This window comes from Soonwooa purpurea (assembly GCF_053891095.1).
On the sequence record NZ_JBSSMA010000005.1, the window covers coordinates 1 to 57,671 of the forward strand.

General features: G+C 36.2%; 58 protein-coding genes (1 of these 58 running past the window's edge). 35 read left to right on the plus strand and 23 right to left on the minus strand.

The genetic code is table 11. The features are described from left to right. The 8 genes from ACVFVN_RS05860 to folP all read right to left on the minus strand — a co-directional run. Nucleotides 1–635 (minus strand): IS3 family transposase (locus tag ACVFVN_RS05860; RefSeq protein ID WP_456234591.1); only part of this gene is annotated, 635 nt, incomplete at its 3' end. 23 nt (nt 636–658) lie between these two features. Next, on the minus strand, nt 659–1,087 hold the full coding sequence (locus tag ACVFVN_RS05865) for a transposase (RefSeq protein WP_456234592.1): 429 nt from the start codon (nt 1,085–1,087) through the stop codon (nt 659–661). Nucleotides 1,088–1,193: 106 nt separating this feature from the next. After that, nucleotides 1,194–1,706: a 50S ribosomal protein L9 gene (gene rplI, locus ACVFVN_RS05870; protein ID WP_456234593.1), complete on the minus strand. Its 513-nt coding sequence runs from the start codon at nt 1,704–1,706 to the stop codon at nt 1,194–1,196. Nucleotides 1,707–1,801: 95 nt separating this feature from the next. Beyond that, entirely contained in the window at nt 1,802–2,104 is a 303-nt protein-coding gene (gene rpsR / locus ACVFVN_RS05875) for a 30S ribosomal protein S18 (RefSeq protein WP_027382072.1), read from the minus strand. Between the two features lie 27 nt (nt 2,105–2,131). Beyond that, on the minus strand, nt 2,132–2,473 hold the full coding sequence (gene rpsF / locus ACVFVN_RS05880) for a 30S ribosomal protein S6 (RefSeq protein ID WP_165136997.1): 342 nt from the start codon (nt 2,471–2,473) through the stop codon (nt 2,132–2,134). A 126-nt stretch (nt 2,474–2,599) separates the two neighbouring features. Further along, nucleotides 2,600–5,026, minus strand: coding sequence for a GEVED domain-containing protein (locus tag ACVFVN_RS05885; RefSeq protein ID WP_456234594.1), 2,427 nt, complete (start codon nt 5,024–5,026; stop codon nt 2,600–2,602). Nucleotides 5,027–5,489: 463 nt separating this feature from the next. Next, nucleotides 5,490–6,845, minus strand: coding sequence for a chloride channel protein (locus ACVFVN_RS05890; protein WP_456234595.1), 1,356 nt, complete (start codon nt 6,843–6,845; stop codon nt 5,490–5,492). Nucleotides 6,846–6,847: 2 nt separating this feature from the next. Then, nucleotides 6,848–7,681, minus strand: coding sequence for a dihydropteroate synthase (folP, locus tag ACVFVN_RS05895; RefSeq protein ID WP_456234596.1), 834 nt, complete (start codon nt 7,679–7,681; stop codon nt 6,848–6,850). Between the two features lie 125 nt (nt 7,682–7,806). Here folP and ACVFVN_RS05900 point away from each other — a divergent pair, with 125 nt between their 5' ends. From ACVFVN_RS05900 to tpiA, 4 genes are read left to right on the plus strand one after another with little or no spacing between them, the layout of a single operon-like run. Beyond that, a complete protein-coding gene (locus ACVFVN_RS05900) occupies nt 7,807–8,343 on the plus strand; it encodes a DUF1599 domain-containing protein (protein ID WP_456234597.1) in 537 nt (178 codons plus the stop codon). Nucleotides 8,344–8,356: 13 nt separating this feature from the next. Beyond that, nucleotides 8,357–9,445 carry a BT_3928 family protein gene (locus ACVFVN_RS05905; RefSeq protein WP_456234598.1) on the plus strand — a complete coding sequence of 363 codons (1,089 nt, stop codon included), beginning with the start codon at nt 8,357–8,359 and terminating at the stop codon, nt 9,443–9,445. A gap of 3 nt (nt 9,446–9,448) precedes the next feature. Then, on the plus strand, nt 9,449–9,802 hold the full coding sequence (locus ACVFVN_RS05910) for a tellurite resistance TerB family protein (RefSeq protein WP_456234599.1): 354 nt from the start codon (nt 9,449–9,451) through the stop codon (nt 9,800–9,802). A 21-nt stretch (nt 9,803–9,823) separates the two neighbouring features. Further along, nucleotides 9,824–10,585 (plus strand): triose-phosphate isomerase, encoded by a 762-nt coding sequence (tpiA, locus tag ACVFVN_RS05915; protein WP_456234600.1) that lies wholly within the window; start codon nt 9,824–9,826, stop codon nt 10,583–10,585. Between the two features lie 211 nt (nt 10,586–10,796). Here the strand turns inward: tpiA and ACVFVN_RS05920 are convergent, their stop codons facing one another. Then, nucleotides 10,797–12,098, minus strand: a complete 1,302-nt coding sequence (locus ACVFVN_RS05920) for a glycosyl transferase family 1 (protein WP_456234601.1) — start codon at nt 12,096–12,098, stop codon at nt 10,797–10,799. A gap of 125 nt (nt 12,099–12,223) precedes the next feature. On the opposite strand from ACVFVN_RS05920, the gene ACVFVN_RS05925 reads away from it, so the two are divergent. After that, on the plus strand, nt 12,224–12,784 hold the full coding sequence (locus tag ACVFVN_RS05925; RefSeq protein ID WP_456234602.1) for a pentapeptide repeat-containing protein: 561 nt from the start codon (nt 12,224–12,226) through the stop codon (nt 12,782–12,784). Between the two features lie 38 nt (nt 12,785–12,822). On the opposite strand, the gene ACVFVN_RS05930 is transcribed toward ACVFVN_RS05925, so the two are convergent. Further along, nucleotides 12,823–13,797 (minus strand): T9SS type A sorting domain-containing protein, encoded by a 975-nt coding sequence (locus ACVFVN_RS05930; protein ID WP_456234603.1) that lies wholly within the window; start codon nt 13,795–13,797, stop codon nt 12,823–12,825. A 148-nt stretch (nt 13,798–13,945) separates the two neighbouring features. On the opposite strand from ACVFVN_RS05930, the gene ggt reads away from it, so the two are divergent. Then, the gene (gene ggt / locus ACVFVN_RS05935) at nt 13,946–15,637 is read left to right on the plus strand and encodes a gamma-glutamyltransferase (RefSeq protein ID WP_456234604.1); all 1,692 of its coding nucleotides are present in this window, start codon (nt 13,946–13,948) and stop codon (nt 15,635–15,637) included. 112 nt (nt 15,638–15,749) lie between these two features. Then, the gene (prmA, locus tag ACVFVN_RS05940; RefSeq protein ID WP_456234605.1) at nt 15,750–16,577 is read left to right on the plus strand and encodes a 50S ribosomal protein L11 methyltransferase; all 828 of its coding nucleotides are present in this window, start codon (nt 15,750–15,752) and stop codon (nt 16,575–16,577) included. Nucleotides 16,578–16,766: 189 nt separating this feature from the next. Here prmA and ACVFVN_RS05945 read toward each other — a convergent pair whose 3' ends face one another. The 3 genes from ACVFVN_RS05945 to dusB form a co-directional block, all read right to left on the minus strand. Next, nucleotides 16,767–18,080 carry an ABC transporter permease gene (locus ACVFVN_RS05945; RefSeq protein WP_456234606.1) on the minus strand — a complete coding sequence of 438 codons (1,314 nt, stop codon included), beginning with the start codon at nt 18,078–18,080 and terminating at the stop codon, nt 16,767–16,769. Nucleotides 18,081–18,102: 22 nt separating this feature from the next. Continuing rightward, complete coding sequence (locus ACVFVN_RS05950) at nt 18,103–19,011, minus strand: ABC transporter ATP-binding protein (RefSeq protein WP_165137039.1); 909 nt, start codon at nt 19,009–19,011, stop codon at nt 18,103–18,105. A 306-nt stretch (nt 19,012–19,317) separates the two neighbouring features. After that, a complete protein-coding gene (dusB, locus tag ACVFVN_RS05955; protein WP_456234607.1) occupies nt 19,318–20,307 on the minus strand; it encodes a tRNA dihydrouridine synthase DusB in 990 nt (329 codons plus the stop codon). 330 nt (nt 20,308–20,637) lie between these two features. Between dusB and ACVFVN_RS05960 the strand changes: the two genes are divergently transcribed. The 20 genes from ACVFVN_RS05960 (at nt 20,638) to ACVFVN_RS06055 (ending at nt 42,367) form a co-directional block, all read left to right on the plus strand. Next, complete coding sequence (locus tag ACVFVN_RS05960) at nt 20,638–21,039, plus strand: c-type cytochrome (protein WP_165137045.1); 402 nt, start codon at nt 20,638–20,640, stop codon at nt 21,037–21,039. 5 nt (nt 21,040–21,044) lie between these two features. Further along, nucleotides 21,045–21,974, plus strand: coding sequence for a 23S rRNA (adenine(1618)-N(6))-methyltransferase RlmF (rlmF, locus tag ACVFVN_RS05965; protein WP_456234608.1), 930 nt, complete (start codon nt 21,045–21,047; stop codon nt 21,972–21,974). A 79-nt stretch (nt 21,975–22,053) separates the two neighbouring features. Further along, on the plus strand, nt 22,054–23,748 hold the full coding sequence (gene lysS / locus ACVFVN_RS05970; protein ID WP_456234609.1) for a lysine--tRNA ligase: 1,695 nt from the start codon (nt 22,054–22,056) through the stop codon (nt 23,746–23,748). Between the two features lie 214 nt (nt 23,749–23,962). Then, complete coding sequence (gene aspA, locus ACVFVN_RS05975) at nt 23,963–25,366, plus strand: aspartate ammonia-lyase (protein WP_165137054.1); 1,404 nt, start codon at nt 23,963–23,965, stop codon at nt 25,364–25,366. After that, nucleotides 25,366–26,166: a class I SAM-dependent methyltransferase gene (locus tag ACVFVN_RS05980; RefSeq protein ID WP_456234610.1), complete on the plus strand. Its 801-nt coding sequence runs from the start codon at nt 25,366–25,368 to the stop codon at nt 26,164–26,166. Before aspA ends, ACVFVN_RS05980 begins: the two co-directional genes overlap by 1 nt. Nucleotides 26,167–26,177: 11 nt before the next feature. Then, nucleotides 26,178–27,026 carry a glycosyltransferase gene (locus ACVFVN_RS05985; RefSeq protein ID WP_165137060.1) on the plus strand — a complete coding sequence of 283 codons (849 nt, stop codon included), beginning with the start codon at nt 26,178–26,180 and terminating at the stop codon, nt 27,024–27,026. A 4-nt stretch (nt 27,027–27,030) separates the two neighbouring features. Next, nucleotides 27,031–28,077, plus strand: a complete 1,047-nt coding sequence (locus ACVFVN_RS05990) for a hypothetical protein (RefSeq protein ID WP_456234611.1) — start codon at nt 27,031–27,033, stop codon at nt 28,075–28,077. After that, the gene (locus ACVFVN_RS05995; RefSeq protein ID WP_456234612.1) at nt 28,074–28,538 is read left to right on the plus strand and encodes a hypothetical protein; all 465 of its coding nucleotides are present in this window, start codon (nt 28,074–28,076) and stop codon (nt 28,536–28,538) included. Before ACVFVN_RS05990 ends, ACVFVN_RS05995 begins: the two co-directional genes overlap by 4 nt. A gap of 67 nt (nt 28,539–28,605) precedes the next feature. Further along, nucleotides 28,606–30,936 (plus strand): ATP-dependent helicase, encoded by a 2,331-nt coding sequence (locus ACVFVN_RS06000; protein WP_456234613.1) that lies wholly within the window; start codon nt 28,606–28,608, stop codon nt 30,934–30,936. Nucleotides 30,937–30,951: 15 nt separating this feature from the next. Beyond that, nucleotides 30,952–31,617 (plus strand): ABC transporter ATP-binding protein, encoded by a 666-nt coding sequence (locus ACVFVN_RS06005; RefSeq protein ID WP_456234614.1) that lies wholly within the window; start codon nt 30,952–30,954, stop codon nt 31,615–31,617. A gap of 14 nt (nt 31,618–31,631) precedes the next feature. Further along, nucleotides 31,632–32,309 carry a RadC family protein gene (radC, locus tag ACVFVN_RS06010; RefSeq protein WP_456234615.1) on the plus strand — a complete coding sequence of 226 codons (678 nt, stop codon included), beginning with the start codon at nt 31,632–31,634 and terminating at the stop codon, nt 32,307–32,309. 2 nt (nt 32,310–32,311) lie between these two features. Next, nucleotides 32,312–33,214: a hypothetical protein gene (locus ACVFVN_RS06015; protein ID WP_165137078.1), complete on the plus strand. Its 903-nt coding sequence runs from the start codon at nt 32,312–32,314 to the stop codon at nt 33,212–33,214. Between the two features lie 99 nt (nt 33,215–33,313). Beyond that, nucleotides 33,314–33,823: a DUF7935 family protein gene (locus tag ACVFVN_RS06020; RefSeq protein WP_456234616.1), complete on the plus strand. Its 510-nt coding sequence runs from the start codon at nt 33,314–33,316 to the stop codon at nt 33,821–33,823. A 22-nt stretch (nt 33,824–33,845) separates the two neighbouring features. Beyond that, nucleotides 33,846–34,457: an inorganic pyrophosphatase gene (locus tag ACVFVN_RS06025; protein WP_456234617.1), complete on the plus strand. Its 612-nt coding sequence runs from the start codon at nt 33,846–33,848 to the stop codon at nt 34,455–34,457. A gap of 148 nt (nt 34,458–34,605) precedes the next feature. Further along, nucleotides 34,606–37,323 carry a sodium-translocating pyrophosphatase gene (locus tag ACVFVN_RS06030; protein ID WP_456234618.1) on the plus strand — a complete coding sequence of 906 codons (2,718 nt, stop codon included), beginning with the start codon at nt 34,606–34,608 and terminating at the stop codon, nt 37,321–37,323. A gap of 105 nt (nt 37,324–37,428) precedes the next feature. Beyond that, entirely contained in the window at nt 37,429–38,511 is a 1,083-nt protein-coding gene (dnaX, locus tag ACVFVN_RS06035; RefSeq protein ID WP_165137105.1) for a DNA polymerase III subunit gamma/tau, read from the plus strand. Nucleotides 38,512–38,657: 146 nt separating this feature from the next. Beyond that, nucleotides 38,658–39,122, plus strand: coding sequence for a hypothetical protein (locus tag ACVFVN_RS06040; protein ID WP_165137108.1), 465 nt, complete (start codon nt 38,658–38,660; stop codon nt 39,120–39,122). A gap of 433 nt (nt 39,123–39,555) precedes the next feature. Further along, nucleotides 39,556–40,635, plus strand: coding sequence for a chorismate mutase (locus tag ACVFVN_RS06045; protein WP_456234619.1), 1,080 nt, complete (start codon nt 39,556–39,558; stop codon nt 40,633–40,635). Between the two features lie 115 nt (nt 40,636–40,750). After that, nucleotides 40,751–41,677 carry a ribosome small subunit-dependent GTPase A gene (rsgA, locus tag ACVFVN_RS06050; protein ID WP_456234620.1) on the plus strand — a complete coding sequence of 309 codons (927 nt, stop codon included), beginning with the start codon at nt 40,751–40,753 and terminating at the stop codon, nt 41,675–41,677. 270 nt (nt 41,678–41,947) lie between these two features. Continuing rightward, entirely contained in the window at nt 41,948–42,367 is a 420-nt protein-coding gene (locus ACVFVN_RS06055) for a nucleoside-diphosphate kinase (protein WP_165137117.1), read from the plus strand. 70 nt (nt 42,368–42,437) lie between these two features. Here the strand turns inward: ACVFVN_RS06055 and rpe are convergent, their stop codons facing one another. Continuing rightward, on the minus strand, nt 42,438–43,088 hold the full coding sequence (rpe, locus tag ACVFVN_RS06060; protein WP_165137120.1) for a ribulose-phosphate 3-epimerase: 651 nt from the start codon (nt 43,086–43,088) through the stop codon (nt 42,438–42,440). A 44-nt stretch (nt 43,089–43,132) separates the two neighbouring features. Further along, on the minus strand, nt 43,133–44,206 hold the full coding sequence (locus tag ACVFVN_RS06065; protein WP_165137123.1) for a M42 family metallopeptidase: 1,074 nt from the start codon (nt 44,204–44,206) through the stop codon (nt 43,133–43,135). A gap of 51 nt (nt 44,207–44,257) precedes the next feature. Here ACVFVN_RS06065 and ACVFVN_RS06070 point away from each other — a divergent pair, with 51 nt between their 5' ends. Beyond that, on the plus strand, nt 44,258–44,971 hold the full coding sequence (locus tag ACVFVN_RS06070) for a DUF4294 domain-containing protein (RefSeq protein ID WP_165137126.1): 714 nt from the start codon (nt 44,258–44,260) through the stop codon (nt 44,969–44,971). Between the two features lie 2 nt (nt 44,972–44,973). Here the strand turns inward: ACVFVN_RS06070 and ACVFVN_RS06075 are convergent, their stop codons facing one another. Both ACVFVN_RS06075 and mnmD read right to left on the minus strand, forming a co-directional pair. After that, complete coding sequence (locus ACVFVN_RS06075; RefSeq protein WP_456234621.1) at nt 44,974–45,387, minus strand: NUDIX domain-containing protein; 414 nt, start codon at nt 45,385–45,387, stop codon at nt 44,974–44,976. A gap of 48 nt (nt 45,388–45,435) precedes the next feature. After that, the gene (gene mnmD, locus ACVFVN_RS06080) at nt 45,436–46,116 is read right to left on the minus strand and encodes a tRNA (5-methylaminomethyl-2-thiouridine)(34)-methyltransferase MnmD (protein WP_456234622.1); all 681 of its coding nucleotides are present in this window, start codon (nt 46,114–46,116) and stop codon (nt 45,436–45,438) included. 81 nt (nt 46,117–46,197) lie between these two features. Here mnmD and ACVFVN_RS06085 point away from each other — a divergent pair, with 81 nt between their 5' ends. The 3 genes from ACVFVN_RS06085 to ACVFVN_RS06095 all read left to right on the plus strand — a co-directional run bounded on the left by ACVFVN_RS06085 (nt 46,198) and on the right by ACVFVN_RS06095 (nt 48,979). After that, the gene (locus tag ACVFVN_RS06085; RefSeq protein WP_165137132.1) at nt 46,198–47,259 is read left to right on the plus strand and encodes a branched-chain amino acid aminotransferase; all 1,062 of its coding nucleotides are present in this window, start codon (nt 46,198–46,200) and stop codon (nt 47,257–47,259) included. 100 nt (nt 47,260–47,359) lie between these two features. Further along, nucleotides 47,360–47,869, plus strand: a complete 510-nt coding sequence (locus ACVFVN_RS06090; RefSeq protein ID WP_165137135.1) for an FKBP-type peptidyl-prolyl cis-trans isomerase — start codon at nt 47,360–47,362, stop codon at nt 47,867–47,869. Between the two features lie 12 nt (nt 47,870–47,881). Beyond that, nucleotides 47,882–48,979, plus strand: a complete 1,098-nt coding sequence (locus ACVFVN_RS06095) for a peptidylprolyl isomerase (RefSeq protein ID WP_165137138.1) — start codon at nt 47,882–47,884, stop codon at nt 48,977–48,979. A 284-nt stretch (nt 48,980–49,263) separates the two neighbouring features. Here ACVFVN_RS06095 and ACVFVN_RS06100 read toward each other — a convergent pair whose 3' ends face one another. The 4 genes from ACVFVN_RS06100 to ACVFVN_RS06115 form a co-directional block, all read right to left on the minus strand. Further along, a complete protein-coding gene (locus tag ACVFVN_RS06100) occupies nt 49,264–50,508 on the minus strand; it encodes a DUF1015 domain-containing protein (RefSeq protein ID WP_456234623.1) in 1,245 nt (414 codons plus the stop codon). Then, nucleotides 50,508–51,467 carry a D-2-hydroxyacid dehydrogenase gene (locus ACVFVN_RS06105; RefSeq protein ID WP_456234624.1) on the minus strand — a complete coding sequence of 320 codons (960 nt, stop codon included), beginning with the start codon at nt 51,465–51,467 and terminating at the stop codon, nt 50,508–50,510. Before ACVFVN_RS06105 ends, ACVFVN_RS06100 begins: the two co-directional genes overlap by 1 nt. Before the next feature lie 179 nt (nt 51,468–51,646). Then, the gene (gene serC, locus ACVFVN_RS06110) at nt 51,647–52,705 is read right to left on the minus strand and encodes a 3-phosphoserine/phosphohydroxythreonine transaminase (RefSeq protein ID WP_456234625.1); all 1,059 of its coding nucleotides are present in this window, start codon (nt 52,703–52,705) and stop codon (nt 51,647–51,649) included. A gap of 35 nt (nt 52,706–52,740) precedes the next feature. Next, the gene (locus tag ACVFVN_RS06115) at nt 52,741–53,091 is read right to left on the minus strand and encodes a 4Fe-4S dicluster domain-containing protein (RefSeq protein ID WP_165137149.1); all 351 of its coding nucleotides are present in this window, start codon (nt 53,089–53,091) and stop codon (nt 52,741–52,743) included. 54 nt (nt 53,092–53,145) lie between these two features. On the opposite strand from ACVFVN_RS06115, the gene ACVFVN_RS06120 reads away from it, so the two are divergent. The 3 genes from ACVFVN_RS06120 to ACVFVN_RS06130 all read left to right on the plus strand — a co-directional run bounded on the left by ACVFVN_RS06120 (nt 53,146) and on the right by ACVFVN_RS06130 (nt 55,775). Next, nucleotides 53,146–54,177: an acyl-CoA reductase gene (locus ACVFVN_RS06120; RefSeq protein ID WP_456234730.1), complete on the plus strand. Its 1,032-nt coding sequence runs from the start codon at nt 53,146–53,148 to the stop codon at nt 54,175–54,177. Between the two features lie 144 nt (nt 54,178–54,321). After that, on the plus strand, nt 54,322–55,365 hold the full coding sequence (locus ACVFVN_RS06125) for a bifunctional transcriptional activator/DNA repair enzyme AdaA (RefSeq protein WP_456234626.1): 1,044 nt from the start codon (nt 54,322–54,324) through the stop codon (nt 55,363–55,365). A 47-nt stretch (nt 55,366–55,412) separates the two neighbouring features. After that, nucleotides 55,413–55,775, plus strand: a complete 363-nt coding sequence (locus tag ACVFVN_RS06130; RefSeq protein WP_165137159.1) for a cupin domain-containing protein — start codon at nt 55,413–55,415, stop codon at nt 55,773–55,775. Between the two features lie 89 nt (nt 55,776–55,864). Here the strand turns inward: ACVFVN_RS06130 and ACVFVN_RS06135 are convergent, their stop codons facing one another. Together ACVFVN_RS06135 and ACVFVN_RS06140 are read right to left on the minus strand one after the other, a co-directional pair. Further along, on the minus strand, nt 55,865–56,248 hold the full coding sequence (locus ACVFVN_RS06135; RefSeq protein ID WP_456234627.1) for a DUF3037 domain-containing protein: 384 nt from the start codon (nt 56,246–56,248) through the stop codon (nt 55,865–55,867). Continuing rightward, the gene (locus tag ACVFVN_RS06140) at nt 56,226–57,014 is read right to left on the minus strand and encodes a HipA family kinase (RefSeq protein ID WP_456234628.1); all 789 of its coding nucleotides are present in this window, start codon (nt 57,012–57,014) and stop codon (nt 56,226–56,228) included. Before ACVFVN_RS06140 ends, ACVFVN_RS06135 begins: the two co-directional genes overlap by 23 nt. A 253-nt stretch (nt 57,015–57,267) precedes the next feature. Here ACVFVN_RS06140 and ACVFVN_RS06145 point away from each other — a divergent pair, with 253 nt between their 5' ends. After that, nucleotides 57,268–57,671, plus strand: partial view of an NAD(P)H-dependent flavin oxidoreductase gene (locus ACVFVN_RS06145; protein WP_165137766.1) — the beginning only. Its footprint extends 532 nt past the window's final position; the window shows 404 of its 936 coding nt (coding positions 1–404); the start codon lies at nt 57,268–57,270; its stop codon lies off the right edge, out of view.

Consider the following 57,671-nt stretch of genomic DNA (forward strand, 5'->3'; position numbering starts at 1 on the left):
TGTTTTAAAATTCCATTGATTCTTTCGGCTATGGCATTCTCATAAGGATCTGATTCTTGTGTCATACTACAACGGATTTTATGCTTTTTCAATAGCTTTTGATAATCATCGGAACAATATTGTAAACCTCTGTCTGAGTGATGAATAAGACTCTTCGGGTTTTCTTTTTCCAATGCCATTTTTAGAGCATTTAAACAAGATGCTGTAGCCAAAGAATCCGACACATCAAAGCCTACGATTTTCTTGGAATAAGCATCGGTTATCAAGCTTAAATAGGCTGGGTTTTCTCTGTTTCCCAAGTAAGTTATGTCTGATACCCAAACATTATTAGGCTTTTTGTATTGATAATCTTTAATCAAATTTTTATGTTTTTTAAAACGATGATACGAATTGGTAGTTTTGTGATAACTTCTTTTAGGAATGATTAGCAAATGGTTGGCTCTTAAGATGTCAAAGAATTTGTCTCTGCCAATTTTTAAGTTTTCAAGCTTCTCTTTCAAAAGAAAATACAGTTTCTTTCCTCTCATTTTTGGATGAATCATTCGCAGCTCTGCTACCCAATCCACAACCTGCTGTGCATTTTGTTGCCGCTTTGCTCTTCGTTTCAAATGACGATAATAAACCTGTCGGTCCACCCCGAACAATTCACAGGAGAAACTTATGGTTTCTTTTTGTTCCTTTCGGAAAGATTCGATAGTTCGGGTGGTGAGTTTTTTCGTATATCAATTTGATATTCCTCTTCGGCAAGGTTAATCATCATATCGAAAATAATGGCTTTTTTATCAGCCACATAAGCCTGTTTCTCAAGGAAAGCCTTCTGCTTTTGCAAAAGCTTTACTTGAGCTTCAAGCTCCATGATCTTTTGTTCTGGTGACTTTGGCATATGCGATGGGGATTGGTTCTCCCAATCAAAGGTACCAAATTTTCTGAGCCAACTCACAACTGTGCTTCGGGCTTGGATGCCATATTTTCGGCAAGCAACAGAGGTAGAGAGTTCCCCAGACTCGATTTCTTTTACAACGTTCAACTTAAAAGACATACTGTAATCGCGCTGAGTGCGTTTGACATAATTGTTTCTTTCTTCCATAATAACGATTATTTTTTTTGTATCGCTATTTCAGGACGGGACATTTATTATCAATAAAAAAACCTCCAAATATTTGGAGGTTTTTTTTATGTTTTAAATCTAAGCATTAAGCTTCTTCTGATTTAGTTTCTTCAACTTTAGCAGGAGCTGCTTTTGGCGCTTCAACTACTGGCGCGTCAGATACAACATCGAATGCGAAATTGTACTCAACATTTCTGTGAAGTCTGATAAGCGCTTCAAATTTACCTGTTCTCTTGATAGTATTACCAGGAATTTTGATATATTTTTTATCTACGATAACACCTGCTTTAGCCAATTCTTCAGAAAGGTTAATATTATTGATAGAACCGAAAAGTTTGTCACCAGAACCTACTTTAGCAGCGATAGTAACAGTAGTTTTCTTTAATTTTTCAACGATAGTGTTAGCAGCAGCGATTAATTTAGCTTCTTCTTCTTTTCTAGCTTCTAAAGTAGCTTCTAAAGCAGCTTTGTTTTTTGGAGTTGCTAAAAGTGCTAAACCTTGAGGTAACAAGAAGTTTCTTGCATAACCTGGTTTTACGTTTACTGTATCGAACTCAAGTCCTAAGTTTTCTATGTCTTTTTTAAGGATAATTTCCATTTTGTTGATGTCCTTTTGTTGAGAAGTTAGATTTTAGAAATTAGAAGTTAGAAAACCAACAACCAAAAACTATAAACCAACAACCAATGTTAATATTATTTTAATAAATCTGCTACGTAAGGCATTAAAGCTAAATGTCTAGCTCTTTTGATAGCTGCAGATACTTTTCTTTGGTATTTAAGAGAAGTTCCTGTGTAACGTCTTGGCAAAATTTTACCTTGCTCGTTCACGAATTGTAATAAGAAATCAGCATCTTTATAATCTACATGCTTAATTCCGAATTTTTTGAATCTACAATATTTCTTTTCAGATTTTGTATTGATATCAAGTGGTGTTAAGAATTTTACTTCAGATTCTCCACCAGCTGAGGCTTGTTTTGCCATATCATCTATTGCCATGTCTTTTTAATTTTAAGGGTTAATAAATTAAGCTTTAGCTGCTTTTACTTTTGCTCTTCTAGTTACAGCATATTCTACAGCGTGCTTATCCAATTTTGTAGTTAAGTAACGGATAATTCTTTCGTCACGTTTGAAAGCTAATTCTAAGTCAGCTACAACGTCTCCTTCACCTTTGAACTCAATCAAAGTATAGAATCCATTCTTTTTCAATTGGATTGGGTAAGCTAATTTCTTAAGACCCCATTTTTCTTTAGCAACGATTTCGCAACCTTTTTCTTTTAAAAGGTCTTCAAATTTTTTCACTGCTTCCTCCACCTGTGCATCAGATAGAACGGGAGTTAAAATGAAAACAGTTTCGTAATTGTTCATAATGATTAATTAATTGGTTAATTATTTCGAGTTGCAAAGATATAACTTTTTTTTAATGAACGAATACGTAAATGAAAAAATCCCGCAAATAATTGCGGGATTCATATTAATATAAGTTTTCAAATGTTATTTTTTGATTACTTTAATAGTGTCTGCTCCATTTTCTGTTTCAACTACTACTACGTAAGTTCCTGGTGTCATTCTTGACATATTAACTTCGTTAGCTGTAGCTTTTGCAGCTTGGTTAGCAACTATTTTACCATTCATGTCATATACTTTGATAGACTTAGCATTAGAAACGCTGTTTACTTTTAATACATCAACTACTGGGTTAGGATAAACTTGTACTTTAGCTTTGTTAATATCATTAACTGCCATTGTACCTACTGCTACTGTATAGTCTTCATATTCTCCAAAGATTACTTCTGGATCTTCGAATAAACAAGGGTTGTCTGTTGCAGTGTTATCACTACCAGCGGCAGTAACTACTAATCTCATTCTGTAATTACCAGCTACTGTGTTTGCTGGGATGGTTACTGTTCCAGATGTAGTAACTCCTGTTCCACCATCTCCAATTTCGCCTAGATATTCTGAGCTCTCGAATACGCCATTGTTGTTATAGTCAATCCATCCAGCTACTCTTTCGTACCAACCATCACCAACTGTTACAGAAATTGGATAAGTTTGGCCTGCAAGAACTGAAGCTGCGGCTACAGAAGAACTATAATCGCTGTATCCATTTGTTCCACAAGCTGAATCGTTGTTGATTCCAGCAAAAGTTACATTAGTAATTAAGTCTCCATCATTACATTCAAGACTAACTTCACAATAAGTTACAGGAGGTGTTGTTCCTGCAATTTTAAGCGTGTAGTCTTCTGCCTGACCAAAACTTGTTCCTGTTACACATGGGTCAAGGTAAGGGTTAGCTCCGTAAGTTTTCTTAATTCTTAAACGCGTGTTACCTGTTACAGCATCTGCTGGTACTGGGATGTCGATACTTACGCTTTTGCCATCTGCACCTGTTGAGCTCTCTAATACTCCTTGTACAACATAAGTTTCTGTTGTTGGATCAAAAGTGTGGTCGTTATTCCAGTCAGCATAAACTACAAATCTTGCTTTGTAATTCCCGTTGGTATTACCTTCAAGAGTCATTGTATAGGTCTCACCTTTTGTAACATTAGCAATTTTGTCTAAGAATGCTTCGTGTGCTGGTGATGTTGTCGCTGCCGGTGAAGAATTTGTAAGATCAGCAAAAGTTACTTTAGTGATTGGTTCAGAATAAGTAAATGCTAATGGACCGCAATAAGGTGCAACTGGACTTGGTGCAGTTGTTAACGAGTATGCAGGACAATCTGTTGCGCTGCCATCAGCATTGATGGCTACTACTTTCCAATAATATGTTGTGCTGAATTGCGTACCTGTGATATTAACTGTAAGATTTGCTGTTGAGCCTAGTTTTGTCATTGTAGACTCTGTAGCTCCCCAATAGATATCATAAGATGTAGGTGTGCCTCCTGTTGTAGGAGCTGTCCAAGAAATAGGAGTTGTAGGAGCTGCTACACCAGTTGCACCATTAGCAGGTGTAACATTTGTAACGCAACCTGGAGGATTAGCATCAGCGGTTTTGAAACTGAATTCTGAACATCCTGTTGCAGAACCAATATTGTTTTTAGAAACGACTTTCCAATAATAAGTTGTTAAAGGCGCTAATGCTGATGTTGGAATGCTTGTTGATGTGACGTTTCCTAATAATGTTGTTGGGTTAGGGGTTGTACCGAAATAAACGTCATAGCTACTTGCTACACCACCCGTTGATGCTGCTGTCCATGATAATGTTGCAGGTGGGTTAACTGGTACAGCTTGGTTACCATTAGCTGGTGCTGTAAGCGTAGGGCAGTTTGGAGCTTCTGTTTGTGCCGCCATGCTAACTACTTTGAAATCATCTACAGCAAAACCAAATTGATCTTGAGATGTACATTGGATAGCAATGTGGATTGTTTGTCCAGCGTATTGACTAAGGTCGTAAGTGTATTGATGCCACTGAGAGTCGGAAGGCGAAGAAACTACGGCACCAAGTGCTGTAAAATCGGCTACCTGCGTTCCTGTTGTGGAAACGTATACACGGAACTTCTCGTTACCATATTCGGAGTCACATGATTTTCCCCAGAAGCTAACTTCTGCACCAGATCCTGCTGGAATGGCTACTGAAGGCGAAATCATCCAGTCGTTATTCCATGGAGTAGCGGTTGCGGCAAAGCTTACCATCATTTTGTTCCCCGTTCTACCAGTCCAGTCAGAGCTAGCTGATGCTGTCATGGGAGGTGTTGTGGTGGTTGAGTTGAAAACCTGGAAGGATTTTGCCACTCCACTGTTTGCGAACTGAATTCCTGAGAAGCCATAAGTGGTTTTCCCATCAACGTCTCTTAAGGTCCAGTTGCCTACATTTGCAATTGCAAAATCCGTGTAATTTTCGAAGCTGTCTTCGAATAGCACCGTTTGGGCGGAAGTGGTGACTCCTAGTGCTACAAAACACGATAGTAAAACTTTTTTCATAATAATTTAATTTTTTTGGTTTTGTGATTTTCAAATATATTAAAAAAAAATTAAAATACAAATTGAGTCATAAAAAAATAAAAAAAAATTAATAATTGTTTGTTTTATTGGTCTTTTTTGTTATTTGTATGTAATTAAACACTGTATTTTATGATTAATGTTTATTTTTAATTAAATATGTTATTTTTATGGATTATAATGTTTTATTAACTTGTATTTGGTTTTGATTGGTATTTGTTTTTGAAAGTCTTAATTTAAAATTTTCTTAAACTACCAATATTAATGCAGCTTTTAATAAATTGATTATGTCTGATGTCTTATACATCGGTTGATAACGTCATCGTTTTTAAAATTTAGATTTTTATTTTTTGTATTAGCAAATAGCCACAAGGACTTTCTTACATAGGTATTAAGAAAGAGTTTTATTAAACGGTATCGATATTTATGTAATATCTAAGTCTTACTAGTTTTGGCTTTTTGTACGTAGATCCTTTAAGAAACTAATTTTTAGTTCTTCATACAACGAATGACGACTTACCAAAATAGAAGCGATCGATGACATCATGCCAGCTAACATGAGATAAAATATTAAAGAATGTCGGTCTGTCATTTCCAGAACAATAATGGCCGCTGTAAACGGAGCGCGTGTAATACCTGTTAAAAAAGCAACCATTCCTGCAAGGATTACCACATTGGTTTCGTGTGGGCTAAGATGGATAATTCCAGAAATTACGGATCCTAAGCTGGCTCCAGCAGATAGTGCAGGAGCGAATATCCCGCCTGCGCCACCAGAAGTAAAGGCTAAAGCGGGGCCAATCATTCTGAGAAAAGGAACGTACCAATCTTCATGTTTGTTATGGGTGAAAAGTACGCGTTCCATAATTTCTTTTCCCGAACCTAAAACTTCCCGATTTATAAAATAAGCGATACAAGCAATAATTAATGCTGTAACAACAAGAAAAATAATATTAGCTCTGTCGGTTTTTAATCGTTTTTTCCAAGCATTTATTTTAAGCATGATGACCGAAAGTTGACTTGCAAATATTCCTGATATACAAGCAACTAAAATAACGGGTAATATAACGCTTAACGAAATGTCGTTTGTTTTTGGATAGCCTAAATAAAGATAAGAGCCTGCTAAAGTCTGTGCAGTAAGTCCAGCGATAATAACAGCGGTAAACAAAGCGGTTTTGAAATAATTAATGTGGGTTTTGGTGAGTTCTTCAACTGCGAAAACAATGCCCCCTAAAGGCGTGTTGAAGGCAGCGGCTAAACCTGCGGCGGCGCCCGTCATAATCATATTTTTTTTGGAGATTTTAGGATACCATGCGGGTAGGTATTCGTTGACTTTTCGAAAAATAGAACCCGCGATTTGGATTGTAGGACCTTCGCGGCCGATAGCGCCACCACCGATAACCAATACCACCGAAGAAATAATTTTTAAGATTAAAATTTTAATACTTAAAAGGTGTTTTATTTTGTTGTGCTCTTTGGGATTTGCCATTTCGATAGCTGCCATAACTTGCGGAATTCCAGAGCCTTTGGAATAAGGCGCAAATTCTTTAACCAACCACCAAGATAATACAAATCCAACAGGTGCTAAGATGAAAATCATCCAGTCATTCCAGTTGACTATGAAAGTCATGAGCTCTTCTCCCCAAGAGAAAATTTTGGCATACATCACCGCAAAAAAACCTGTAATCACCGAGCCAATCCAAAAAGGAATAGCTTGTAGAAGATTGTGTTTTAGCTGTTCATTTCGGATGTTGTCGAAAGAGCGTTTTAATATAAGCCGTATGTGGTTGAAGATTTTTTTCATGTTTAAAATCTTAGCAAAGCAGGTTCGTGAACGCGAAAGATTTTTGCACCTTTTTGATAAAGCTTTTGATGAAGTTCCGCCATTTCGTTATTTATTTCTAAAGGTGTTTTTCCTAAAGGTTTATAGATGAAAGATTTTCTTGAAATTCCAATTAAGATAGGGTAATCGCCAAAACCAATATATTCCAACTCGTCAATAATCTGCAATTGGTTTTCTTGGGTTTTTGAAAATCCAAAACCAGGATCCAGAATAATATCTTTAATTCCGAGATGTTTTAATTCTGAAATTTTAGAAAAGAAAAAACGATTTAATTCTAAAATAATATCATCATAATGCGGTTTTTCGTGCATCTTTTCATAACTTGAGTTAATGTGCATGAGGATGTAGGGTAATTCAGTTTTTGCAACCTGAGTTAGCATATTGTCATCAAACTGTCCCGCCGAAATATCATTGACGATATCGATGCCTTCATTGTAGCCATATTCGACAACTTTTCCGTAGAATGTGTCTAACGAAATCAGGATGTCAGGAAATTCTTTTTTAATACTCGAAATTATATTTCCCAAACGTTTGATTTCTTCCTCGGCTGTAAGAAATGTAGAATTAGGTCGCGTAGATTGTGCGCCAATATCAATAATTTCTGCGCCGTCTTTTATAAGCTGTTCGGCGTGTTGTAAAGCGAGATTGTCGTTATTAAATTTTCCACCGTCCGAAAAAGAATCTGGCGTCAAATTAAGAATACCCATAATTTTGGGCTTGGTCAAATCAACAAGACGACCATTGCAATTGATGCTGAATGTTTTAGGTTGAGGGAAGGTAGGTGCTGAAAACTTCATATCACAAATTTATAAAACGAGTTTTGTAATGCCAACCAATTCGTTAACTTCCTTCTAAGATTAAGGATAATTGTCATCTTTAGCGATTGACGAAAATTTGTATCTTTGGAAAATAACTCAATTTTATGGCAAATACATCGATGCAGTTTGAGGAAGTTATCAAAAACTGCCGAGATCTTTTTGAAAAAAAACTTACAGATTACGGATCGGCTTGGCGCGTTTTGAGACCAAGTTCTATCACGGATCAAATCTTTATAAAAGTTAATCGTATTCGGACTTTACAGATGACAGATGTTAAAATGGTTGACGAGGACGAAAAAGATGAGTTGGTTGCCATTGTTAATTATTCCATAATTGCATTGATACAATTGGAGAAAGGTTTTTCTGATGAGTTAAATGCTAATCCTATCGAGATTATGGCGCTTTACGATAAATATGCGAATGAAGCTAAAGAACTTATGGAACGCAAAAATCACGATTATGGTGAAGCCTGGCGCGACATGAGAATCAGCTCTATCACCGATTTAATTTATCAAAAAGTATTAAGAACAAAACAAATAGAAGATAATCAAGGAAAAACGTTGGTGTCAGAAGGTTTGGATGCTAATTATTTTGATATGCTAAATTATGCCGTTTTCTGTTTGATAAAATATTCATCTTAAAAAAAACTAAACTATGTTGAAAAGACTATTACGCTACATAATTGCGCTTATTTTTATTGCATCAGGTTTTGTAAAAGCCGTGGATCTTAAAGGCTTTTCCTTTAAGTTGGAAGAATATTTTTCACCTTCGGTTTTCAACTTAGCTTTTTTTGAGCAATACGCGTTGCATTTGGCAACTTTGGTTGTCGTTTTAGAATTGGCATTAGGATTTATGCTACTTATGAAAATCCGCTTGAAAGCCACACTTTATGCCTTGATTGCCCTGTGTGTTTTCTTTGGTTTTTTAACTTTTTATTCAGCTTATTATAATGTCGTTACCGATTGTGGATGTTTTGGCGATGCGATGAAAATGACGCCTTGGCAGTCCTTTTGGAAAGATATTGCGCTGCTTGTTGGCTTAATTATTTTAGTTTTTTTATATAAAAATTATCAAGAAAAAAATGATATTGGTTGTGTAAAAATGCCAATTTTAGGAATTTTTATTTTAATAATGATTTATGTGATGTATCGCGGCATTACGCATGAACCATTAATTGATTTTCGAGCTTACAAAATTGGTACGGATCTCAATGCAGAACGTCAAAAGATAGACAGCGATCCATCGATTTATAAAACCTTTTATTCAATTAAAAACTCTAAAACAGGAGAAGTTAAAAAAGTAGATCAAGACGAATATATCAACAAAAAATATTGGCAAGATACAAGCTGGCAAATTGAAGAAGGCAAAACAACTTCCGAAATTGTTAAGCAAGGTTATGATTCTGAAATTAAAAAATTAAGACTCGAAACCCCAAATGGCGAAGATATCACAGCACAAATTTTGGCTGAGCCAAAAGCGATTTTGGTATTTGTTTACAAACCAAAAGAAGCATCGACGCAGTTGGTGGCAGAAGTGCAAAATCTTGTCATGCACGATCGCTTTGCAAAAGTATATGGCGTATCCACGCAACAAGATTTCTTTAATAAAATCCCAAATCTTATGATGGATGAGGTGGCTATAAAAACCATTGCCAGAAGCAATCCTTTTGTTTTAGTTTTAGAAAAAGGAAAAATCGTTGAAAAGCTTGGCGCCAAAGATTATCTAGAAGAATATCAAAAATAAAATATGCATAAATCAAATAAATCCATAGCGGGTTATCACATGCTGATGTTATTATCGGCGGTAGATTATAAATTCAGTCCCGAAGAAGAGAAAGTCATTTTAGAATATTTGTCAGAAGAGTTTCCGTTTCGTTTAAATTTGGATAACGAGTTAGACGTTATTGCAAGCTTGCAACCGAGTGATTGGAAAGATCATTTCGAGTTTCACGCAAGATGTTTTTACGATGACTCTACACCTGCAGAACGTGAGGAATTCCGTGCTTTTGCTAAGAAATTAATCAAAGCCGATCACGACGTTTCTAGAGTAGAACATCAATATTATACCATGATGAAAACCATCTGGAAAATGGATCGATAATAAATTTAATTAAAAGATAAAATGAGAAAAAACATTGTTGCAGGTAACTGGAAAATGAACAAAAATTTTGCAGATGCAGAAGCTTTAATGCTTCAACTTTTAGAATACAAAAAAAGCAATTCGACTAACTGTGACGTGTACATTGCGCCACCTGCTTTGTATTTGACTACCGCGAAACAAGTTTTCAAAAATGCTGAAATTGGTGTCTTTGCACAAGACGTTTCAGAATACCAAAGCGGCGCTTATACAGGAGAAATTTCTGTAGATATGATTGATTCTATCGGTATCGATGGGAGTTTGGTGTCACACTCGGAGCGTCGCCAATACCATGGCGAAACAGACAGCCACGCTAACAGAAAAGTAAAAGCGCTTTTGGATGCGGGTTTAACACCGATTTATTGCAATGGTGAAACGCTAGAACAACGCAAAGCAGGACAACATTTCGAAGTGGTGAAAAATCAAACCGAAGTCGCACTTTTCACCTTGTCAGCTGACGAAATCAAAAAAGTGGTTATCGCTTACGAGCCTGTTTGGGCGATTGGGACTGGCGAAACCGCAACACCAGAACAAGCGCAGGAAATCCACGCACACATCAGAAGCCTTATCGCTTCCAAATATGGACAAGACGTCGCGGACGAAATTTCAATTTTATATGGCGGGTCGGTTAAGCCAGATAACGCGAAAGAGATTTTCTCGCAGCCAGATATCGACGGCGGACTTATCGGCGGTGCAGCGCTTAAAATAGAAGATTTTTCAAAAATTATCGAAGGTTTTAATCCTTAAAATAAATAAACTTTGGGCGTGTCCCTTTGTTTTTCCAAGCTTAGCCTTCTCAGTTTTGAAAAAAACTGAGAAGGCTTTTTCCATTTCAAAACAAGCGGGTCGGTCTTCGCGCAGTCGCTGTTTTTTTGTTCGGGTCTTCGGTGCCGCTCAGCCACCTTCACAAAAAAACGAGCTCCGACAATGCGCTTCGCTCTCACGCGGGATTTGTCTTTTATTTAGAAACCAATTGATTTAATTGAAAAGCCAGTTCTTTTGTTAAATTTTTTCGGGAGAACTTTTCTATATTCGATTGGCTTTCGTTAGTTTGACTAGACTGCCATTGCGCGTATCGGTTGAGAACAAAATCTTTTATTTCTTCAACACTTTGATAATCGAAATGTTGCCCAGATTGTGTTTCATTAAGTATGCGTTCTACATCGGCAGCTTTAGGCCCAATCGATAAAATAGAATTTCCTGTGGCCAGATATTCGAACAATTTTCCAGGAATTATACCGCGTGATTTTTCATCTGGGAAATTGGTGATTAGCAGAAGGTCAGAATTTTGCATTTCCTCAAATGACTTTTGATGAGGCAAATAACCCAAATTCTGAATATTCTTATTTAATTTGCTTTTTTCAAAATCAACAGCGATTTTATCGTCTAATCGGCCAACGAATTTTAATTCAAAATCATTTTTAAAATCAGGATTTGTTGCGACCAAATTTTCTAAAGCTTTCCATACATTTTCGGGGTTTCGAAGCTGTTCCAAAACGCCAATATAACTTAGCGTGAATTTTTTAGTTTTCGATTTCAAATCATTGCTCAACATATTATCAAAACCATTGGTAATACAAACCGCGTTAGCTCCTGATTTTTTAAAATTTTTGGCATCGGTATAGCTTGTCGCAAGCGTCAAATCTGCCGTTTGGAAAACCAATTTTTCTAGGTTTCTATGCTTTTCATCCGAAGATTTTGTAAGCTTCAGATGTTTATAATAGGAGATTTCCGTCCAAGGATCACGGAAATCTGCAATCCATTTGAGCTTTGGGATTTCTTTTTTCAGACCAAGTCCAATAAGGTGCAACGAGTGGGGTGGACCAGTTGTTACAATGCAGTCAATATGATGTTCTTCAAGGTATTTTTTCAAAAACGAAATAGAAGGTTTTACCCAAAATTTTCGTGCATCTGGAATGAAAAAATTTCCTCGTACAAAAATCGAAAGCTTCGACATCAAAGATTGATTGTTGCCCACATCGAACTGCCCAGCTTTAAATTTTTTATTGCCTTTACTGAATTTTTCTGCCAATTGGTAAGGCTCCCAAATTTTGGTTCGTACAATTTCTATATTCTCAGGAATGTCTTTTAATAAAGTTTCGTCAACAATCGGATAACTAGGGTTTTCGGGCGTGTAGATAATGGGTTGCCATCCAAAGTTAGGAAGGTATTTCGAGAATTTTAGCCAACGCTGTACGCCTGGGCCGCCCGCAGGAGGCCAATAATAAGTGATAATTAATACTTTTTTTGAGATTTTCATTCCAAGATTGAGGCTTCGTAATATCAATTTGGTAAATTTACCTGTTTTTTGATATTGTCCCTAATTTAAACTTAAATATTAAAAATTTTTGGACTTTAAAATTATAAATAAGTTATTAAATGCAGATGAATTATTTTTCCGATGAAAGCTTCACAAAAAATAATTTTTTAGAAATTGTAAAAGCCGATTATGAGCAATGTGACTTCGTGGGTTGCGATTTTTCAGATTTTAATTTTTCGGGCTTCAAATTTTCACAATGTCGTTTTGTCGATTGTAATTTGAGTCTTGCTAAATTGGGTGATACGGCTTTGCGCGAGGTTGAATTTCAGAATTGTAAAATGTTGGGTTTGCGATTTGAAGATTGCAATCAGTTTGGGTTTTCCATTGATGTGAAAATGTCACTGTTGACACATGCTTCTTTTTACCAAATGGATTTGAGAAAATGCCGTTTTGAGGAAACTGATTTTGAAGACGTCGATTTTACGGAAGCTAATTTGGTTAAATTAAAATTTAATGACTGTAATTTCAAGGCTGCTATTTTTTTAAATTCAAATTTAGAGTCTGTAGATTTTGGGGAAGCCTTTAATTTTGTAATTAATCCAGAAGAAAATAATGTTAAAAAAGCGAAGTTTTCGCGAGAGAATGTTTTGGGATTATTGCAACATTTGGATATTGTAATAAAATAAAAGCCGACAGACTTGCCGGCTCTTTTTAATATTAATGTTTAATTTTTGATGAGTTTGGTTACTTTAATGTTTTTACCGTCGTTTATTTTTATCATATAAATACCATTTTTTAGATCGGATATTTTATATTCTTTTTCTAGTCCAAAAGATTTTACTAATCTTCCAGCTGTGTCATATAATTCCACTTTTGTATTTTTTGTTAAAGATTCCTCTGGCAGATTAAGTTTGAAATACTCTGTCGTAGGATTTGGATATATGCTGATGCGGCTGTCATACTGACGGATTTCTGAAGTACCTAGATCTGTTACAGTATAAGTGATAACAAATGGGAAATCTATATTTGCTCCGCTACCTCCATCAGCTAATTGTGCCCAAGATCCAGCATTACTTTGCATCGCATTCCAAGACGATTGGTCTAATACACCAGGGATTGTCACGGCTGGGAAAAATATACTGCCATCATTAGTTGCGTGTACTTGGTATTCTAGCCAATATGTGCCTGGTTGCAGCTCTCCAGAAAGATTAGCTCGTGTTTTCCAGATTTTCCGTGTAGTGCCAGAATTGTTATTGCCTATTCTGTACATTTTTGCGTCTTGGCTTGCAGAGGCGTTATATACATTAGTTGTCATATTGCCTATAACCACTGTTCCAGTATCTGGAGCATTGTTTAAAATTTGCATTCTCATATTATCAATAGGAGGCGTGCTAGCATTATAACCAGTTTGATAAAGAAAAACGTCAACAGAACTTATGGTCCATTTTTCTCCTGCTGGAACTGTGAAATCGTCTGCAAGTTTAAAATCGGCACCTGTGCTGCTGTAAATTCCACCAGTTCCTAGTGTGGTGTTTGTAAGACCACCAACACTTTGTAGCTCGCTCCATGTGTAACCTGTTGGCGCAGTCGAGCCACCGTTAGAAGTAGTGTTTCCTGTGCTAATGTCTCCATTAGAGAAGCTTTGTGCGCCCAATGATAAGCTTAATAAAGCAATTGTAGAGAGTAAAGTTTTTTTCATGTGATTTTGATTTTATAATTGTATATCAAATGTAAATATTTGTTACATATGTTGTATTTATTATTTAAAATAATTATTAAATGCGTTATTGTTATAGATAATTATTATAATATTGTTATTTTTAAATTTGTTTTAAATAATGAATACAATGAAATTTAAATTAATTATAGCAGTTACACTTCTTTGTTTTGAAGGAGCTTCTGGACAGTTTACCGATATTAACATTATAAAAGAAGTTAAAGTCAAACAGAAAGGTGTTGTTGTTTCGGCGCATCCTTTGGCAAGCGAAATGGGCGCCAAAATTCTGAAGCAAGGCGGTAATGCTTTTGATGCGGTTATTGCAACCCAATTGGCTTTGGCTGTGGTTTATCCTCAAGCTGGAAATATTGGCGGTGGCGGTTTTTTGGTGGCAACAACCAAAGATGGAAACAAAATCGCCCTAGACTTTCGGGAAACAGCGCCTGCAAAAGCATCTTTCGATATGTATTGGGACAAAAATGGAAATGCTGATACAGATCTTTCTCAAAATGGGAGATTAGCGGTTGGGGTGCCAGGAAGTATCTCCGGAATGTTTGCAAGCATGCCTTATGCCAAATTGAGTTTTGATAAATTAATTCAACCAGCTATTGATTTGGCTGAGCAGGGTTTTGCAATTACAGAGCAAGAAGCCGACTTGCTTAATATGTATAAAGAAGAGTTTTTAAAACATAATAAAAATCAAACAGTCTTTGTTAAAAATGAATCTTGGAAAGCTGGCGATATTCTTATTCAAAAAGAATTAGCTGAAACGTTGAAACGTATTCAGAACAATGGTGAGAAGGAGTTTTATGAAGGCCGAACAGCCCAAATGATTGTTAACGAAATGAAACTGGGAAACGGAATTGTTTCTTTGACTGATCTTAAAAATTATAAAACCAAAGAACGAAAACCTCTTGTTTTTGATTATAAAGGTCACAAGGTTGTCGCAATGCCTTTGCCTTCCAGTGGCGGAATTTTACTAGCGCAAATGCTGAAAATGTACAGCTATGCCAATATCAAAAATCCACAGCAAAACGCCATAGAAACAGTGCAGCCTATGATAGAAGCAGAGCGTCGCGCTTATGCCGACCGCGCAGAATACATGGGCGATCCAGATTTTATTAATGACCAAACGGCCATGCTAATTAGTGATGCTTATCTCAAAAATCGTTGGAAATCCTATCATCCTAATAAAGCTACGCCAAGCAAAAATGTTGGCGAAATTATGGAACAACAACAAGAAAGTACCGAGACAACACATATCTCTATTTTGGATAAAGAAGGCAATGCTGTTTCGGTAACGACAACGCTAAATGGACTTTATGGAAGTAGAACTGTTGTTTCTGGAGCTGGTTTTTTCTTGAATAACGAAATGGATGATTTTTCTATAAAACCGGGCGTTCCCAATATGTATGGCGCAGTAGGAGGAGAAGCCAATGCTATTAAAGCAGGTAAAAGAATGTTGTCATCTATGGCGCCAACTATTTTGCTTAAAAATAATAAAGCCAAAATGGTGGTAGGTACACCGGGTGGAACAACTATTCCGACTTCTGTATTCCAGGCGATTGTTGCAGTTGTGGATTTTGGACTAAATGCCAACTTTGCCGTCAATGCTCCAAAATTCCATCACCAATGGTTGCCAGAGACGGTTGCTGTTGAAAAGAATTTTCCTGAAACCACTGTGAAATCTCTTGAGAAAATGGGTTACAAAATAGAACGTCGCAGCCAGATTGGTAGAACAGAGATGATTTTGGTAGATGATAATAATAACATCCACGCTGTTGCAGATGGTCGTGGCGACGATTCTGTCGGGCTAGAATAATTTTTTTAAAGTTTTAAAAAATTGGTTCGTAGGAAAATTCGGGTTGTTTTTTATTTAAGCATAAATTTATTTTCAAAGCATTATCCGTATTTTTGCATTTTAAAATCAAAATATGACATCGTACTTAGAATTTACTTTCAAAATAAAACCTGCTCAACCTTGGAGTGAGATATTAATGGCAGAACTTATCGGCATTGGCTTCGATAGTTTTACGGAAGAGCACGACGGGATTTTGGCTTATATCCAAGAAGATTTATATAACGAAGAAGAATTAAAAACTTTAAACCTTCTTAATTCTCCTAACGTTGAAATTTCTTATGAATATAAGACAATGCCAAATATCAACTGGAACGAAGAATGGGAAAAGAATTTTACGCCCATCAATATTGATGATAAAGTTTTGATTCGCGCAGAGTTTCATGAAAGTCAAAATTTGCCTTACGAAATTATCATTCAGCCCAAAATGTCTTTTGGTACGGGACATCATGCGACAACGCATTTGATGATTCAGCAGATGTATGATATGGACTTCGAGGATAAAAAAGTGCTTGATATGGGTTGCGGAACATCGGTATTAGCGATTTTTGCAAAACAAAGAGGCGCTGGCGATACTTTGGCTATCGATATTGATGAATGGTCGGTAGAAAATTCACACGAAAATGCAGAGCGCAATAATGTTGAGCTAAGAATAGAGTTGGGGACAGCTGATAATCTTGGAAAAGAGAAATTCGATATTATTTTAGCGAATATCAACCGTAATATTTTGATTTCGGATATTCCAACTTATGTAGCAGATCTTAACGATGGTGGCGAATTGTTGTTATCAGGGCTTTGTTTCTTTGATGTTGACGATATTTTGGAGGTTTGTAAAGAGCAAAATTTAACTTTGGAAAAACAAATACAGCGAGAAGAATGGGTAAGTCTTCTTTTGAAAAAATAAAATAGCAACTTTCCCAAATTTGCGTGAGGGCGAAGCGCATTGTTGGAGCTCGTCTATAAGGCACGGCGGCGAGCGAAGCCGATGCCGTGCCTTATAGACAGCGACTGCGCGTAGACCGACCTCCAAAATCCAAAAATCGCGGACGACTTTGTCGTCCGCGATTTTTGGATTTTGGAGGCACGCCCCAATTTATTTCGTTCTAATCCATTTCCAAAGTTCCTTTGCGGTAGCTTTGTTTCCGTACATTAAGATTCCGATTCTATAGATTTTGGCAGCTACAAAAACCATGAAAAGCGTTGAGGCAATCAGTAATGAAATTGATAAAACAATCTGCCAAACAGGAACACCAAAAGGAATTCTTGCTACCATGGCTACTGGTGAAGTGAAGGGAATAATCGATAGCCAAAAACCAAGTGGGCCATCTGGATTATTGAAAATCGTGAAACTTCCGTACATGCCTAACATGAGTGGCATAATGGCAAATAGCGTGAATTGTTGTGTTTCGGTTTCGTTGTCAACAGCTGAGCCAATTGCCGCGTACATGGAACTGTAAAAGATATATCCAAATAAGAAAAACAATATAAATACGACGATGATAAGCCCAAAATTCATATCCAGCAAGGTGTGTGAAACTTGCGCGATAATCTGCTGAACATCCATGTTGTTCATCGTGTCTTCGGCTTGAGCTGGTAAATTGCCTTGCATTGCCGAAAATCCTGTATTAAGGAACAATGCTGAGGTTACGAACATCGCAATCCAAATGATAAACTGCGTTAAAGCAACCAATGTAACGCCGATGATTTTTCCCATCATCAATTCAAAAGGTTTTACCGATGAGATGATAATCTCGACAACGCGGTTGTTTTTTTCTTCCAGAACACTGCGCATCACCCGAACGCCATAAATAATAATGAACATAAATGTTGCATAGACCAAAACCATGCTTAGCCCTGTTTTGATGCCGAAAGCCAAGTCGTTGTCGGGTTTGTTATTTTCGGCGATGTTCTGCGTGGTAATTTTGAAACCAGCGTTGAGGTTTACGATTTGATTTTCTGAAAGGCCCAGTTGTTTAATTTTTTCTTTTTTCAGAATATCACTTAGATCATTGTTAATGGCGTTTTTGGCGTCCATTCCGATTTTTTTGTTTGTCAACAATTTAGTGGTACTTTCCAGCGAATTGTAATTGTTGTCTTTAACTTCTGGGATGATTAAAAGACCGTCGATGCCTTCCATATCTTTCAAAGCGCTTGTTAAAGCTGTTTCCGTAGAAGTCGGAACAAAGGTATAGGTGATGTCTTTAGAAGATTTTAGTTGTTTGTTAAAAATGCCACTTTTGTCAATAACGTTGAAGTGGTATTCGGACTCGTTGGCTTTAAACATAAAAGCAATCAAAGCACCAAATCCAATCATTAAAAGTGGTGCTAAAATTGTTAAAATAATAAAAGATTTTTTCTTAACCTGCGTAAGAAATTCTCTTTTGGTGATGAGTATAATGTTTTTCATTGTATCAGATTTGAAGAGGGAATTAGTTGGACTTCACGGCATTGATAAAGACTTCGTTCATGCTTGGGATTTTTTCATTAAAACTGCGAATGTTCCCAATGCTCATCAATTCTTGAAGCAGATTATTTCTATTGTCCAATTGTTTTAAATCAAAAGATAACAACGAATTTTCTTCTTTAAAATTTTCTAAATTATGCTGAATGCGGAAGTTTTCAAATTGTTCGCTGTTAACATCAGAAAGTGTCACAGCGAAAATGTTTTCTTTAAACTGCTCGCGCACATCAAAGACTTTCCCGTCCAATACTTTTTTAGAATTGTTGATTAATGCAACATAGTCGCACATTTCTTCCACACTTTCCATACGGTGTGTTGATAGGATTATGGTGGTTCCATTTTCTTTAAGTTTCAGGATTTGGTCTTTTATCAAATTGGCATTTACGGGATCAAAACCAGAAAAAGGCTCATCCAGAATTAACAATTTGGGACGGTGCAAAACCGTTACTACAAACTGTATTTTTTGCGCCATACCTTTCGATAATTCGCTTAATTTCTTTTTCCACCATTGGTCGATTTCTAATTGTTGAAACCAATATTTCGCTTGCTCCAATGCATCTTGGCGCGACATGCCTTTTAGTTCTCCAAAATACAAAAGTTGATCACCAACCGTCATATTTTTATAAAGCCCGCGCTCTTCTGGCATGTAGCCAATCGCTTTAATATGTTCGGGGTTTAACAATTGATCGTTGATCCAGACCTGGCCTTCGTCGGGCTGTGTGATCTGATTGATGATACGGATAAAAGAAGTTTTTCCTGCACCATTGGGACCCAGAAGTCCGTAGATACTCGCAGTTGGCACGTTGATGCTGAAATCTTGAAGTGCGATTTTTTTTCCTGCGTTGTAAGTTTTTCGGATATGTTCTGCTTTTAGCATATTTATTTTTTTAGGAGCTTTATCACGCTGTCCGCTGTATCTTTGGTTTGTCGCTCGGACGACTCCGCTACGCTCCGTCGCCTCACTACAATCCCAAAGGATGCCGCTTCCATCGTGGCTAGAGATTGTTTATAACTAGAAATTTTCCTTTTTTTTTGATTGAAAAATTTCCAAGTTTATAATATTAGTATAAAACTTTGTGAATTGTTACAGCTTGTGACGAATTAATTGAAGCTCACATTTGAAAAATAACAATTTCCCCAATTAACAATTAACGACTTTTACAATTAACCTAGCGTATAGTGCTTAAAAAACTTTAGTCTCATAAAAAGCCTTCGTTTCCTCGATTAATACTTCCACTTCTTGCAAAGTAACCGCTTGTAAAAACTGGGTTTTAAACTCTTTAAAATGTGGAATGCCACGGAAATAATTGCTATAATGTTGACGCATTTCCATAAGGCCTGGGCGTTCACCCTTCCATTCTACAGACCATTTGGCATGGTTTTTAACGGCTTCCAGACGTTGCGCAATTGTCGGCTCAGGCAATATTTCTCCCGTTTCGAAATAATGTTTTATTTCATTGAAAATCCAAGGATATCCAATCGCGCCACGACCTATCATAATGCCATCACAATCGAATTTGTTTCGGTATTCCAAAGCTTTTTTTGGAGAGTCAATATCACCGTTTCCAAAGATAGGAATTTCGATATTGGGATTGTTTTTGATTCTAGAAATGTGATGCCAATCCGCTTCGCCTTTGTACATCTGCGCGCGTGTTCTAGCATGGATGGTCAAGGCTTTTATACCTGTTTCTTGTAATCGTTCTGCAACTTCATCGATGTTGATACTTTCTGTATCCCAACCCAATCTCGTCTTTACAGTCACTGGAAGATGCGTGGAGTTTACAACCGCTTTCGTCAGCCGAACCATCAGATCGATGTCTTTAAGGACGCCAGCGCCAGCGCCTTTACAAACAACTTTCTTCACAGGACAGCCAAAATTGATGTCTACCAAATCCGGTTCTACGGTTTCCACAATTCGCGCTGACATTGCCATAGCTTCTTCGTCGCCCCCAAAAATTTGGATACCAACAGGTCTTTCGTAATCGAAAATGTCTAGTTTTTTTCGGCTTTTTATAGCATCTCGAATGAGACCTTCTGAAGAAATAAATTCAGAATACATAAGATCTGCACCATGCATTTTGCATAATCTTCTGAAAGGAGGGTCCGAAACGTCTTCCATTGGCGCTAGTAAAAGCGGAAAATCAGGAAGTTCTATATTGCCAATTTTTATCATGTTGCAAAAATACGCATTTTTAGAATTTGTTGTAAATGACTTTAGACTATAGTTATTGACGCTTTTACAAAATTTGAGAACATTCCAATATACCCCAAAATGGGTATATGATTTAACAAATACTTTTAAGACTTTTGCATCTCTAAAAACATAAATCCAAATATCATTTATTAACTTAAAGTTGGAATAAAAACTAATAACCTAATTTTATCTACAGTTAATCGAATGTCCAGAGGCTGCCTTACGCAGTCTCTTTTTTATATTGACTAATTCAGACTTTAAGGGTTTTTTGTTTGGTTTAGTTTTTCTAAATTTGTTAAAAAGTATTCTATGAAAGTATTACCATCAAATTTCCAAAAAGTCGTGCTGATTTCTTTAAGCATATTCGCTATTTCTTGCGGCAAAAAAGAAGAAAAAGCAGAAACCACAACTTTGATTGAAGAACCACAGGCACCAGTTGAAAAATTAACACCTTTGGAAGAAGGAAAATCTTTGGTGGAAGGTGCGGATTGTCTTGCTTGCCACAAAATCAATGAAAAATTAATTGGGCCTTCTTATGAAGAAGTCGCGGCAAAGTATGAAAATACACCAGAAAATATTGAATTGTTGGCTGATAGAATTATTAAAGGAAGTTCAGGCGTTTGGGGAAATATTCCAATGGCAGCGCACAGTGGACTGAGTCAAGAAAATGCAAAATTGATGGCAGCTTATGTTCTTAGTTTAAAGAAATAAGCATAATGCCTCAAGAAAAATCCAGCCTACATCCTCGTAATCTACATCGTAATTCTTATGATTTCGATGTCTTAATTCGTGAAATTCCAGAACTGAAACACTTTGTTTTTAGAAATAAATATGACAACCTAAGTATTAATTTTAGTTTACCCAAAGCGGTTAAATTGCTTAATAAAGCGTTGTTGAAACATTATTACAGGATAGAAAATTGGAATATTCCAGAGGCTAATCTTTGTCCTCCAATTCCTGGGCGTGCCGACTATGTCCATTATATTGCTGATCTTTTAGCTGAAAGTTTTGGTGACATTCCCCAAGGACATTTGGTGGTTGGAGTGGATGTTGGTGTAGGCGCTAATCTTGTCTATCCTTTGCTCGCAAATCGCTCTTATGGATGGCAGATGTTGGGTTCGGATATTAGTGAAAAATCTTTGAAAAATGCTGAACAGATTTTAGAGTTTAATCCAGATTTAAAAAATTTTATTAAACTAAAACATCAACCCAATTCAGATTTTATTTTTAAAAATATTATTGAACCCAATGACAAAATTGTCTTTACGATGTGCAATCCACCTTTCCACGATTCGCAGGAAGCGGCTGTAAAAGGCAATATCAGAAAAAATAAAAATCTCCGACATGCCAAAATTAAGACTGCTCACTTTAACTTTGGAGGACAAGATTCCGAGCTTTGGTGCGAAGGTGGCGAAATCGAATTTGTTTCAAAAATGATTCATGAAAGTCAAGAATTTTCGAAGCAAGTGTTGTGGTTTACATGTTTGGTTTCCAAAAAAGATAATTTGTCTCAACTTTTAAAATTAATTTCGGAGAAAAAAGCTTTAGAAGTTAAAATTATTGATATGGCACAAGGTCAAAAAATAAGTCGAATTCTGGCTTGGAGTTTCGTACCGTTAGCTGAACATAAAAATTATCAGGTTTAATTTAACTAAATTCTGAAATAATTGGTTGACCATCTGTTTAAAAATCACTAATTTTGCACGTTATTTTTAATAAACAATCATGCAATTATCTGAACAGGAAATTATCCGTCGCCAGAAGTTAGAAGAACTTGGCAAAATGGGGATTAATGCATTCCCAGCAAACGAATACACAATTACTGATACTACAGAATCTATAAAACAGGATTTTGCAGAAGGTAAACAGGTGAAGATTGCAGGTCGATTAATGTCCAGAAGAATCCAAGGGAAAGCTTCTTTTGCAGAATTGCAGGATTCTACAGGCCGTATTCAGGTGTATTTTAACCGCGACGAAATTTGTCCTGGTGATGATAAAGATTTGTACAACGAAGTTTACAAAAAACTTTTAGACATCGGTGATATTATCGGTATCGAAGGCTATTTGTTTAAAACTCAAGTGGGTGAAATGACCGTAAATGTGAAGAATTTTACACTGTTAGCAAAATCACTTCGTCCGCTTCCGTTACCAAAAGTTGATGCTGATGGAAATGTGCACGATGGTTTCAACGATCCAGAAATGCGTTACAGACAACGTTATGCCGATTTGGTTGTGAATTCTCATGTGAAGGAAATTTTTGTGAAAAGAACAAAATTGTTCAATGCGATGCGTAATTTCTTTAACGATGCAGGCTATTTCGAAGTGGAAACGCCAATCTTACAATCCATTCCTGGTGGTGCTGCAGCAAGGCCGTTTATCACACATCACAACGCTTTAGATATTCCATTATATTTAAGAATTGCAAACGAATTGTATCTTAAAAGACTTATTGTAGGTGGTTTTGACGGCGTTTATGAATTCTCTAAAAACTTCAGAAATGAAGGAATGGACAGAACGCACAATCCAGAATTTACAGCAATGGAAATTTACGTTGCCTACAAAGATTACAACTGGATGATGGATTTCACCGAGAGGTTATTAGAATTCTGCGCAACGCAAGTTAATGGAACAACAGAATCTCAGTTTGGCGAACATACGATTAACTGGAAAGCGCCGTATCCAAGAGTTTCGATGACGGAAGCAATTCAGAAATTCACAGGATTTGATATTACAGGAAAAACGGAAGAAGAATTATTCAATTTCGCAAAATCTATTGGAATCGATGTAAATCAAACCATGGGTAAAGGAAAATTAATTGATGAAATTTTCGGTGAAAAATGCGAAGGTAACTTCATTCAGCCGACTTTCATTACAGATTATCCTATAGAAATGTCGCCGCTTACAAAAAAACACAGAAGCCAAGAAGGTCTTACAGAGCGTTTCGAATTAATGGTTTGTGGAAAAGAAATCGCCAACGCCTATTCGGAATTGAACGATCCAATCGACCAAAGAGAGCGTTTTGAAGAGCAAATGAAATTATCTGAAAAAGGTGATGATGAAGCGATGTTCATCGATCAAGATTTCCTAAGAGCTTTGGAATATGGTATGCCGCCAACTTCAGGTTTAGGAATCGGAATGGATCGATTAATTATGTTTTTAACCAACAATCCTTCTATTCAAGAAGTGCTTTTCTTCCCTCAAATGAAACCAGAAAAAGCTATTCCAACTGTAGAATTGGGAGATGATGAAAAATTAATCATGGAAATCTTAAAGTCCGGTGAAACAATGCCTTTGAACGAGGTGAAAGAGCAAACCAAATTCTCTGGAAAAAAATGGGACAAAGCTTCTAAAACTTTAACCAAAAATAATCTGGTAAAAGTGGAAAAAATAGATGAGGTTTTATTAATGAAACTGGCTTAAAATTCCATTCAAAATATAATGTAAAAACGAACTTCGGTTCGTTTTTTTTTGTATAACACGAAACAATGTTTCTTAAAATTACGATTATAAATACATCAGCTTTTATTTTACTTCAAAAATCTAAAACAGCTTAGCGAAAAAAAGTATGAAAACTCGTGTTTAAAAATTTTCGGTTTCTTCAAAAAATCTTAACTTTCCGTTTTAATTTGATCGTATGACAGACTATAGAATAGAAAGTGATTTATTAGGAGAATTACAAGTCCCAGCCAAGGCTTATTATGGTGTGCAAACCCAAAGAGCTATCGAGAATTTTAAAATTTCTGGACAGACTTTATCACAATTTCCTGAGTTTATCAAAGCTTTAGGTTATGTGAAAAAAGGCGCAGCTAGAACCAATTATGAGCTAGGATTGTTAGAGGAAGAATTGTATCAACACATCGTAAAAGCTTGTGACGAAATTATAGCTGGAAAATTCGATGATCAATTTCCAATCGATATGATACAAGGTGGCGCAGGAACTTCTGTTAATATGAACATTAATGAAGTTATTGCCAATCGTGTTTTGGAGATGATGGGGAAAGAGCGTGGCGATTATCAGTTCTGTTCGCCGAACGATCATATTAACTTGTCACAATCTACGAATGATGCCTATCCAACTGCGATTAAAATTGCATTGTATAACATGAATGCTGTTTTGGTAAAAAAATTAATCAAAACCATTGAAGCATTCAGAGCAAAAGGTCACGAGTTCCACGATGTTATCAAAATGGGAAGAACCCAATTGCAGGATGCCGTGCCAATGACTTTAGGACAAGAGTTCGAAGCTTATGCCGCAAATCTTGAAGAAGATATTTCTAAACTAAATAACAATGCACTTCTTTTTGTTGAAATTAATATGGGCGCAACTGCGATTGGCACAGGACTTAATGCGCCACCAATGTATGCGAAACGTTGTGCGCTTAACCTAGCGGAGCTTACAGGAATGCCAATTGTAACGGCGCCTAACTTGGTGGAAGCAACACCCGATACAGGTTCTTACGTGATTTATTCTTCTGCCATGAAACGTTTGGCGGTTAAATTGTCCAAGATTTGTAATGATTTACGTTTATTAGCCTCAGGCCCAAGAGCTGGCTTTTTTGAGATAAATTTGCCACCTATGCAACCAGGTTCGTCTATTATGCCAGGAAAGGTAAATCCCGTAATTCCCGAAGTGGTTAACCAAGTTTGTTATAAAGTCATCGGCAACGATTTGACAGTGACTTTCGCAGCAGAAGCAGGACAGTTACAGCTTAATGTGATGGAGCCTGTACTTTGCCACGCCATTATGGAAAGCAACAATTTTATGAGCAATGCTTTAGATACACTTCGCGAAAAATGTATCATTGGTATTACAGCTAATAAAGAAGTTTGTCTTAATATGGTAAAAAATAGCATCGGAATTGTAACAGCGCTTAACCCTTATATTGGTTACAAAAACTCAACTAAAATAGCTAAAGAAGCTTTAGAAACTGGAAAAAGCGTTTACGATTTGGTATTAGAACATCAGATTTTAACACAAGAAAAATTAGACGCCATTCTTGATCCTGCCGCTATGCTAAAACCTCATAATCTGATATAATGTCGAAACTGAAAAAGCTATTAAAAGCTTCTCAAAATATTATTAAAGAACCAAGTTTACTCAATCATGTTTTAAACGAAAACCTTGTGCGAGAACAAGATCACGGTCAAAAATATCCAAACCTAAAAACACTTCCACAATTGTCCTTTCATGAATTGTTGGGGCAAAATTTAGATTTGGAGGTTGATTTATTTGTCTTAGATGGCGGTTCTTTACCAACGGATATCGCCTTGCTAAAAGCTTTATCGCAAAATAAAAAATCTTATTTCGAGATCGGAACTTGGCGTGGTGAAAGCGTTTGGAATGTTGCAAAACATATCGATGACTGTTATACGCTCAATTTGTCAAAACAGGAAATGCTGGATTTCGGATGGAATCCTAGATATGCAGAATTGCACGGGATTTTGTCCAAAAAAAATCCTAACATCAAACATCTTGAATCCAATACCCAAACTTTTGATTTTAAAGCTTTAAATAAAAAATTTGATCTGGTTTTTATCGATGGCGATCATTCTTATGAAATGGTAAAACACGATACAGAAAAGGTTTTTCAGAATTTGTTGCATGACGAATCTGTGGTGGTTTGGCACGACTATGCTTTCAATCCAGAGAAAGTTCGTTACGAGGTTTTCAAGGCTATTTTGGATGCTGTTCCTTCTGAGCTTCACAAGCATCTCTACCATGTCGAGAATACGATGTGCGCTATTTTTGTGAAAGGCGATTTCAAAACCAAAGTTTTCGAAAGTCCAAAAACGCCAGATAACTTGTTTCAGATTTCAATTAAGCAAAACTCATTTTAAATCAATAGAATTTGAAATTCTTAATCATTATTCCCGCGCACAACGAAGAAGCTTGTGTTTTACAATGTTTGGAGTCTTTGGCTCAGCAAAGTTTTCAAGATTTTCGTTGTGTTGTGGTTAATGATGGCTCTACCGATACTACCCAAAAAATAGTTGAAAACTTCGTTGAAGTCCATTCTAATTTTACGTTAAAAAATCTTGAAAAATCAACGCATCAACCTGGCGCAAAAGTCGTCAGAACTTTTGAAAAAGGCCTGTCAGACGAAGTTCTTTATGATATAGATGTGATTTGTAAATACGACGCCGATATTATTTTTCCACCCGATTATCTTCTCCGAATTAACCAAGGTTTTGAAGCAAATCCTAAACTCGGGATGTTAAGTGGATTGGTCTATATTCAGGATGAAAAAGGAGATTGGATATTCGAGAATTTGTCATCCAAAGATCATGTGCGTGGTCCGATAAAAGCTTATCGCAAGCAATGTTTCCGTGATATGGACGGACTTCGTGCCGTTTTGGGATGGGACAATATCGATGTGATGTTGGCGCAAAAAGAAGGTTGGGAAGTTGCGACGATTAAAGATCTTTGGGTCAAACATTTGCGCCCCACAGCTTATAAATATAAAAAACAAAAAGCCGAAAAGTTGGGAGAATATTTTTATAATATTGGTCTGGATATTCCTTTGGCAATGATTTCTTCGGCAAAATCCGCGATGAAATCCAAAAGTTTCTCAGAGTTTTTTATTACGATGCGCGCTTATTTTAGACAAAATTCTGAACATATTTTGACGCGTGACGAAATGCAATATATTCAAAAATTACGTTGGCAAATGATGTTTAAGAAGTATTTAAAATCCTAAAATCATGCGAAAAATAGCTTACGTCGAGTTGGATACCCACGCAGAAATTGCACATAATTTTTATAATCTTTTTAAAGATTCCAAACTTTTTGAAGTTGATTTTTTTTTGTCAGAAAAAGTTTACAAGATTTTCGATGTCAAATCAGAGAATGTCAAAATTTCAGAACCCAGTATTATCCATAATCAACTTGCCAAAGCGAGTTATGATCTGGTCATTGTTGGAACGGCGCATCGCTATTTCAATACTTTTTTGGCAATAGCTTCTAAATTTCCCATGGCGATTATTTGTCACAATCTTAATTTTTCTAAAGCGAATAAAACGCAGTTGTTACAATCTGTCTTTAAAAAAGATTGGAAGTTTCGCATAAAACTTTTGTTGAAGGAAAGCTTGTTGTCATCACCCTATTTATACAAAAAAAATAAACTTTTGGTACTTGATGAACATTTTAAAAATGAAAAATTTGAATTTCTAAATCTCTTTTATAATCAGTTTAAAACGGAAAAAAATAACACTGATCAATTGTGCATTGTAGTTCCCGGCGCGGCTTCGCAAAAAAGGAGAGATTATCAACATATTTTTTCAAGTCTAAAAAATCTTAATGAACATTCGGTTGCAATTAATTTGGTTCTGCTCGGAAAAGCGAATAAAACTATCAAAAATGAAATTGAAGTTTTAAAACATAATATTCCGAGTCACATTAATATTGTGTATTTCCAGGAAAAAGTTTCGCAAAGCGATTTCGATTTTTGGATGCAAAAAACCGATGTTTTATGGTGCCCAATTCAAAAAGAAACCGAATTTTTGGGCATTCAAGAGTTCTATGGAATTAGCAAAATGACTGGAAATATCGGTGATGCGATAAAATATGGGAAATTTGCAGTTTTTCCGAAATCCTATGTTTCGAATTTAGAATTTATTGTTAACGAAGAAGACAATGTTTGGATACAATTTCAAAAACTTAAACAACAAGATTCTGAGGCATTTTCTGTGTTTTCAAAAGAACATATTTTAGAAAAAGCAGAACAAACATTATTAAATTTAATACCATGAAAAATCTATATACTTTTTTACTTTTATTATTTTGTGTTTCGATAAATGCACAAGTTTTTAAGAAAATTTCCAATTCGAAAATCGATGCAGAACGTTTAGAATTGGCTAAAGAATTTAGTGCTTTATTTTTTGCAAAATGTGAGAAACAGGATTATACTGAGTTTAAAGATTATAAAATGTCAGTAACGCTTGCAAAAAAATTGACAGAAGATAATATTAAAAAAACGTGTGAAAGTACAAGTAGAAGTTCTGGCAAAATTACAATATCTGATTTGAAAACGGTGTACGATTTTAAATATACAAGAATCTACGATCCGATAGATTATTTTGTTTTTAATATTTTGACAGAGAATCCGAATTCTAATTACAAATATGCAATTGTGCCTATTTATCATGATCAGAACATCATTGACGGTGTATATCTTAGCGATAGATTGCCAAGCGAAAAGAAAAAGAAATAGCTTTCGCCAAGACTTAGGAAAGCCATAAAAAAATCCCTAATTTTGTTGTCCGAAATTTGGATACGACATGGATTATTTGAAAGGATTGAATGAGTCACAATACGAGGCAGTTACAACATTACAAGGGCCACTCATGGTTTTGGCGGGCGCAGGTTCTGGTAAAACAAGAGTTCTTACAATGCGTATCGCCCATTTGATAACTAATAATGTCGATCCGTTCAATATTTTAGCATTAACATTTACCAACAAAGCGGCACGCGAAATGAAAGAGCGTATCGCAAAAGTCGTTGGTGAAAGCGATGCAAAATCTCTTTGGATGGGAACTTTTCACTCGGTTTTTGCACGTTTGTTGAGAAGCGAAGCACATTATTTGGGTTTTCCTTCCAACTTTACAATTTACGACACGCAAGACAGCCTTAATGTTCTGAAAAAAGTTCTTAAAGAAATGAACATCGATTCTGATGTTTATAAACCAAAGAAAGTGCAAGGACGTATTTCTCAGTACAAAAATAATTTGATAACAGTTAATGCTTATTTTAATAATCCAGAACTAATCGAAGCTGACGAACGCGCGAACATGAAAGCTATGGGCGAAATCTACCGAAAATATGTAGACACTTGTTTCCGTTCTGGCGCCATGGATTTTGATGATTTGCTATTGAGAACTAACGAATTGTTGACGCGTTTCCCAGAAGTTTTAGCAAAATATCAAGATCGTTTTCGATACATTTTGGTGGATGAGTACCAAGATACCAACCATTCTCAATATTTGATTGTTAAAGCTTTGGCTTCAAAATTTGAAAATATTTGCGTTGTTGGTGACGATGCCCAATCGATTTACTCTTTTCGTGGCGCCAATATTTATAATATCCTTAATTTTAAAAAAGATTATCCGGACGCACACACTGTATCTTTGGAGCAGAATTACCGTTCGACACAAAATATTGTAAACGCGGCTAATGTTGTTATTTCTAAAAACTTACAACAGTTCAAAAAAAATGTATTCAGCGAAAATGAAGAAGGCGAAAAAATAAAAATCTACCGAAGTCTTTCGGATGCGGACGAAGCCAACTTTGTCGCAGCCAATATCTGGGAAATTAGAAATCGTGAGCAAAGAAAATTTGAGGATTTCGCAATTCTATATCGTACCAATTCCCAAACCAGAGCCTTTGAAGATGCGCTGAGAAAGAAAAATATCCCATACCGTGTGTATGGCGGTTTGTCGTTTTATCAAAGGAAAGAGGTTAAAGATTTTATTGCATATCTACGCCTTTTGGTTAACGAAAATGATGCAGAAGCACTTCTTAGAATTATAAATTTTCCAGCACGAGGCATAGGTGATACGACACAAAATAAATTAATTGTTTTTGCGGATCAAAATAATATTTCATTAGCAGAAGTTCTTAATAATATTGGATTTTATTCCCCAAGATTAGGTTTAAATAATGGAGTTCTTAATAAATTAGGAGAGTTTTGGGCGATGATAAAAGCTTTCCAAGTGATGTTGAAACAAGATAATGTTTATAATGTCGCGATGGAGGTTTCCAAACGAAGCGGTCTTATCAAACTTCTTAAAGACGACCAAACGCCAGAAGGTATTTCTCGTGTGGAAAACGTTCAGGAATTACTAAACTCCATGCAAGGATTTTTAGAAGAACAACAACAATTGGAAGATGGAGATCCAAGCTTATCAAATTTCTTAGAAAATATCGCGCTTTCTTCGGATACACAACAGAATAATGACGACGAAGATATGGTGTCGCTGATGACGATTCACCTTTCCAAAGGTTTAGAATTTCCAGTCGTGCATTTGGTTGGTTTAGAAGAAAATCTTTTCCCGAGCTTTATGAGCAGTTCTTCGCGAGAAGAGTTGGAAGAGGAGCGGCGTTTGTTTTACGTGGCTTTAACCAGAGCGGAGAAACAAGCTTTCTTTACCTACGCAGTGTCGCGTTTCCAATGGGGGAAAATTACAGATGCCGAGCCGTCGTGTTTTCTTAGCGAAATCGATTCAGAATATTTAGAATTTATTAATCCAGCTTTGGAACGTCGCACGATCAATCATTCTGGGCTCAATTCTTCCATATTCGATGATGCGCCGCCAGTAGATGGACCTTTCTTCAAAAAGAAAGAAGCGAAAAAAACAATAAGTACGGCACCACAAGAAAAATTGGTTCCTAAAAATCTTAAACCTGTGGCCAGTGCCAAAATTATAAATCCTTCGGGACAATCTTCGCAAGATATAGAAGTTGGAGACCGCGTACGACATGACCGTTTTGGAATTGGAGAAGTTATGTTTTTGGACGGGACAGATCCGCAAAATATCAAAGCCAAAGTCCATTTTGCTAATGAAGGAGAGAAAAATTTAATATTAAAATTCGCAAAACTAACGAAGATTTAATTCTTATATTGCAATATGATTAAAGCTAAAAATATTCATAAATCTTATGGAAATCTAGAAGTGCTTCGTGGTGTTGATATCCATATCAAACCAGGCGAAGTAGTCTCCATTGTTGGAGAATCTGGCGCTGGAAAATCTACACTTCTTCAGATCTTAGGAACATTGGACACGCCAACAACACCTACTAAATTTGGAACATTGTTGGAGCTAAATGGCAATTCGTTTTTGAATATAAAAGATAGAGAATTATCAAAATTTCGAAATCAAAATATAGGATTTGTATTTCAGTTTCACCAATTGCTTCCAGAATTTACAGCTTTAGAAAATGTATTAATTCCTGCAAGAATAGCTAATGCAAATTTGAAAGAAATGACAGAAAAAGCTTTTTCAATTTTTGAAGATCTCAATATCGAAGGACGTATGCACCACAAGCCAAGTCAACTGTCTGGTGGAGAAGCGCAGCGTGTTGCCGTGGCGCGAGCATTGATTAATTCGCCGAAAATCATCTATGCAGATGAGCCAACGGGGAATTTGGATTCCAAAAATGCAGACGACTTACACCAGTTATTTTTTGATTTGAGAGATAAGTACAAACAAACTTTTGTCATTGTAACGCACAATACAATTTTGGCAGAAAGTACCGATAGAAAATTGGTGATGAAGGATGGGTTGATTGTTTAACTAAAACTAAAATCGTGAGTATAAAATTCTTGGCTGAAGATGACCGTCCACGCGAAAAATTTTTACTGAAAGGTAGAAATACATTGTCGGATTCGGAGTTGCTTGCTATTATTATGGGAAGTGGCAACCGTGAGGAATCAGCAGTAGAATTGGCACGACGAATTTTAGAATCTGTTAGTAACAATTGGCATCAGCTAAGTCTTTTGAGCATTCAGGATTTAATGAAGTTCAAAGGGATAGGCGAAGCCAAAGCCATTTCTATTGCGACGGCTTTGGAAATCGGAAATCGAAAAGCTTTGCAAGAAGTTCCCGAGAAAATTCAGATTGGTTCCAGCAAAGATGCTTACAAGGTTTTAAAAGTTTTTTTGTCCGAACTTCGTCATGAGGAATTTTGGGTCTTATTTCTTAATCAGAGTAATAAAATTGTTCATAAAACCTGTTTGTCACAAGGCGGAATTGCCCAAGCCGTCGTGGATGTTAGGATTCTGTTTCGCATGGCATTGGACCATTTTGCCACAGGAATTATTGTGGCACACAACCATCCATCGGGAAGTTTAAAACCAAGTGCTGAGGATATTCGCATTACCAAAGATATTAAAGAAGCAGGGAAATTGCTTAAAATAGAATTATTAGATCATTTGATAGTTTCGCAACAAAGCTATTTTAGTTTTGCGGACGAAAATATGTTGTAAACATGATTAGAAAAGTAAAATATCAAGATATTGATTTTGATAAATATATAAATTGTTTGGATAATTCGGCACAATGTAAAAGCTATGCATATCCGCATTATCTCGATATTGTTGCTGGCAAAGGCAATTGGGAACTTCTTGTAAAAGACGATTACGAAGCCGTTTTGCCAGTGCCATTACAGAAAAAATTCGGGCTTAAATATGTCATTCTGCCAAAGCTCTGTCAGCAATTAGGCGTTTTTTCTAAAGTAGATGATGACAAACTGAATCAACATTTTTTTGAAGTTCTGAATGCCAAATACGCTGTTTGGTATTATGCTTTTAATGATGCTAACCAAATTAATTTAGATTTAAAAAATCGAAATAATTTTCTTATTCCTGTTGGAAATTATGAGGAAATTCGACAAAAATATTCTCCAAAAAGAAAACGTAAACTGCGATTAGACCAAGAAGTTTTAGATAATTCTGAACGGATTTTGGTGAATAATTTTTCGGAGGTTAAAAGTTTTATCCGTAACAATAGTGCTGGAGTAGAAGGTCAAGATTTGGAAGATTTTATCAATGTTTTTGAAGCATTTTTTAACCAAAACTACCTTAAAGTTTTTGGCTTCAAATACCATCATAAATGGATTAACATGATTGCAATGTATGAAGATGATGTCAACGCAATTTTGTTAGGAACCTTTAATGACAAAGCTTTTGTAAAACTTAGTGGGGCTTGCGTCTTGATAGATGATGCGATTAAAAATTATGTTGGAAGCCGTGTTTTTGATTTTGAAGGTAGTGACCTTCCTAATGTTGAAGAGTTTTTCCGCGGATATCGCCCAGAATTGCGACCTTACAAAAGTTTTGAAAACCCCAAGTCCAAAGTTATTTTAAAAGCGACAACAAAAATATTTTCCTAAAGAAGTGTTAAGCTTTTGTAACAACAATTACTTTTATTAAATATTTTAGTAAAAAGAAGCATAATTATTATTAATTTTGCAACCTCATTTAAAATAGAAATGTTCGATTCAGATTATTTACCTTATGCCTTTGCAATCCTTATTGCTGTACCGTTTTTGTTTTTTGCAAGACAGTTTGTATATGGTTTTTTAAATCTTAAAAAGAAGGAGTTACTGCTACTTTCGGGGAAATCGAACAACACTATCAAGCTACAAGCTAACGAAAGAATGACTTTGTTTTTGGAACGCCTCAAGCCTTCTAACTTTGTCATGAAATTCGATAAAGACTTGGCAGTTCATGAGTTTTTATTTTTGGTGGAAAAGACGATTAATGAGGAATTTGAGTACAACTCGTCCCAACAATTGTATATTACCAAAATCTCTTGGAACAACATTGTAACTTCAAAAAATAATGTTATTCAGCTTTTGCATACAACTTATGAAAAGCTAAGTGAAAATTCTTCTTTGGAGGATTTCAAAACCGTATTGCTGATGAACTATGTAAATGCTGAGGATTATATCAGCGATAGTATCGAAGGCTTACGAAACGATGTTAATAAATTAGTTTAAAGATAAATAGTTTTATAAAATTATGATTCCAAATTTTAAATCGCATCCATGGCACGGGATTTCTGCAGGACCGGATGCGCCAAATGTAGTAACGGTTTTTGTAGAAATCGTACCTTCTGATACAATCAAATACGAAGTAGATAAAGTAACAGGTTTTCTTAAAGTTGACCGTCCTCAAAAATTTTCCAACATTATTCCAGCGGTTTATGGTTTTGTACCAAGAACTTATTGCGACGAAGAAGTTAAAAAATTGGCAATCGAAAGAGGTTCGGCCGATGTAGCAGAAGGCGACCACGATCCATTGGATATTTTGGTTCTTAGCTCGCACAATATTCACTCTGGTGGTCTTTTGATGGATGCTATCCCGATCGGAGGATTCAAAATGATTGATAAAGGTGAGGCGGACGACAAAATTATTTCGGTATTGGTTGATGATCAAGTCTATGGACATATTCGTGATATTTCTGAACTTCCCAAAGCTGAAGTTTCAAGACTACAACACTATTTTTTAACTTACAAAAACTTACCTTTCGAACCTGCAAATTGTAGAATCGATGAGATCTACGGAGCGGATCACGCGAAAGAAGTTATTGTAGCTTCTCAAAAAGATTATGCTAAAAACTACGGCGGGTAATAGCTAAGTAGATTTTAAAGATGATATAAAACAGGCGATTTCGTCTGTTTTTTTTTGTTTTAATGAAATTGTTATTTTTATTTTATTATTTAATATTTTTTATATATTTATCAAACCAATCACAATTTTAATATTAAAACAATAAACTATGGATTTATTTTATTTGGTTCCTCTATTTGGAGTAGTCGCCTTATTGTATACTTTTATCCAAAGCAATTGGGTTAGTCGGCAACCTGCAGGAAATGACAGAATGAAAGAAATTAGCGGCTATATCGCTGATGGCGCAATGGCATTTCTTTTTGCTGAATACAAAGTCTTAACTTATTTTGTTATCATCGTCGCATTATTACTTGGTTTCATGGGCTTTTCTAATGCCAGTTCGCATTGGTCAATCGGTTTGTCATTTGTTATCGGAGCCGTGTTGAGTGCTTTGGCAGGATTTATCGGAATGAAAATCGCTACCAAAGCCAATGTCAGAACAGCCGAAGCGGCAAAGACAAGTTTGTCAAAAGCTCTGAAGGTTTCGTTTACAGGAGGCTCTGTTATGGGAATGGGTGTCGCAGGTTTGGCTGTTTTAGGATTAGGGTCTTTGTATCTTATTATTAAACAACTTATTGCGCCTAATGCTTCCGTTGATTCTCAAGAGATGGAACGCGCGATAGAAGTGCTAACAGGTTTTTCTCTCGGTGCCGAATCTATAGCTTTGTTCGCGCGTGTTGGTGGAGGTATCTATACAAAAGCGGCGGATGTTGGAGCTGATCTTGTTGGAAAAGTGGAAGCAGGTATTCCCGAAGATGATCCGCGTAATCCAGCAACTATTGCGGATAATGTGGGTGATAATGTTGGTGACGTTGCTGGTATGGGTGCTGACCTTTTTGGTTCTTATGTTGCAACCGTTTTGGCGACAATGGTTTTGGGAAGAGAAACAATATCTGTTGATCAGTTCGGTGGTTTTGCACCAATTCTTTTACCAATGCTTATTGCTGGGCTAGGGATTATTTTTTCAATTATAGGTACTTTCTTTGTTAAAGTTAGTGATACTGTTGCACTAAGTACAGCAAAAGTGCAAAATGCGCTCAACTTAGGAAACTGGGGAAGTATTGTTATTACCGCGATTGCTTGTTATTTTTTAGTTCAATATATTTTACCTGAAAAAATGCTTCTTCGCGGATTTGAATTTACACGAAATGGTGTTTATGGTGCAATTATCGTTGGTTTAGTAGTAGGTACTTTGATGAGTATCATAACCGAATATTATACCGCGATGGGGAAGCGTCCTGTTAAAAGTATTGTAAGACAATCGAGTACTGGGCATGCAACTAATATAATTGGTGGTATCTCTGTAGGTATGGAATCTACGATGCTTCCAATTCTTGTATTGGCGGGAGGAATCTATGGTTCTTATTTGTGTGCTGGTCTTTACGGTGTTGCGATTGCTGCAGCTGGGATGATGGCAACAACGGGGATGCAACTTGCGATTGATGCATTTGGTCCCATTGCAGATAACGCAGGTGGTATTGCGGAGATGAGTGAACTTCCGAGTGAGGTTCGAGAAAAAACAGACATTTTGGATGCTGTTGGTAATACGACTGCAGCGACTGGGAAAGGTTTTGCAATTGCTTCAGCAGCTTTAACGGCTTTGGCTTTGTTTGCTGCTTTTGTTGGTATTGCAGGAATCGATGGGATTGATATTTATCGAGCAGATGTTTTAGCAGGTTTGTTTATTGGTGCCATGATTCCGTTTATATTTTCATCTTTGGCCATCACGGCTGTGGGAAAAGCAGCAATGGCAATGGTAGAGGAAGTACGAAGACAATTTCGAGAGATTCCAGGTATTTTGGAAGGTAAAGCAAAACCCGAATATGAAAAATGTGTAGCCATTTCTACAGATGCTTCGATTCGTAAAATGATGCCGCCTGGCGCTATTGCTATTTTGTCGCCATTAATTATTGGTTTTAGCTTTGGTCCTGAAGTTTTAGGTGGTTTTCTAGCTGGCGCTACGGTGAGTGGCGTACTTTTGGGAATGTTCCAAAATAATGCTGGAGGCGCTTGGGATAATGCAAAAAAGTCCTTTGAAAAAGGTGTGGAAGTTAATGGAGAAATACATTATAAAGGTTCAGATTTGCATAAAGCTTCGGTGACGGGCGATACAGTTGGCGATCCTTTCAAAGACACATCTGGTCCATCTATGAATATTTTAATTAAACTCATGTCGATTGTTTCTCTTGTTATAGCACCTTCGTTGGCAACGATGTACCACGATCAAATTATTGAAGAACGTTTAGAAAAAATAGAACATCTTAATGCAAAAATAATGTTGGGATCTAATCATTCAACTATAGCGGAAGAGTCTATAATTGTTGGAAATCTTACTCCTGATGGTGATTTTGTTTATGAACTTGGTGATCTTGAAAAAGTAAAATTAAATTCGGGAGAAGAAATTAACTTAGGAAACAAAAGTCAACTTTGGAACATGTATCAAGGTGTAAAAAAGAAGGAGGAAAGTTTACTTGATGATAAGCGTTGGTTTACGATTGAAAATTTATATTTCGAATCAGGGAAAAGTAATTTAAAATCTGGTTCGGAACTTCAATTGAATAATCTAATTGCAATTATGAAAGATGTTCCAAGTATTAAAGTTAAACTTGGTGGTTACACAGACAACACAGGGAATCCAGAATCCAATAAAACGTTGTCTTTGGAACGTGCGAACGCCGCAAAACAAAAAATGCTAGATGCAGGAATTGCAACAGATAGAGTAGAAACGGAAGGTTACGGCTCCGAATTTCCAATTTGTCCAACCAATGACACTGCAGAATGTAAAGCCAAGAATAGAAGAATTGATGTCCGAGTGACAACATTATAGTAAGTAGTTTTGGAATGAGAAAGTCGGCCACTGCTGGCTTTCTTTATTTCTACTAAAACTCGGATAAAGATTTTAAAATTCAAATTTATTCCTTATTTTTGAGCAATGGAAAATTTCGTTGTTTCTGCTAGAAAATACCGTCCACAAGAGTTTGACACAGTTGTTGGTCAATCGCATATCACAGATACCCTTGAGCACGCTATTGAAGAAAATCAATTGGCGCAAGCATTGTTGTTTTGTGGACCGCGTGGTGTTGGTAAAACGACCTGCGCAAGAATTCTGGCAAGAAAAATTAACGAAAAATCTGGCGCTAATGATGATGATGGCTTTGCACTTAATATTTATGAGTTAGATGCTGCTTCCAATAACTCGGTTGATGATATTCGAGATTTAACCGATCAAGTAAGGTTTGCACCACAAGTTGGGAAATATAAGGTTTACATCATCGATGAGGTTCACATGTTGTCAACCGCGGCTTTCAACGCTTTTCTTAAAACTTTGGAAGAACCCCCTGCTCATGCGATTTTCATTTTAGCAACAACAGAGAAACATAAGATTATCCCGACCATTTTGTCGCGTTGTCAGATTTATGATTTCAAAAGAATTACGATAGAGGATATCCAAGATCATCTTAGGAAAATTGCTGACAAAGAAGGCATTGCTTACGAAGATGATGCGCTGTATATGGTTGCTCAAAAAGCCGATGGCGCCTTGCGTGATGCCTTATCGATTTTTGATAGATTGTCAACTTTTTCTCAGAAAAATATCACTTTAGAGAAAGCTGCTGAAGTTCTTAATATTTTAGATTACGATCAATATCTTAATATCGTAGATTTTGCGAAAGACAATAAAATTCCAGAAGTATTAACCGCTTTTGATACAATTGTTAAAAAAGGTTTTGATCCACATGTTTTCATTGCTGGATTAGGAAGTCATTTTCGGGATTTGATGATGTCACAAAATCCTCAAACTTTAGCATTAATTGAAGTTGGAGAAAAGACGAAACAAAAATTCTTCGATCAAAGTCAAAAATGGTCAGCCCAACAGTTAATAGATGCAATTGAGATTTGTAATTTCGCAGATATCAATTACAAAAATTCCAAAAATCCACGTTTGACAGTTGAGATTGCATTGATGCAACTTTCTAGTCTTACAGCAGGATTAGAAGCTAAAAAAAAAAGTTCTTAATATTAGCACCTCTTCTACAAGCTAATTTAAAAACATCTCCCAATTCCAATGCGCCAGTTCCTCAAAATAAAAGCGAGGTTGAGGTAAAAAAATCGGTACCAAATTTTCCAGAAGCACCACCAAAAGTTGAGAAATCAGCAAAGCCTTTGGCGCAACAAGCGCGATCGTCAGAATTTAGTATCAATGCTTTTCTAAATAAAAAAGAAGAATCGACTGAACTTTTTGCCCCTATTGAAGAGGATTTACCAAATGAGCATTTTTCACAAGCTGATTTAGAACGCGAATGGAAAGGTTTTTTGTTGAAATTGTCAAAGTTGGATTCAGTGGCTTATAATGCAATAAACAATTTTAAACTTACCAAAATCAACGAATCACAAATCGAAGTTTTGTATTCTTCTTCGACAGCAAAAGCTGAATTTGACAAAGTTGCGGGAGAATTTGTTAATCATTTCAAACACAAAATTAAAAACTTCTCGATTCGCTTGAGTTTTAAAGAAGACAAAAGCATCGTTCAAGAAGTGATGACCAAGAAAAAACTTTTCGAAAAATTCTCTGAGATTAATCCTGTACTTAAAGATCTTAATGATTTGATGCGGTTTGATTTGTCTTAATCCTAAGATTTTTAATTTTTTGCCTTTGAAAAAAATAATAATATTTTGTTGTAATTTGTCATAAAGTCATATATTTGTTCTGTATTTCTACCGAATTGTAGAAAAATTATTAATCAAACTAGCTGAAAAGCCTTTGTCAAAAGGACTTATTAATGGAAGCGATAAAATTTCCATATTTCTTTACTTTAGTATCTGCCTTTATTTTTGGTGGATTGTTTAGCTATTTTGGAACTTATTATAGAAATTTTAAAAGTTATTACCGATATTATTGGTATAGCTAACTAAATTTCTTTTTCAAAAAATAAACGGAATATTCATGTTCCGTGTCACATTTAAGATTTTTTTAAACAACATTTTTTGCTAAAGAATTATAAATTTTGATTTATAACAGATAGACTATTGTATTATTACTCATAAAAAGGAACGATATAAAATGAACTTAAACGACTTAGAAAATAATTGGATAACAGGTTTTGAAAAACCAATGATTATTGCAGGGCCATGTTCTGCAGAAAGCGAAAGTCAAATGCTAGAAACAGCGAAAAGACTTAAAGAAAGCGATGCTGACGTTTCAGTTTTCCGTGCGGGAATTTGGAAACCTCGCACAAAACCGAATGGCTTTGAAGGTGTCGGCGTTATTGGACTGAACTGGTTGAAAAAGGTTAAGGAAGAATATGGTTTCAAAACCGCTACGGAAGTTGCTAATGCACACCATGTTTTTGCAGCCTTGGAAGCAGATGTTGATGTTTTGTGGATTGGTGCGCGCTCAACGGTTAATCCATTCACAGTTCAGGAAATCGCGCAAGCACTTCGTGGAACAGAAAAACCTGTTTTGGTGAAAAACCCAGTTAATCCAGATTTGGCATTATGGATTGGTGCGCTAGAACGACTTTTGGGTCAAGATGTTAAAAATTTGGGTGTTATTCATCGGGGGTTTTCGACTTACCAAAAAACAAAATACCGCAACATTCCGAATTGGCAAATAGCTTTAGATTTTAAACATCAATTCCCAAATATCCCAATGTTTATCGACCCTTCGCATATTTGTGGAAATAGAACTGGGCTTGCCAGCGTAACGCAGGAAGCTTTTAATGTAGGTTACGAAGGTGCAATTATTGAAAGCCATTGTAATCCTGATGAAGCTTGGAGTGATGCTGCGCAACAGATTACGCCAGAAGTTCTAGCACAAATGATTAATGATATTCAGATTCGTAGGTCGGACATTTCTGGTTACGAAGACGAAATGGGGAAATACAGAACTCTAATCAGTGATTTGGATTTTCAACTCATTGAATTGTTGTCGCAACGTATGAAAATTTCTGAAAAAATTGGAACATTAAAAAAAGAGAATAATATCGCTATTTTCCAGCCAGAGCGGTGGAAGATTATTGCTGAATATGCTGCGCAAAAAGCCAATGAATCTAGTATGAGCCAGGATTTTATTGAAAAAATATTCAAAGCCATTCACGAAGAATCAATCGAGGTTCAAAACAATATAATGATCAACAGATAGTTTTTGATAGTTCAAAATCACAAAACTTCACTTCTACAAATTGAGCTTTGCGAGAGCAATTATAAATTGTTAGCTTTGTCTCCATTGTAACAGTGAAGTTTTTTATTAAAAATTAATGCAAGGAATCGTTATTAAATCTACCGGAAGTTGGTATCAGGTTTTAGAAGAATCTGAAAAAAAAATCTATGAAGCACGTATCAGAGGAAAATTCAAACTGATAAAAACAAGATTAACAAATCCTTTGGCAGTGGGCGATTCGGTGGAGTTTACTTTGGAGCAAGATGACATCGCTTGGATTACTAAAATCTTTCCACGAAAGAATTATATCATTCGAAAATCGGTTAACCTTTCCAAAGAAGCGCACATCATCGCTTCGAATATGGACTTGGCTTGCATTATTTTCACATTGAAACATCCAGAGACTTCTTTGGGTTTTCTAGACCGATTTTTGGTGTGTTGTGAAGCTTATGATATAAAACCATTAATTTTATTTAATAAAGTCGATGTTCTCTCGGATGATGATTTTGAATTATTAAACACCATTAAATTCATTTACGATGACATTGGCTACGACAGCCTTGAGATTTCATCGTACACAAAACACAATTTAGAAACTTTACAAGATATAATCAAAGACAAAATTTCTTTATTTTTTGGGCATTCGGGAAGTGGAAAGTCAACTTTGGTAAATGCCTTGCAGCCCAATCTTAATCTCAAAACGGGAGAAATTTCTGATGTGCATCTCAAAGGAAAACATACCACAACTTTTGCACAAATGCATTTTTGGGAATTTGGTGGCGCAGTGATTGACACGCCAGGCGTCCGAGAGTTTGCTTTGATTGATGTTGAGAAAGAGGAAATACAACATTATTTTCCGGAAATTTTTAAAACAGGACAACATTGTAAATTTCACAACTGTCTTCATCTCAATGAGCCAAAATGCGCCGTTCTGGAAGCAATAGAAGAAGGAAAGATTGAACAGAATCGTTATTTTAACTATGTTAAATTAATGGATGAGGCGGAAGAGCAACATTTAAAATAATGTAATGTTCATCTAAGTATATAAAGGTTTCAAGAGTTTTTTGAAACCTTTTTTATGTTTATATATTAAATAATCGAATTTTTAAAAATAAAAAAACCCAGCCGAGGCTGGGTAAAAACTAATAACCATGAAAACTCAAATTAAACATGAGAATCGTAATAATTAGTAGCAAACTGTGTGCCAAAAATTATCATCATCTCTTATTGAGAAATTCAGTAGCAAATATATATAAAAAATTGTAAATTTGCATAGAATTAATTTAAAAAATCAATGTCAGGAAAAATTACTTTCACCATGATAAAACCAGATGCTGTTGCAGATGGACATATTGGTGCTATTTTAGGGAAAATCGCAGAAGCTGGATTCAAGTTTAAAGCGCTAAAACTTACACAACTTACCGTAGCAGATGCTAAAAAGTTTTATGAAGTTCACGCAGAAAGACCTTTCTATGGAGAGTTAGTAGAATTTATGTCTTCGGGACCAATCGTTGCGGCGGTTTTGGAAAAAGATAATGCTGTTGAAGATTTCCGCACATTAATTGGTGCTACTAATCCTGCAGATGCTGCAGAAGGTACTATTAGAAAAATGTTTGCAAGAAGTGTTGGCGAAAATGCTGTACACGGTTCAGATTCTGATGAGAATGCGCTTATCGAAGCTCAGTTCCATTTTTCTGGAAGAGAAATTTTCTAAGTAATAGATTGAAAAATTAAAGCGACATCTTTTGGATGTCGCTTTTTTATTGGTTGAATTTTAATAAACTTTAAAGTTTTAAAAGTTCAATTGTTTTAGCAGGATTTTCGGATGCAAAAACTGCATTTCCAGCCACCAAGACATCCGCGCCAGCTTCGAATAATTTTGAGGCATTATCAAGATTAACGCCACCATCCACTTGTATCAAAGCTGTAGAATTGTTGTCCAGGATTAAGTTTTTGGTTTCTTTAACTTTCTTGTAGGTGTTTTCAATAAATTTTTGTCCGCCAAATCCAGGATTTACACTCATTAATAAAACCAAATCAACCTCTTTAATAATATCTTCCAATAACATAACTGGCGTTGCCGGATTAAGGACAACACCTGCTTTTGCACCCCGATCTTGGATTTGATTAATAACGCGGTGAAGATGGGTGCAGGCTTCGAAATGTACTGAAACCAAATCGGCGCCCATATTGATAAATTCGTCAACGTATTTTTCTGGCTCGACGATCATTAAATGGACATCTACGAATTTTTTTGCGTGTTCCTGAATGGTTTTCATCACTGGAAATCCGAAGGAAATATTGGGGACAAATCTTCCGTCCATCACATCAACATGCAACCAATCGGCTTGACTTTCGTTAAGCATAGTAATGTCGCGTTGTAGATTTCCAAAATCTGCAGATAATAGGGAAGGTGCGATTAATTTATTTTTCATTTTTACTAATTGTTTTACTTTTATTTTCGATTTTTTGTAGAGGATTAATGATATTTTAATTTCATATTTGGTTTAATTTTCAAAAGGCATTCGTAAATCAATTGAATAACATTGTAAACATCTTCTTTAGAAACCATCTCAACCGTCGTGTGCATATAGCGTAAAGGCAAGGATATTAAAGCACTTGGCACGCCGCCATTGGAATGTGCAAAAGCGTCCGTGTCGGTTCCTGTCGCACGACTTGCTGCGGCTCGTTGGAAAGGTATTTTTTTATTTTTTGCAGTATCGATAATTAGTTCACGAATGTTGTGATGAACGCTTGGTGCAAAGAAAACAACAGGGCCGTCACCGCATTTCTGCTCGCCTTCTTTTTTCTTTTCAATCATGGGTGTGGTGGTGTCGTGGGTAACATCGGTAACAATAGCGATATTTGGTTTGATGGTGTCTGCAATCATTTTTGCGCCATAAAGACCAACTTCTTCCTGAACAGAGTTTGTAATGTACAACCCGAAAGGAAGTGTTTTTTTATTCTCTTTTAAAAGTCGTGCAACTTCTGCAATCATAAAACCTCCAATGCGGTTATCCAAAGCTCGACAAACAAAATAACGGTCGTTTAATTCAAAAAATTCGTCGGGATAAGTTATCATGCAGCCTACAAAAATGCCTAAGTCTTCAACTTCTTGTTTGGTTGTTGCACCGCAATCGATAAAGATGTTTTCAATTTTGGGAGTGGGTTCATTTTGATTGGTTCTTGTATGAATTGCTGGCCAACCGAAAACACCTTTAATAATACCTTTTTCTCCATGGATATTAACCACTTTTGAAGGAGCTATTGTTTGGTCTGATCCTCCATTTCTAATGACGTAGATTAACCCATCATCGGTAATGTAATTAACATACCAACTGATTTCATCCGCATGGGCTTCTATAACGACTTTGAATTCTGCTTCTGGATTAATAATACCATAGGCGGTACCATAATGATCGAATTCTATTTTGTCAACGTAATTCTTAATATAATTAGTCCAGAGCTTTTGTCCAGCATGTTCGTAACCTGTTGGTGAAGCAGTATTAAGGTATTCTTCTAAAAATTTCAAGGATTTTTTTTCAAACTTCATAATAGGAATGATTTTTGATAATAGTCAAGTTTCAAATGTGAGGTAAAAGTAATGAAATTTTATAAGTTATTTTTGGTTTTAAGCATCTTTGTAGGGTCTTATGTGGTAGCGCAAAATGAAACGGAAGTTATGCAAGTTCCTAAAGCGCTGAGCGAAATGCCAAGAGATAAACTAAAAAAAGATGAATTCGGAAATTGGTATTATTATGACGAAGTTCAAAAAGCGAAAATCTATGATATCAATGGAGAACAAGTGGTGGTAATGGATGAACTTTTGATTCGAGCAAATCCCAAATTTAATAATCAACTGGATCGTAATTTTTATTTCTTTTTAAATAAGAAGTTAAATCGTGTATATCCGCTTTTTTTACATGCGCTAGAGCAATACAGAGGTCTGGACGATGAAACCAAATCTATGGATGACAGAGCGAAAACGAAATACATAAAAAAACGGCAAGAAGAATTAGCGAATGAATACGAAAAACAATTGCGCGATTTGACGACAACAGAAGGGCAAGTTTTTGCAAAATTGATGAACCGTGCCACTGGGAAAACCGTGTACGAAATAATTAAAGAACTGCGCGGTGGATGGAGTGCTTTTTGGTGGAATGTAAAAGGTAATATGGCAGATGTAAGTCTTAAAACGCCTTATAATCCGCACAAATCAAGAGAAGATTTTTTTGTAGAAAGCCTTCTTATTAGTAATTGGAATTATGGTTATCTGAAACCTTATCCAGGTTATCAAGATTTTAAAGTACAAAAGTAAATTTATAGATACTCTTGTTTTAATTTTTCAAAAACAATATTGTCGATTGGTAGTGGGAATGGGTTTTCTTTCGTTAAGGGAATCCATTCTGCTGTTTCGATACAAGGGTCGATGATGAGCATATCTTCTTCGTTTTTGATTTCACAAAGATAATAGATGGTCAGAAGCTGCTCGTTCTCACGAAATCTCGATACTAAAAATTCTTCTTGCGTGTAAAAATGTTTTATAACATCTATCTCAACATTTAGTTCTTCGGAAAACTCACGCTTTAGACATGCGATAACGCTTTCTCCATATTCTAATCCTCCGCCGGGAAGTTTGGTTAAAAATTCGCCAGCGTATTCTTCATGGAGGCTTAGTACAGCCTGATTTTTTATACAGATTCCGTATACTCTAATGTTTATTTTGTCAATCATAGTTTGCTTTTGGTTCAATAAATATAAGCTTTTAATTTGAAAAAAAATCTAGGAAAGCTTTATCGCGTTGAGCATTTCTCGTTTTCCAGGAGGACCAGCTAATTTTTGAACCTCAAAATTAAGTTCTTGCAAACATCGTCTGACACTGCCTTTGGAAGAATATGTTGTGAGTAAGCCATTAATTCTCATTTTGTCAGCAACGATTTCGAATAAATCTTTTTCCCACAAGTCGGGTTGGACTTTAGCGCCGAAACAATCAAAATATACTAAATCTATTGGAGGTAATTCCAGGTTTTTAATATCAAAAAAATCAGCTTTTATTTTTGTTAAATAGAAATTTGGTGTGATTTCAATCATTTCATTCCAAGCGGCAGCATGTATTTTCTTTTCTAATAATGCTATTTCTGGATTTTTAAAATGCTTAGCATAACTTAGGGCTTCAATTTCGGATTCATTAACAGGATATTTCTCAATTCCAAAATAGTGAATTATATGATTTTTGTCATTTTTCAATAATTCATTAATTGTTACTAAAAGGTTAAGACCTGTCCCTAAACCTAGTTCTAAAATATTAATTTGATAATTATTTATTTTTATGAATCCATTATTAATAAATACATGTTCGGCTTCTTGTAAGGCGCCGTATTGAGAATGGTAGCTTTCATTTAAGTTATTGATATATAGTGTTTTGCTTCCGTCTTTAGTCGTAATTATTTCTCTATTTATCATCTTTTTTTTCAAATATAAACTTATTTTTTGAGATTAAAAAAATTATTATATATTTGTAAGACTACATAAAAAAATTCAAAAATGATAATTCAAAAGACAGAAAATTCTAAGCTAGCTACTTTTGATCCTAATAACTTTTCGTTCGGAGATACTTTCATAGATCACATGATTATTTGTGAATACGAAGACGGAAAATGGGGTGATGTTAAATTGGTTCCTTACGGACCACTTCCTTTTACACCAGCCATGATGGGGGTTAATTATGGACAAGCTTGTTTCGAAGGAATGAAAGCCTACAAAGATGAAAATGATGACGTATTTTTATTCCGTCCCGAGAAAAATTTTGAAAGAATTAATAAATCAGCTAAGCGTTTAGCAATTCCAGAAATTCCAAGAGAGGCTTTTATCGATGGGCTTAATGCGTTGGTTGATGTTGACAGAGCATGGATACCAAAAGGAGAAGGAACTTCTTTGTATCTTCGTCCAGTCGTTTTCGCTACAGAAGAAGTTTTGAAAGCGAGAGTATCTAACAAATATATGTTTGCGATTGTTGCAACACCTGCAAAAAGTTATTATTCTGCACCAGTTTCTGTAAAAATATCGGATTACTATTCTCGTTCTGCTAACGGAGGAGTGGGATTTGCAAAAGCAGCAGGTAATTATGCTGCATCATTCTATCCAACACAATTGGCTATCGATGAAGGTTATGACCAAGTTATTTGGACAGATGACGCAACCCACGAATATTTTGAAGAAAGTGGTACCATGAATGTTTTTGTACGCATTAATGATACCATCTATACACCTAGTACATCAGAAAAGATTCTGGACGGTGTGACCAGAGATAGCTTTATTCAATTGGCTAAAAATAAAGGAATTAATTTAGTTGTCGGCGATGTTAAAGTGGCAGATGTGGTTGCAGCGGCTAAAGATGGTAGCTTGAAAGAAGCTTGGGGCGTGGGTACTGCGGTAGTTACAACAAGATTCGAAGCTATCGGTTATGGTGATGAGAAATTTGTTTTGCCAACTTTGTCAGATGACGAAAGCTTTGCTTACATTTTGAAAAAAGCTTTGGTAGACATTCAAACGAATAATGCGGAGGATATCTTCGGATGGAGAGTTAAGGTTGATAAAAAATACTAGAACTTATCTTAAAATATCATAAAGTCGACTTTTGTCGGCTTTTTTTATATCTGGAAATGGAAAGAAATGACTAATAATTTCTTATTTTCGCAAGATATTTATGAAAAAAATAATTCTTTTAAGCATCGGCATGCTTAGCTCTTGTATCAAACAAAGTCCTATCTACGAAGCGACTTCCAACGAAGTATCGCACGAAGAGATGGAAGCTTCCAAAACCAGAAACAAGAATCTTAATATTTTGGAACGACAGCAGATCCAACAATGGATTGATGCGCAAGATAAAAAATTCTATTCCATGGGAATGAATTATTGGGTAGATATCGAAAATCTAGCTTCAAACCATAAAAAAAATGATGGCGAAAAACTAAGTTACGAATATGACATCTATGATTTTGATATGGTGAAATTGTATGATAATGCCAAACAAATCAAAGATCAAGAGTTAGGGAAATTTGATGATCTTCGCCCAGTAGAAGATGCGGTACGCTATATGAAAAAAGGACAGGAAGCTACCTTGTTGGTGCCTTCTGCCTTAGGATTTGGATCTTACGGTGACAATGATAAGATTGCTAGCGACATGCCAATTATCATTAAAATAAGGACACTATAATTAAAAATATATATGAAAAAACTACTATTTGTACCGATATTATTAACATTATTAAACTGTAAAACATTGGAAATAGACAAAGAAACTTACAACAGCCTTACAGATGGTTTATATGCTAAGATGCAAACTTCAAAAGGCGAAATGCTTGTTAAACTCGAAGACGAAAAAGCACCTGTAACAGTAGCTAACTTCGTAGGATTAGCAGAAGGCAAAATCCCTAACAAAGCGAAAGCAGACAAAGTACCTTTCTATGATGGGACAATATTCCACAGAGTAATCAAGGATTTTATGATCCAAGGTGGCGACCCGAAAGGAACAGGAATGGGCGATCCAGGATACAAATTTGCTGATGAAAAAAATGACCTACAACATACAGGAAAAGGAATACTTTCTATGGCGAACTCTGGTCCTAATACCAATGGCTCTCAGTTCTTCATTACAGAAGTGGCTACGCCTTGGTTAGACGGCAGACACACGATTTTTGGAAAAGTGGTAAAAGGCAACGAGGTTATCGATGCTATTGCAACGGTAGAAAAAGCTGCGAATGACAAACCAAAAGAAGATGTAGTTCTTCAGAAAGTTACAATTTTTAGCAAAGGCGATCAGTACAAAAAATATGACGCGCTTAAAACTTTCGAAGAAGGTAAAGCGAAAATCGAAGAAAACAACAAAGCTTTCGAAGCCAAAGCAGAAGCAGAACGTCTTAAAAAACTTCAGGAATTTCAAGCTAACCAAGACAAATTGGTGAATGCTTTAAAGGCCGAAATGCAGTCAACAGCTTCTGGACTTTATTACAAAATCACAAAGAAAAACGAAGCTGGTAGCACACCAAAATCTGGAGATATCGTATCCGTACATTATGCTGGAAAGTTGGTGGACGGTGAGGAATTCGACAACTCTTTCAAAAGAGGCGAGCCTATCCAGATCCCTATTGGCGTAGGACAAGTTATCAAAGGTTGGGACGAAGGCATCCTACTTCTTAAAGAAGGCGAAACCGCAACACTGCTTATTCCGTCAAGCTTAGGATATGGCGAAAGAGGTGCTGGAGGCGTTATCCCGGCTAATGCCTGGTTGATTTTTGATGTAGAATTGGTAAAAGTAGGAAGCTAAAACTTCTCACAATCAATTAATATACAAAAGCTGTTTCTTCGGAGGCAGCTTTTTTATTTGGGCGCCATTTCCGGCTGTCACTAGTCGCTGCGCCGCGCCTTGGCTATTGCCCGCACCTGCGGCGCGAGCTCCGACAGGCCGTTCCATCCGGGGCGCACCAGCTTTGCACATAATACTAACGATACAAAATCGAGACTTAAATTTAGAAAGAACAATAGAAATGCATTAAAAAAGGGACAATAACTTTGATTATTGTCCCTTATTTATTTTGTATAAAGTAAAATTTATTTCATATCATACATCATTAAGGCAGTGATTAGTTTTGGCTCGATGTAAGTACACTTTGGAGGCATTTTTATTTTCTTATCAGATATTTTAATGAGATCTTGGAAGCTTACAGGATAAATGCCAAAGCCTACTTTATAAACCCCAGAATCTACCTTTTCTTTAATTTTTATAATACTTTCTTTACAAGAATTTCCTTTGATATAGTCTGTTTTTTCGGCACGTTTTTCTTCAGTATCTAGCTTCAAAATTTTATCAAAAACATATTTTTCCAATAGATAATGGTCCATATCGTTGTGTCCTTTTTCTTCCACGCGAATATCATGTTTCACATGGAGACTGTAGAATTTGCCATCGAGATACATGCTAATATGGAATTTTTGCGAAGGATAGTAGATCTCGTCACCTTTTTCGTGTATTTGGAAATCTTTTGCTAAAGCTTCCAAGAGTTGCTTGGGGTTTAGCCCGTTCAAATCTTTTAAAAGACGGTTGTAATCGTGGATTTTTATGGATTGGTTAGAAACAATAAAGCTGTATACAAAGTTAAAATGTTCTAATCCAGAATATTTTTTATTCTTATCACGAAGGCGTTTGGCATGCTCGCCAACACTTCCGATTCTGTGGTGTCCATCTGCAATGTAGAAAGAATCAATAGGATCCAATACCTCTTTGAACTGTTGGAGCTTCAGTCGGTTGTCTATTTTCCAGATTTTGTGTCTTACACCTTGATTGTCCAAATAGTTGATAATCGGCACATTTTTCTGTTCGTGCGACATGAGCAATTCTACTTTAGCATTGGCATTGTAAGTTAGCAATACGGGTTCTGCCTGTAGATGGACTTTGTCAAGATAATGCGCCATTTTCATTTTGCGCTCGGTGATGGTGGATTCGTGCTTTTTAATTTTTCCATTGAAAAAATCATCAACACTTACCAATCCCAAAAGACCTCTGAAGCTTGATTTATTTGGTAATATTTGTTCGTAAAGATAATAGGAAGAATCGTCTTGTGTTAACTTTTTAGCTTCTAACATTTCCTCAAAATTGGTGCGCACTTTTCTTAAGTTGCGATCAACATCTTTGGATTTGCTAACCACGGCAGGTTTTATCATTTGGATATAAGAATCCTCGATATTGGCCTTGTCGTTGATTTCTTCCTGAGAAAAATTGTCTAAAGAAGGCGTTGGGAAAACATCCATAAGTTCTGGATGAGGTCTTACACCTTTGAAAGCTTTGAAAGTCGGCATTATTCTAATTCCTTTTTGATGTTTATGATTTGCTCGGCAAGTTCTAGTCCTATTCTTTCTTGCGCATCTATTGTATTTCCTCCGATATGTGGGGATAATGACAATGCAGGATTCATTAATAGTGGTAACTCTGGCTGCGGTTCGTTTTCGAAAACATCCAAAGCAGCACCTGCTATTTTTCCATTTTCTATATAGTCTATAAGCGCTACTTCGTTGATAACACCACCACGAGCTGTATTGGCAATGAAAACACCATCTTTCATCATTTCCATTTCTGGCGCGTCGATGATGTAAGCATTAAGTTTGCTCGTATTAATGCTTATAAAGTCGGCTTTTTGTAAGACATCTTCTAAAGTTACAGATTTTATTTGGAAAGTCAGACTTTGTCCATCGAAAAAGTGAAGTTCTATCTGTTCTGTTTTAGGTGTTCTGTTATAGGCGATAACCTTCATGCCTAGGCTGATTCCTATCTTGGCAACTTCAATTCCTATTTTTCCTAATCCTACTATGCCTAATGTTTTTCCTGATAGCTCAAAAGCTTTAGCAAATGATTTTTTGAGACTATCAAACTTGGTGTCACCTTCTAGTGGCATCAATCTATTAGACTCGTGCAGGTTGCGGGCTAAACCAAAGAAATGTGCAAAGACCAATTCTGCAACGGACTTGCAAGACGCCGTGGGTGTGTTGATGACGTAAAGACCCTTGTCTATTGCGTAGTCAACATCGATATTGTCCATCCCAATACCGCCACGTCCAAGGATTTTCAGGCTAGGGCATTCGTCGATAAGTTCTGCACGAATTTGTGTAGCACTTCTTACCAAAAGAACATCTACTTGGTTGTCATTGATGAATTTTGCAAGATGTTCACGTGCTACTCTGTTTTCGAGTACGGTGATGCCAGCTTCGGTAAGTTTGTCAATTGCGGATTGGGAAATCCCGTCGTTTGCAAGAACTTTCATTGTTTAGTGTTTTATTAACGCTATCATGTTGATGCTAGCTGTTATTTAATTTTAAAATTGAACAAAAATACAAAAGTTTAAAAAACTGTCAAAAATATTTTTGCAAATTCATTATTATCTACAAAAACACCTTCTAATATTGAAAATAGAAGGCGTTTAATTATTATTTCTTCAAAGTATTACGCGAAGTTTTTCATGACATCAACCAAAACTTGTACGCTTTCTATCGGCATCGCGTTATAGATGCTTGCACGGTAACCTCCTAGACTTCTGTGTCCGTTTAGTCCACTGATTCCTGCTGCTTTCCAAGCTTCATCAAAAGCTTCTTTTTTACTTTCATCTGTTAATTTGAATGAAACATTCATTAACGAGCGATCTTCTTTTGCTGCATATCCTTCGAATAAAGGATTGCTGTCAATCTCGTCATACAGAAGTTTTGCTTTGGCTTCATTTTTTGTTTCAGCAGCAGCGATGCCTCCGTTTTCTTCCAAATGTTTCAGCGTTAAATAGGAAACATATACTGCAAAAACTGGCGGCGTATTTAACATGGACTCTTTAGCAATGTGCAATCCTAAATCCATATAAGAAGGGAGATTACGTCCAGTTTTTCCTAAGATATCTTTCTTAACAACGACCAAGACAGCACCAGCTGGCCCCATGTTTTTTTGAGCGCCTGCGTAAATCAAATCAAATTTTGAAAAGTCTAACTGACGGCTAAAAATGTCAGACGACATGTCGCAAACCAACAGTGTATCTACTTTCGGGAATTCTTTCATTTGTGTTCCGTAGATGGTATTGTTGGATGTGCAATGGAAATAATCGTAATCTGCGCCTACTTTATAGTCTTTCGGGATATAGCTGTAGTTGTCCTCTTTTGAAGAGGCTACAACATCAATATTGCCAATTTTTTTAGCTTCTTTTATCGCTCCTGCAGCCCAAGTTCCGGTATCGGTATAAGCTGCTTTTCCGTTTTCTGTAAGAAGGTTAAGTGGTGTCATCAAAAATTGGAGACTTGCGCCACCTTGCAGATAAAGCACTTCGTAATCGTCACCTAGATTCATCAAGCGTTTTACGATGGCTCTGGCCTCGTCCATTACAGCAACAAATTCTTTACTTCGGTGAGAGATTTCTAGTATAGAAAGTCCCATGCCATTAAAGTCCAAAACCGCTTCCGAAGCTTTTTGAAAGACTTCTTGAGGAAGGATACTTGGTCCAGCACTGAAATTGTGTTTTTTCATTTTATTTTATTAGATTTTGGTGTTTTCTAACAATGTTATTCGTTGTGTAAAAAAGCTTTTTTAGCCAATAAAGATTCTTCTGATTCTACATGGTCATCATCTGGTACACAACAATCTACAGGACATACTGCCGCACATTGTGGCTCTTCATGGAAGCCTTTACATTCTGTACACTTATCCGAAACGATGAAATATATATCATCACTCACCGGTTCTTGTGGTGCATCTGCATCTACTGTTAATCCAGAGGTTAAAGTAACTCTACCCTGGAGTGCTGTTCCTTCGGATGCTTTCCAGTCTACTGCGCCTTCATAGATTGCGTTGTTTGGACATTCTGGTTCACAAGCTCCGCAATTAATACATTCATCTGTTATTTTAATAGCCATTGCTATATTATTTTATAATTTTGTGCAAAATTACGAAAAATAAGATAAGTAATGATGAACAATGACAAAATTTATGGTCTGGCTAAAGTAGGCGAATTTTTATTTGATTTTTTAGCACAAGCACCTGATAATTATAATGCTAAGCAACAAAATTTCGCAAACGTTCTTAAACAATCCAAGGTCGAAAATCCTTGGTTCGATGAGCATAATATGCGCTTTGCGCTTAATACTTGGGCACAGTTGCTGAATGTGGAAGCTATCAAAGCTTGGTTAGCAAAATACAGTTTTCAGGATTCTGGTAAAAAAGTCGGACTAATTCTGGCAGGAAATATCCCAATGGTTGGTTGGCATGATGTGATGTCGGTGATATTGTCAGACAATATTCCAATGATTAAATTGTCATCAAAAGATAGACTTGTCATTCCGTTTTTACTTAATTTATGGAAAGAATTTAGTAATGATTCTGTACGATACGAATTGGTAGAACGCCTAGAAAATTTTGATGCCGTTATTGCGACGGGAAGTAACAATACGGCACGTTACCTCGAATATTATTTTAAAGACAAATCTGCAATTATCCGAAAAAATAGAACAAGTCTTGCGGTTTTATCAGGTCATGAGACAGATGAAGAATTACAAAAATTAGCTGACGATATTTTTATTTATTATGGTTTGGGATGTCGCAATGTGACGCGACTTTTAATTCCTGAAAATTTTAAATTGGATAGATTGTTTGAGAATTTTTTAAACTATCAAAACATCATCAATCATAACAAGTACGCGAATAACTACGATTACAATCGTGCAGTCTATTTATTGAATCAAGATCAATTTTGGGATAACAATTTTGTAATGTTGAAGCAAGACGACAAACTATTTAGTCCACTTTCGGTTTTGCATTTTAGTCGTTACAAAACTTTGGAGGATATTAGCGATTTTATTAAAGAAAATGAAAACGAAATTCAGACGATTGTAACAAACATGGATTTGGAATTTGAAAGCATAAAACTAGGAATGGCACAACAACCAGCCCTTGATACCTACGCAGATAATGTCGATACAATGGCATTTTTGTGCGCATTATAAATTCTTGTTTTAATAAATTTGTAAATTTCAGAATTAAATAAAACCCCTAATAATCGCGTTTAAATTGTGAGAATTTAATAGAAAAATATTTGTCCATTTTTCGGTTGTCAGCCTTTTCGTTCTTTTTTAATTTTGAAATAAAAAATGAAACTTTCCAAAGATATAATGTATCAAGCTTCTTGCAACAAAAATCCAGATTTTGAAGGCGTTTTTTGGATGGCTGTGAAAACCACGGGAGTTTTTTGTCGTCCAACTTGTACCGCAAGAAAACCGAAAATAGAAAATGTTGAGTTTTTTGATAATACCAAAGATCCAATCCTGAAAGGCTATCGCCCATGTAAAATTTGTAAACCTTTGGAAAGTCCCGACCAAACACCCGAAGCAATCCAAAAATTGTTAGACGATTTATCACAAGATCCATCGATGAAATTTAAGGATTATGATTTGGTACAACGCGGCCTAGAGCCCGCCAATGTTAGACGTTGGTTTCTCAAACATCATGGTATGACATTTCATGCATTTCAAAGAATGTTTAAAATTAATTCCGCGTTTAAAAAACTTCAAGACGGCGAAAATATTATAGATGCCGCACTAGATATTGGTTATGAAAGTTTGAGTGGTTTTAATGAAAGTTTTAAAAATATATTTGGCGTTTCTCCAGCACAATCCAAAATGGAAAAAGTAATTGACCTAAAACGTATCGAAACTCCTATTGGGACAATGATCGCTTGTGCCGACAAACATGGAATTTGCCTTTTCGAATTTTCCGATAGAAAAGCTTTACCCACGGAATTGAAACAAATTTCCAAACATTTCGATGCTAATATTATTCAGGGAGAAAATCCACATTTCACAACTTTACAAAAAGAACTGAAAGAATATTTCGAAGGCAAAAGAAAAGAATTTACAGTGCCACTTTCGCCAGTAGGAACAGATTTTCAAAAACGAGTTTGGGAAATTCTTCGTACAATTCCTTACGGGACCACGCGAAGTTATCAAGAACAAGCCCATATTTTGGGAAATCCAAAAGCGGTGCGCGCGGTAGCCAATGCCAACGGTCTTAACAAAATATCGATTCTTATACCTTGTCATCGTGTGATTGGCAGCGACGGAAAACTCACGGGTTACGGCGGTGGTATCTGGCGAAAACAGAAACTTCTGGAACTCGAAAAAGCAATTTTGTTTTAAAAGTAAAAACCTATCATTTTAATTCTTAAATTCATAAAAAAATTAAAATGAGAAAATATAAAATCCAAACCAAACCTTTTGTTGTCCCAACCACCGATGGGAAGCTCATCGAAGAACATTGGGGAAATACAACTTCTCATAAGAATATTTCTATCGCGTATATGTCTGCGCCACCAGGATGGAGCGAGCCACACCAGACGCCAGATTTTGACGAGTTTACACTAATAATTTCTGGAAAAAAACAAATTGAGATAGATGGCGAAATTGTCATTGTAGAGAAAGGACAAAGTATTTTGATTGAAAAAGGTGCGCGCATTCGTTATTCGAATCCATTTTCGGAGGTTTGCGATTATGTGGCGATTTGTATGCCTGCATTTTCGATGGATCTTGTTAATCGCGAAGCCTATTAACATTTAAGATTTAAAAATTTTAAACCTAAAAAGAAAAACAGAATCAAAAAAATAATTGATTCTGTTTTTTATTAAATCGATTATATTTTTTATAAAATTAAATCTCTGAACAAGCGCTCAAAAGTTTTATCCAAATCGACAGCTTGTCCAGGATGAGGTCGCGAAGTCTGGATGATAGAACTCCGCACTGCGGTTAGCCAACGGAAACGTTCTGGGATTTCCAATTGCGCAATCGGACCAAAATCTTTACCTCCTTTTGCAACATTTTCGAAAGACATCAAATGTTTTTCAATAACTTCAAATTCTGTTTTGCAAAAAAAACATTGCATTTTGTCGGGACAAAGATGGGTTTTCACTTTGATGTATTTTTCACGTTTGCTAAAGATGACCAAACCAACGTTTATAAATTCTTCACGCTCAGGTTTTGGCACCAATCGGATTACCGCGTACTCATATAATTTTACTTCTTGCATCTTTCGCTTCGTTTACAAAGTTATCAGAATTCGCTAGTCGTCTGGTCAAAAACTGGAAATAGACTTTTTTTATTTCCTCTGGAGAAAGTTCTGTATCGCGCCATTGCAGCCAATCTTCGGGAATAAGTTCTACAATGTCACGCAGAATGTCATCGGTCAAAATTGTTTTAAATTTTAGATTCACTTCATCCAGTTGATCCGCTTGCGGTAGCAGAACATGATCTTTTATCATGGGGAAATTGCTGACTGCATTCTTCTCCCAATTGTCCCAAGAATGATGGAAGTACAAAGATGCACCATGATCGATGAGCCACAATTCTTTATGCCAATACAGCATATTGGTATTCCGGAAAGTACGGTCGATATTGGTTAGATAAGCATCTAGCCATACGATTTCAGACGAAAGCTGAGCGTCAATTTTTACCGCTGCAGGATCGTAGTTAATCGCACCAGAAAGATAATGCAAAGCCAAATTTCGTCCCACACTAGCTTTCAACAAATCCTGAATTTCCTCATCAGCTTCAGTCCTTCCAAAATCTTCATGCAGATATGCGAACACCAATTCAGGCGTTCGGAAGCCCAAAGCTTGCGCAATCTTTCCTCCGATAAGTTCAGAAATTAAGGCCTTTACACCGTGTCCCGCACCACGAAATTTTAATACATATTTAAAGTCGTCATCCGCCTCCGCCAAAGCAGGCAAAGAGCCGCCTTCGCGCAATGGCAAAATATAACGTAAGACCGTTACCGTTCGTAATGATAAATCCATTTTGTTAATTAAAGTGTAAAAATAGCATTTTTTTTGGCGCCTATTTCCGTCCTCCGTTCCCGCTTTTTGTTTTTTCAAAAAACAAAAGAGCTCCACTCAGGCCGGGGCGCGCTGCGCACGTTGACAAAGAAGGATTTTTGTATTTAGTTTTTGATTCCATGAGACTTTTCTTATTTTTGAGAAAATTTAAAAACCTATGTCGTCTTTCATCGACTTTGGGATTGCCAAAAAATCCTATGAACATCAACAACAAATGAATAAAATAACCGAACTTTTTAATATTAAATATCCAATCATCCAAGGCGGGATGATTTGGCATAGTGGCTGGAGGCTTGCTTCGGCGGTTTCTAACAATGGCGGATTGGGACTTATTGGTTCTGCAAGCATGTATCCCGACATTCTTCGCGAAAATATCAAAAAATGCAAAGCGGCGACAGATAAGCCTTTCGGGGTTAATATCGCGCTGTTGTATCCCAATTTAGAAGAAATCATCAATATCATTTTGGAGGAAAAAGTAAAAATTGTTTTCACTTCAGCGGGAAATCCAAAAACTTATACTGATGTTTTAAAGAAAGAAGGCATCAAAGTGGCACACGTGGTATCATCTACCAAGTTTGCTATCAAATGTCAAGATGCTGGCGTGGATGCTATTGTAGC

Bases quoted from the DNA above. Each gene is read 5' to 3' on its own strand.
- ACVFVN_RS05865 (WP_456234592.1), bottom strand. From the start codon at position 1,087: ATGGAAGAAAGAAACAATTATGTCAAACGCACTCAGCGCGATTACAGT.
- rplI (WP_456234593.1), bottom strand. From the start codon at position 1,706: ATGGAAATTATCCTTAAAAAAGACATAGAAAACTTAGGACTTGAGTTC.
- rpsR (WP_027382072.1), bottom strand. From the start codon at position 2,104: ATGGCAATAGATGATATGGCAAAACAAGCCTCAGCTGGTGGAGAATCT.
- rpsF (WP_165136997.1), bottom strand. From the start codon at position 2,473: ATGAACAATTACGAAACTGTTTTCATTTTAACTCCCGTTCTATCTGAT.
- ACVFVN_RS05885 (WP_456234594.1), bottom strand. From the start codon at position 5,026: ATGAAAAAAGTTTTACTATCGTGTTTTGTAGCACTAGGAGTCACCACT.
- ACVFVN_RS05890 (WP_456234595.1), bottom strand. From the start codon at position 6,845: ATGAAAAAAATCTTCAACCACATACGGCTTATATTAAAACGCTCTTTC.
- folP (WP_456234596.1), bottom strand. From the start codon at position 7,681: ATGAAGTTTTCAGCACCTACCTTCCCTCAACCTAAAACATTCAGCATC.
- ACVFVN_RS05900 (WP_456234597.1), top strand. From the start codon at position 7,807: ATGGCAAATACATCGATGCAGTTTGAGGAAGTTATCAAAAACTGCCGA.
- ACVFVN_RS05905 (WP_456234598.1), top strand. From the start codon at position 8,357: ATGTTGAAAAGACTATTACGCTACATAATTGCGCTTATTTTTATTGCA.
- ACVFVN_RS05910 (WP_456234599.1), top strand. From the start codon at position 9,449: ATGCATAAATCAAATAAATCCATAGCGGGTTATCACATGCTGATGTTA.
- tpiA (WP_456234600.1), top strand. From the start codon at position 9,824: ATGAGAAAAAACATTGTTGCAGGTAACTGGAAAATGAACAAAAATTTT.
- ACVFVN_RS05920 (WP_456234601.1), bottom strand. From the start codon at position 12,098: ATGAAAATCTCAAAAAAAGTATTAATTATCACTTATTATTGGCCTCCT.
- ACVFVN_RS05925 (WP_456234602.1), top strand. From the start codon at position 12,224: ATGAATTATTTTTCCGATGAAAGCTTCACAAAAAATAATTTTTTAGAA.
- ACVFVN_RS05930 (WP_456234603.1), bottom strand. From the start codon at position 13,797: ATGAAAAAAACTTTACTCTCTACAATTGCTTTATTAAGCTTATCATTG.
- ggt (WP_456234604.1), top strand. From the start codon at position 13,946: ATGAAATTTAAATTAATTATAGCAGTTACACTTCTTTGTTTTGAAGGA.
- prmA (WP_456234605.1), top strand. From the start codon at position 15,750: ATGACATCGTACTTAGAATTTACTTTCAAAATAAAACCTGCTCAACCT.
- ACVFVN_RS05945 (WP_456234606.1), bottom strand. From the start codon at position 18,080: ATGAAAAACATTATACTCATCACCAAAAGAGAATTTCTTACGCAGGTT.
- ACVFVN_RS05950 (WP_165137039.1), bottom strand. From the start codon at position 19,011: ATGCTAAAAGCAGAACATATCCGAAAAACTTACAACGCAGGAAAAAAA.
- dusB (WP_456234607.1), bottom strand. From the start codon at position 20,307: ATGATAAAAATTGGCAATATAGAACTTCCTGATTTTCCGCTTTTACTA.
- ACVFVN_RS05960 (WP_165137045.1), top strand. From the start codon at position 20,638: ATGAAAGTATTACCATCAAATTTCCAAAAAGTCGTGCTGATTTCTTTA.
- rlmF (WP_456234608.1), top strand. From the start codon at position 21,045: ATGCCTCAAGAAAAATCCAGCCTACATCCTCGTAATCTACATCGTAAT.
- lysS (WP_456234609.1), top strand. From the start codon at position 22,054: ATGCAATTATCTGAACAGGAAATTATCCGTCGCCAGAAGTTAGAAGAA.
- aspA (WP_165137054.1), top strand. From the start codon at position 23,963: ATGACAGACTATAGAATAGAAAGTGATTTATTAGGAGAATTACAAGTC.
- ACVFVN_RS05980 (WP_456234610.1), top strand. From the start codon at position 25,366: ATGTCGAAACTGAAAAAGCTATTAAAAGCTTCTCAAAATATTATTAAA.
- ACVFVN_RS05990 (WP_456234611.1), top strand. From the start codon at position 27,031: ATGCGAAAAATAGCTTACGTCGAGTTGGATACCCACGCAGAAATTGCA.
- ACVFVN_RS05995 (WP_456234612.1), top strand. From the start codon at position 28,074: ATGAAAAATCTATATACTTTTTTACTTTTATTATTTTGTGTTTCGATA.
- ACVFVN_RS06000 (WP_456234613.1), top strand. From the start codon at position 28,606: ATGGATTATTTGAAAGGATTGAATGAGTCACAATACGAGGCAGTTACA.
- ACVFVN_RS06005 (WP_456234614.1), top strand. From the start codon at position 30,952: ATGATTAAAGCTAAAAATATTCATAAATCTTATGGAAATCTAGAAGTG.
- ACVFVN_RS06015 (WP_165137078.1), top strand. From the start codon at position 32,312: ATGATTAGAAAAGTAAAATATCAAGATATTGATTTTGATAAATATATA.
- ACVFVN_RS06020 (WP_456234616.1), top strand. From the start codon at position 33,314: ATGTTCGATTCAGATTATTTACCTTATGCCTTTGCAATCCTTATTGCT.
- ACVFVN_RS06025 (WP_456234617.1), top strand. From the start codon at position 33,846: ATGATTCCAAATTTTAAATCGCATCCATGGCACGGGATTTCTGCAGGA.
- ACVFVN_RS06030 (WP_456234618.1), top strand. From the start codon at position 34,606: ATGGATTTATTTTATTTGGTTCCTCTATTTGGAGTAGTCGCCTTATTG.
- dnaX (WP_165137105.1), top strand. From the start codon at position 37,429: ATGGAAAATTTCGTTGTTTCTGCTAGAAAATACCGTCCACAAGAGTTT.
- ACVFVN_RS06045 (WP_456234619.1), top strand. From the start codon at position 39,556: ATGAACTTAAACGACTTAGAAAATAATTGGATAACAGGTTTTGAAAAA.
- rsgA (WP_456234620.1), top strand. From the start codon at position 40,751: ATGCAAGGAATCGTTATTAAATCTACCGGAAGTTGGTATCAGGTTTTA.
- ACVFVN_RS06055 (WP_165137117.1), top strand. From the start codon at position 41,948: ATGTCAGGAAAAATTACTTTCACCATGATAAAACCAGATGCTGTTGCA.
- rpe (WP_165137120.1), bottom strand. From the start codon at position 43,088: ATGAAAAATAAATTAATCGCACCTTCCCTATTATCTGCAGATTTTGGA.
- ACVFVN_RS06065 (WP_165137123.1), bottom strand. From the start codon at position 44,206: ATGAAGTTTGAAAAAAAATCCTTGAAATTTTTAGAAGAATACCTTAAT.
- ACVFVN_RS06070 (WP_165137126.1), top strand. From the start codon at position 44,258: ATGAAATTTTATAAGTTATTTTTGGTTTTAAGCATCTTTGTAGGGTCT.
- ACVFVN_RS06075 (WP_456234621.1), bottom strand. From the start codon at position 45,387: ATGATTGACAAAATAAACATTAGAGTATACGGAATCTGTATAAAAAAT.
- mnmD (WP_456234622.1), bottom strand. From the start codon at position 46,116: ATGATAAATAGAGAAATAATTACGACTAAAGACGGAAGCAAAACACTA.
- ACVFVN_RS06085 (WP_165137132.1), top strand. From the start codon at position 46,198: ATGATAATTCAAAAGACAGAAAATTCTAAGCTAGCTACTTTTGATCCT.
- ACVFVN_RS06090 (WP_165137135.1), top strand. From the start codon at position 47,360: ATGAAAAAAATAATTCTTTTAAGCATCGGCATGCTTAGCTCTTGTATC.
- ACVFVN_RS06095 (WP_165137138.1), top strand. From the start codon at position 47,882: ATGAAAAAACTACTATTTGTACCGATATTATTAACATTATTAAACTGT.
- ACVFVN_RS06100 (WP_456234623.1), bottom strand. From the start codon at position 50,508: ATGCCGACTTTCAAAGCTTTCAAAGGTGTAAGACCTCATCCAGAACTT.
- ACVFVN_RS06105 (WP_456234624.1), bottom strand. From the start codon at position 51,467: ATGAAAGTTCTTGCAAACGACGGGATTTCCCAATCCGCAATTGACAAA.
- serC (WP_456234625.1), bottom strand. From the start codon at position 52,705: ATGAAAAAACACAATTTCAGTGCTGGACCAAGTATCCTTCCTCAAGAA.
- ACVFVN_RS06115 (WP_165137149.1), bottom strand. From the start codon at position 53,091: ATGGCTATTAAAATAACAGATGAATGTATTAATTGCGGAGCTTGTGAA.
- ACVFVN_RS06120 (WP_456234730.1), top strand. From the start codon at position 53,146: ATGAACAATGACAAAATTTATGGTCTGGCTAAAGTAGGCGAATTTTTA.
- ACVFVN_RS06125 (WP_456234626.1), top strand. From the start codon at position 54,322: ATGAAACTTTCCAAAGATATAATGTATCAAGCTTCTTGCAACAAAAAT.
- ACVFVN_RS06130 (WP_165137159.1), top strand. From the start codon at position 55,413: ATGAGAAAATATAAAATCCAAACCAAACCTTTTGTTGTCCCAACCACC.
- ACVFVN_RS06135 (WP_456234627.1), bottom strand. From the start codon at position 56,248: ATGCAAGAAGTAAAATTATATGAGTACGCGGTAATCCGATTGGTGCCA.
- ACVFVN_RS06140 (WP_456234628.1), bottom strand. From the start codon at position 57,014: ATGGATTTATCATTACGAACGGTAACGGTCTTACGTTATATTTTGCCA.